The following is a 55,140-nucleotide window of genomic DNA, read 5'->3' on the forward strand; positions in this document are numbered from 1 at the left end:
GCTCGCCGGCCTTCCTGCCAAGGGCGTGACGAAGGTGGCGATCTTCGCGCCGGGGTTTTCGGCCGATTGCGTCGAGACTCTCGAGGAGCTCGCGATCCGGGGACGCGAGACCTTCGTCGAAGCGGGCGGCGCCGAGTTCGCCTATCTGCCGTGCCTGAACGCCAGCGCCGGCGGGATCGCGATGCTCCGGGCCGTTCTGGCACGGGAAGTCGCAGGCTGGGTCAGGACAGCCGCCTAGCCGGTTCATGGACCTCGGCCGCGCTCGTCCCAGCAAAGATCAAGAATCTCACAACCTGCTATTGCGAATGATGCGCAACTCTCCTAGCGGGAGCCATGCCGTGGGCAATGAGCGTTGTGGGGAAAATCATGCAATTGAAGATCGCGTTTCTGCTGGGCGGAGCAGCCATGCTCGTCGCGTTTCCTGCAGCTGCGCAGGAAACGGACGCGAACGCATCGGACGAAGAGATCGTCGTCGTCGGTTCCTATACCCTCCCGGACGCGATCGACACGGCGACCGGCCTGGGCCTCACGGTCCGCGAGACGCCGCAGTCAGTCAGCATCATGACGGCGCAGCGCATCCTCGACCAGAACCTGATCACGGTGAAGGACGTCATCACCAACGCGGTCGGCGTGTCCGCGAACGAGTTCGACGATGTCCGCAACAGCTTCTTCGCGCGCGGCTTCGAAATCCGGAATACCTAGGTGGACGGCGTGCCGGCGGCCTGGACGCTGGCGGGCGGCAACGGCGAGACCAGCATCGACGTGTCCATCTATGAGCGGGTGGAGATCGTGCGGGGCGCGACCGGCCTCCTGTCGGGCGTGGGCGACCCCTCGGCCTCGGTGAATCTGGTCCGCAAGCATGCCGATGCCACCGACCTGACCGGCTATGTCAACGCCAGCCTCGGTAGCTGGGACACCTGGCGCCTGTCGGCGGATGTCGGCGGCGCGCTGACGGCGGACGGACGCGTGCGCGCGCGCGTCGTCGGCCGCTATGAGGAAGGCGAAAGCTACATCGACATCCAGAACAAGAAGAAGTGGGTGCTCTATGGCGTGGTCGACGCCGACCTGACCGACACGACGCTGGTGCGGGCAGGGATCAGCCATCAGGATACCAAGCCGGGGGGCGCCACCTGGGGTGCGCTGCCGACCTTCTACAGCGACGGCACGCTGACCGATCTTCCGCGTTCGCAGACGACGGCGGCGGACTGGACCTATTGGAACAGCACCAACCAGAACATCTTCGCCACCGTCCGCCAGGAACTCGGCGACCGGTGGAACCTGACGGTCAATTACAACCGCCTCAAGAACACCAGCGATACCCAGTTGCTCTACCTGTACGGCACCGTCGACAAGGTGACGGGTACGATGGACGGCACCAATCCGTACAAGTCGGCAGGCGTGAGCTATCAGAACAGCTTCGATGCCCAGCTGAAGGGTGCGGTGTCCCTGTTCGGCCGCGATCATGAAGTGGTGGTCGGCGCGCTGCACAGCATCCTCAAGCGCCACACCGACAATTACGACGCGCCGCTGCCCTGGCTCACCGACGTCCCGGTGATCGGCCAGGAAGGCATCCCCTATCCCGAGCCGGTCTGGGGTACCGAGCCCGTCCGCAACGAACAGGAGCGGATCAAGCAGACCGGCTATTACGGCGCCGTCCGCCTGAACGTGGCCGATCCGTTCAAGGTCATCCTGGGCGGGCGCCTCGCCAGCTGGAAGCAGACGGGTTATGCCTGGGGAACGAACAGCGACTATGGCGATGACGACGTGTTCATCCCCTATGTCGGGGCGCTCTACGACATCACGCCCAATCACCGCCTCTACGCCAGCTTCACCAAGATCTTTCAGCCGCAGAACCTCTACGATCGCGAACACCAGTTGCTCGATCCTCTGGACGGCGATGCCTATGAAATCGGCCTGAAGAGCAGCTTCTTCGGCGACGCGCTGCAGACCTCGATCGCGCTGTTCCGCATCGAGCAGGACAATGTCGGGCAGATCGACGGACCGGAAGTCATCCTCGACGGCCAGATCTTCCAGCCGTATCGCGCCGCCCAGGGCGTGGTCAGCAAGGGCTTCGAACTGGAGGCGACCGGCCAGCCACTCCCGGGCTGGAACGTCAACGCCAGCTACAGCCAGTTCAAGGCCGAAGATGCCGACGACGTCCCCGCCAACACCGACCAGCCGCGCAAGCTGCTCAAGATCTTCACCACCTATGACCTGCAGGGTCCGCTGGCGGGCCTCACCATCGGCGGTGGCGTGAACTATCGCAGCAAGGCATATTCGGATGGCACGAACCCGGTCCTGAACACCCCGTATCGCTTCCAGCAGGACGGCTACACGCTGGTCAGCCTGATGGCGCGCTATGCCGTGACGGAGCAGCTGCAGCTGCAGGCCAACGTCGACAATCTGTTCGACAAGACCTTCTACAGCAACGTGGGTTCGTTCAGCCAGTATCGCTACGGGGCGCCGCGCAACGCGACGGTGACCTTGAGCTACCGCTTCTGAGCCAGGCGGGCGTCGGCGTGCGCGCCGACGCCTCCTTCAGCCGCGTGCCGCAGCCGCTGCGGCAAGCGCCCGCTCGCGCGCGGGGCGATGGGCGATCAGGGGTTCGGGATAACCGGCCGGCGCCACGCCCGCGCCGTGCGGGTCGTGGATCCTGCTGTCGTCCAGGCCGGCAAGTTCCGGCACCCAGCGGCGGATATAGGCTCCCGCATCGAACTTGGGCGATTGCACCAGCGGGGCCATGATCCGGCCGAAGGGGCTGGAGTCGACGCCCGTGCCGGCGATCCACTGCCAGTTGACGGCGTTGTTGCCATAGTCCGCATCGACCAGGCAGTCCCAGAACCAGTGCTGGCCACGTCGCCAGTCGATCAGCAGATGCTTCACCAGGAAGCTCGCCGCGATCATCCGCACGCGATTGTGCATCCAGCCGATGTGCCAGAGCTGGCGCATGCCTGCGTCCACGATCGGATAGCCCGTCTGCCCTCGGGTCCAGGCGCGGAACTCCGCATCGGCTTCCGGGCCGGTGCGCCAGGCAAGCGCATCCATCTTCGCGCGACCGTGGGCGGTGCCATAATCCGGCTGCTGGACGATCAGGTTGGCCGCGAAATCGCGCCAGCCGATCTCCCGCAGATAGCTTTCCGCGCCACCCTTGCCGTCGAGCGCGTGCCAGACGGCGGCGGGGGAGACTTCGCCAAAGTGCAGGTGCGGCGACAGGCTGGAGGTGCCATCGGTGGAAGGCAGGTTGCGGGCGTGATCATAGTCGCCGACCTCGTCCGCAAATGCCTCCAGTCGCGCCCGGGCACCCGCCTCGCCCGGCATCCAGTGCGCAAAACCCTCTGCCCAATTGGGGGCGGTGGGGAGCAGGTGCCAGTCCTCCAGCCGATCGCTGCGCGGCGGGTGGGCCATGCCCTGCACGTTGGTGGGTGCCGGTTCGGGCGGCGGTGGCGGCATGTGGAGCTGGAGCGCGCGCCAGAACGGCGTGAAGATGCGGAAGGGTCCGCCGCTGCCGGTGCGGACCATGCCCTCCTCGGCCAGCAGGCGACCGGGGTGGCGCACCAGATCGACCGGCCGGGCGAGCGCATCCTCGGCCTCACGCCACCAGGGCTCCTGATGGGCGAGGCAATGGACGCGCTTGGCACCGGCCTCCTCCGCAATCCTGGCGACTTCCTCGGCTGCACGGCCACGCCGCAGCACCAGCGGGACGCCGAGATCGGCAAGCGACTTGGCCAATGCGGCGAGCGTATGATGCAGCCACCAGCGCTGCGCGCCGCCGATCCGCCATTCGCCGGGCGTCTCGTCATCGAGCACATAGACGGCGAGCACCGGCCCTTCTGCCGCGGCGGCGGCAAATGCGGCCTGATCGGAGAGGCGCAGGTCCTGGCGAAACCAGACGATGCTGGGAGATTTGGAAACGGTCACCGGGGCAGAATACGCGAGGGAGCGAACGGATGCATCCCCGGCCCGACCAAGGCGAGACGTCAGGCGCCTTTGGTCGCGTCCGGGGCATAGGCGCGCAGGAACACCTCGGTCGCGGTCTGAGCCCCGGCGTCGATCTCGGCCGCCGTCGGCGCCGCGCCGCCCCACAACATGCGCTGTTGCAGCCCCATGCACAGATAGGTGACCACGTTGGCGGCATCGGCGGGATCGGCGTGGCGGAGCTGTCCCGCGGCCATGGCAGCGGCGAAGAACTCGGCCAGCAGCTGGCGAGTGCGCTGGGGCACGCGCGAGAAGATCCTGCCCACCTCAGGCGAGCGCGCCGCTTCCGTGGCGACCAGGCGATGGAGCTGTACCGCTTCCAGAGAGGTGATCTTCGCGATGAAGCTGCGCGTGAAGGCCAGCACCGTTGCTGCCATGTCGGGCGTGGGTCGCAGTAGATCCGTCAGCTGCTGGCGATAAACCGCGGTTGCGTCGTCGAGAACCGCATCGAACAGCTCTTCCTTGGAAGGGAAGTAGTTCCACAGCGTCGCCTTTGAGCCACCCAGCTCGGCCGCGATCGCGGACATGGACGTCGCGGCATAACCGTTCTCCAGGAACATCCGCCGGGCCGTCGCCATGATCGTCAGGCGCCGATCCTGCTTGCGTGCCTCGCGCCTGCCGCAGCTCCTTTTCGCATCCTGTTGCATAACCGTACTATAGAGTACAGTTTCTGGTTGACAAGGCTGCGGCGCAGGGCCATCTGCCGCACCGTACCAATCAGTACGGTTTTGCTTCATGATCCGATTTTCCTTCCGGCCGTTGCTGCTTGCCGCCGCGGCCGGTGTCGTCCCGCTGGCGGCCTGTGCGCCAGTGCCGAACCTGGGCGCCCGGCCCGAGGTGCGAACCTCCCAGAACTTTGCCGCCGAGCAGAGCCTGGCAACCACGTCTGCCGCCTCCACCTGGCCCGCAACCGACTGGTGGACCGGCTTCGGCGACCCGCAACTGAGCGCGCTCATCGAGGAGGGGCTGGCCGCCTCCCCCGATGTCGTCGCCGCCGCCGCCCGGCTGCGCGCCGCACGCGCGATCGTCGAGCAGCGCGGCGCTGCCCGGCTGCCGTCGGTGGGCATCGAGGGCGGCGTCAGCGAGAACAAGCAGAGCTACAACAACGGCATTCCAGCCGATTTCGTGCCGCACGGCTGGAACGACACCGGTTCGGTCGCCGCGACCCTGGGCTTCGATCTGGACCTGTGGGGCCGCAACCGCGCAGCCCTGGCCGCCGCCACTTCGGAAGCGGAAGCGTCGCGGATCGATGTCGAGCAGGCGCGACTGGTGCTCTCGACGAATATCGCTGCGGCCTATGCCGATCTGGCGCGCCAGGCCGCCGAGCGGGCGGTGCAGCTGCGCTCGCTGGAAGTCCGCAGGCAAACCGAGCGACTGGTCGCGCAGCGCGTCACCAACGGCCTCGATACGCGGGCCGAAGTGAAGCAGGCAGAGGCGGCCATCCCGACGATCCGCGCACAGATCGCCGCGATCGACGAGAACATCGGCCTGACCCGCAACCGCCTGGCCGCGCTGCTGGGCAAGGGGCCGGACCGGGGGCTGAGCATCGCGCTGCCGCCGCTTCCTCCGGGGGCGCGGGCGCTGCCGGCCGGCGTCACCACCGACCTGATCGGCCGCCGGCCCGACATCGCCGCCGCGCGGGCGCGGGTCGAGGCGCGGGCGAGCGAGATCAAGGTCGCGCGTGCCGACTTCTACCCCGCGATCAATCTCAACGCGCTGGTAGGCTTCCAGTCGCTCGGCCTGGGCAACCTGTTCAAGGGCGGGTCCACCTATGGTCAGGTCGGGCCGGCGTTCACCCTGCCGATCTTCCGCGGCGGCCAGCTGTCGGGCCAGTATCGCGGCGCGCGCGCCAGCTATGACGAGGCGGTCGCGAGCTACGACGGCACGGTCGCCAACGCCTATCGCGAGGTCGCCGACGCGGTGACCAGCCAGCGCGCGCTCGTCGAGCGGCTCGCCCAGACCCGCGAGGCGCTTGCCGCCTCCGAAGAGGCGTGGTCGCTCGCGCGCCAGCGCTACGAGGGCGGGCTTTCGACCTTCCTCGACGTTCTCACCGCCGAAGACCGGGTGCTGCAGAACCGCACCGCGGTTGCCGACCTGGAGGCGCGGTCCTTCGCGCTCGACGTCCAGCTCGTCCGCGCGCTCGGCGGCGGCTTTTCCACCAACATCGCGGCCACGACCGCACGCAAGGACCCGACCCATGGCTGACGCCGCCCTTCCCAACCAGGCTGTCGCAGGCGAGGGCACTAAGCCCAACGGCCGGCGCAAGAAGTTGCTGGGGATCATCGCCGTACTGGTGCTGATCGCAGCGGTGATCTTCGGCGCCTATTACCTGCTGGTCTCCCGCCACTATGTGAGCACCGACAACGCCTATGTCGGCGCCGATACCGCGAGCGTCACGCCGATGATCGCGGCCCAGGTCGCGAGCGTCGCGGTTGCGGACACCCAGACGGTACGCAAGGGCACGGTGCTGGTCCGCCTCGACGACAGCGACGCGCGCATCGCCGTCGCGCAGGCCGAGGCGGATCTGGCGCGGGCGCAGCGGCAATATGGCCAGACGTCCGCCACCAGCACCGCGCTTGCTGCGCAGGTGGAAGCGCGGGACGCCGACATCGCCCGTGCCCGCGCCCAGCTGGTGGCCGCACAGGCCGACTATGAACGCGCGCGGCTGGACCTGGAGCGTCGCCAGCGGCTGGCGCCTAACGGTGCCGTCTCGGGCGAAGAACTGAGCAGCGCGACCAACGCCTTCGCCACCGCCCGCGCGAACCTGGAGCTGGCGCGTGCCGGCGTTGCCCAGGCGAGCTCGACCCGCGGCCAGGCGACCGGCCAGCTCGCGGCGAACAACGCGCTGATTCGCGGCACCACGGCCGCCACCGCGCCCGAAGTGCTGGCCGCCCAGGCCAAGCTCGCCCAGGCCAAGCTCGACCTGGAGCGCACCGTGATCCGCGCGCCGATCGACGGCGTGATCACGCGCCGCAACGTCCAGGTCGGACAGCGCGTCGCCCCGGGTACGGCGCTGATGCTGATCGTGCCGCTCAACCAGCTCTACGTCGATGCCAACTTCAAGGAAGGCCAACTCGACCGCGTGAAGGTCGGCCAGCCGGTGACGCTCACCTCCGACCTCTATGGCGGCGACGTCGAATATCACGGCCGCGTCATCGGCTTCTCGGGCGGCACCGGATCGTCGTTCGCGCTGATCCCGGCGCAGAACGCGACCGGCAACTGGATCAAGGTGGTCCAGCGCCTGCCGGTGCGCGTCGCGCTCGACCCCAAGGAGCTTCAGGCGCATCCGCTGCGCGTCGGCCTGTCGATGGACGCCGAGATCGACCTCCGCTCGCACTAGAGCGGTGTTCGATCCGGCTTCCCCGGATCGCCGCTCTGGTTTCCTTTTGTTGTCGCGGTTGCCGAGCCGGCAGCTGATGCCACCTGCCTCGCAACCGCTTTAAGGACAGGCCCATGAACGCCAAGGCCGAGTCGCCCACGCCCCTTACGGGCGTGCGGCTGCTGCTTGCGGGCGCGGTCCTCGCGCTCACCAACTTCATGGTGGTGCTCGACACCACCATCGCCAACGTCTCTGTGCCGCACATTTCCGGCAGCCTCGCCATCTCGGGCAGCCAGGGGACGTGGATCATCACCTCCTATGCGGTCGCGGAGGCCGTGTGCGTGCCGCTCACCGGCTGGCTTTCCGGCCGGTTCGGCGCGGTGCGGGTGTTCACGGTCGGCATGATCGGCTTCGGCATCTTTTCGGTGCTGTGCGGACTTTCGACCAGCCTGAGCATGCTGATCGCGTGCCGGATCGGGCAGGGGCTGTGCGGCGGGCCGCTGATGCCGCTGTCGCAGACGCTGCTGATGCGCATTTTCCGCCCCGACCAGCGCGCCCAGGCGATGGGCGCCTGGTCGATGACCACTGTCGTCGCGCCGATCCTGGGGCCGATCTTGGGCGGCACGATCAGCGACAGCTGGTCGTGGCACTGGATCTTCTTCATCAACATCCCCGTGGCGGCCCTCTGCGCATTCGGCGCGATGCGGTTGCTGCGCCATGCCGAGACGCCGACCCAGCCGCTGCGCGTCGACAAGATCGGCTTGATGCTGATGCTGCTATGGATCGGCGCCTTGCAGATCATGCTGGACCTGGGACGCGAGCATGACTGGTTCGCGGATCCGATGATCGTCGGACTGGCAGTGATCGCCGGTGTCGGCTTCCTGGTATTCCTGGCCTGGGAGGCGACGGAGGCCGAACCGATCGTGGACCTGCGCGTGTTCCGGCACCGCGGCTATACGGTGGCGGTCACCTCGTTGTTCTTCGCCTTCGGCACCTTCTTCGCCTCCGCCGTCATCATCCCGCAGTGGCTGCAGACGAGCCTGGGATACACCGCGACCTATGCGGGCTATGCGACGGCGTTCAACGGCGTGGCGGCGGTGGTGATGTCGCCGATCGTCGCAAAGCTCTCGACCAAGGTCGATCCGCGCGGGCTGGTATGCTTCGGCATCGTGTGGCTGGGCATGACGACGCTGTTGCGCACGCAGTGGAACAGCGGCGCGGATTTCTGGACGCTCGCCTTTCCGCAGCTGCTCCAGGGGTTCGGCATGCCGTTCTTCTTCGTGCCGCTGATGACGCTGGCGCTGGGATCGGTGGACCCTAAGGAGACGGCGGCTGCCGCCGGCCTGATGAGCTTCCTGCGCACCATGGCGGGCGCGATCGGCACCTCCGTGGTGACGACCATGTGGGACGACAGCTCCCGCGTGGCGCGCAGCGAGGTGACCGGCCGGCTCAACGATGGCCACACCATCGACGCGCTGAGCGCGCAGGGCATGCCGCTCGACCAGGTGCGCGCGATCGTGGCGCAGTTGGTGGACAAGGAGGCGATGGCGCTCGCCACCACCCACATCTTCCTCTTGTCGGCCCTGGCCTTCTTCGGGGCGGCGATGATCATCTGGCTGGCCCCCCGGCCGCGCCGCGCGGCGGACACCAGCGCCGCGCACTGATCCTTCCGGCGGCGGTGCAGCAGGTCTGCGCCGCCGCTGTTCCCTAAGCCTGCAGCCTGAACGCGACGCGCGAAAGCGCGCCGCGCGCGTCTTGGTGCGTGGGGCGGGTCCCCGAAGGGAGTGTCTGATTTTCTAGGAGAAAATGGTGCTGCCGGTGAGGATTGAACTCACGACCTCAGCCTTACCAAGGATGCGCTCTACCACTGAGCTACGGCAGCACACGCCGGCAGTTGCCAGCGGAGGGGCGCCTATGTGCGGGGCGCGGATGATTGTCAACCCGGCATTGCGCGGTTTATGCGAAGCGCGATGAACGACCCCGAAAAACAGGCCCGGCTGGCGCAGGCGCTGCGCGACAATCTGCGGCGGCGCAAGGCACAGGCCCGCGCGGGGGAAGGGACGCCTGCGCCCGTCGAGGAGCGCGCTGGCCGGTCGCAGGAGGATCGGGACCGCTGAAGAGGGCGGATACCCGACCCCGGTCACGCTAACGTTCGCCAGGGAGACGGGAGCATGCGTATCCCGGTCTCTCACCCGATCGGTGCGCACTTCTCCTCCAGCCAAGCGCGAGTGTCCGCATCCAGCAGCGGCGTGGCCCGACGCAGCGTCTCGGCGTGGTAGGCGTCCAGCCACGCGCGCTCGGCCGGGGTGAGGAGCGCAGGCTCGATCAGGCGCCTTTCGATCGGCACGAAGCTGGTCGTCTGGAACGCGAGCATCGTCGCATCGCCACCCGCAGGCGTGTGCTCCACCACCAGCATCAGGTTCTCGATGCGGATGCCGTACTCGCCGGCCTTGTAATAGCCGGGCTCGTTGGAGAGCAGCATGCCGGCGCGCAGCGGCTCCAGCGGGCCGGCACCGGGGTAGGTGGGCTGGGCGATGCGCTGCGGGCCTTCGTGGACCGACAGATAGGCGCCGATGCCGTGGCCGGTGCCATGCGCGAAATCGAGGCCGGCCTCCCACAGCGGGCGGCGGGCGAAGGCGTCGATCTGCGCGCCCGTCGTGCCGTCCGGAAAGATGGCGGTGGCGACGGCGATGTGGCCCTTCAACACGCGGGTGAAGCGGTCGCGCATCTCGGCCGTGGGCTCGGTCACTGGCATCACGCGGGTGATGTCGGTGGTGCCATCGGCGTACTGCCCGCCCGAATCGATCAGGAACAACTGGCCCGGCAGGATCGGCGCGTTCGATTCGTCCGTGACCTTGTAGTGCGGGCTGGCGCCGTGCGCGCCGGTGGCGGAGATCGTCTCGAACGACTCATCCTTGAGCACGCCGGTCTCGGCGCGGAAATCGTGGAGCCGTGCGACGACGTCGAGTTCGGTCAGCGTACCGGCAGGCGCGGTTTCCTCGAACCACTTCAGGAAGCGCACCAGTGCTGCAGCATCGCGCGCCTGGGCGGCATGGTGGCCGGCGATCTCGGCCGGGTTCTTGATCGCCTTGGCCAATACCACCGGATCGCGCATCGGCAGCAGCGTGGCGCCGCCCGCGTCGAGCGCGTCGAAGATCGCCGCGACCGCCCGCTCGGGATCGACGGCGACCCGCTTGCCGGCAAGGGTGCGCAAGGCGGATGCGAACTCCGCCTTGTCGCGGACGCGCACGGCGTTGCCCAGGTGGCGGTGGACGTCGTCGCCGACCTTGTCGGGCGCCACGAACAGCTCGGCGGTGCCGTCCTCGGCGACCAGCGCGTACGAGAGCGCGACCGGCGTGTGGGTCACGTCGGTGCCGCGCACGTTGAACGCCCAGGCGACCGAATCGAGCGCGGAGAGCACCAGCGCGTCGGCGCCCTGGGCGCGCAGCCAGTCGGCGATTTCCGCCCGCTTGTCGGCGGCGCTGCGGCCGGCGAGGGTGTCGGGCTGCACGGCGAGGGGGGCGTCGGACGGCTCCGGCCGGTCCGCCCAGAGCGCATCGATCGGATTCGCCGCGACCGGCACCAGCGTGCCGCCGCGCGGGGCGAGGGCGGCCGCGGTCCGCTCCACCCACTCGCGGGTGTGCAGCCACGGATCATAGCCGATCCGGCCGCCCTGCGGCGCATGGCCGGCAAGCCAGCCGGCGATGCTTTCCTGCGGCACCTGGGCATAGGTCCAGTCGGCGCCATCGACCTGCTCGCGCACCTGCAGCGTATAGCGGCCGTCGGTGAACATCGCCGCCTCGCCGGCCAGCACCACCGCGGTACCGGCCGAGCCCTGGAAGCCGGTGAGCCATGCGAGCCGCTGCGCATAGCCGCCGACATATTCGCTCATATGCTCGTCCGTCAGCGGCACGACGAAACCGTCGAGCCCTTCTTGCGCGAGCCGGGTGCGGAGGGTGGCGAGGCGTTCGGAATAAGCAGGCATCGGCAATCCATCTGGCGGTCGGGGCGGCGCCGGGGGATGCCCCACGGCTGCGGAAGGCCGTGCTGTGCCAGATTCAGCCGGTGGGCGACAGGGCCGCACCCGGACTCGGCTCACCGCTTCGGGGTTCATTCGCCCCGCCGGCTGCGATACCCCGCCCGCATGCCCGACGCGATCCAGATGCCGTCCGCCCTCCCGTCCATGCGCAGGGGGACGTGGCTGGCACTGCTCGCGGTGCCGCTCCTGGCCGCGTGCGGCGGCAAGCACTTCCGGCCGGTGAGCGACACGCCGGTCAAGATCGGCAAGCCCTATACGGTGCGAGGCATCCGCTACACGCCCGCGGAGGATCCGAGCTACGACGCGGTCGGCTATGCCAGCTGGTACGGCAATGAGTCCGGCAACCAGACGGCGAACGGTGAGCGCTTCCGGCCCAAGGGGATCACCGCCGCGCACACCACCCTGCCGCTGCCGAGCTATGTCGAGGTGACGGCGCTCGACACCGGGCGCACCATCTTGCTGCGGATCAACGATCGCGGACCCTTTTCGCGCGGGCGCATCCTGGACCTGAGCCGGGGCGCGGCCGAGCAGCTCGGCATCCGCACGCAGGGCTATGCCGCGGTGCGCGTGCGCCGGGTCGAGCCGCCGGAAAAGGACCGGGCGCGGCTGCGCGACGGCAAGCCGGCGCCGGAGCGGCCCCGTGCTTCGGCAGTGGAACTGGCGAACCTGCGCGAGCGACTGGCGCTGGAGAGCGGGCGCTAGGAACGTCCTGAATCCCAGCCAGCCGTGTACCCCGGCGAAGGCCGGGGCCCAGTCGCGATGGTCTGGCGGAGGCGCGCGAACGGTGAGGCTTTCCCAACTGAACTCCGGCGTGCGCCGGGGTACGGAAAGGGAGCGGCGTGCTGCCCTTCATCCCTGAGCTCCTGCCTGCGCAGGAGCACGATAGATGCAAGCGTTGCCTCCCCTCGACTTCGCAGGCGTCCCGGCCCACATGGGCGGGCATGAACCACCCGACGCCCCCCATCGCAGAGCAGCGCCCCCACAGCTTCGAACGCCACGGCATCACCGTAGAGGACCCCTGGGCCTGGCTGCGCGACGCCGGCTATCCGGAAGTCACCGACCCGGACGTGCTCGCCTATCTGGAGGCGGAGAACGCCTATTTCGAGACGGTGATGGCGCCGCACCAGCCGCTAACCGACCGGCTGTTCGAGGAGATGCGCGGGCGGATCAAGGAGGACGATGCCACCGTCCCGCAGAAGGACGGCGACTGGCTCTACTGGTCCGACTTCGAAACCGGTGGCGAGTACCGCCGCTGGTGGCGCAAGCCCGTGTCGGGCGGCGCGGACGAGCTGATCCTGGACGAGCCGGCGCTGGCCGCGGGCAAGGAATATTTCCGGCTGGGTGCGCTGTCGGTCAGCCCGGACGGCCGCTACCTGGCGTACGCGATCGACGACAATGGCTCCGAACGGTTCGAGGCGCGGGTCAAGGACCTGACCACCGGCGCGCTGCTGGACGACGTGATTCCGGGCACGCTGTCCGAGCTGGTCTGGGTCGCCGACTCGTCGGGCTTCCTCTATGGTCTCGCCAACGACCAGTGGCGGACCGACAATGCCCGGCTGCATCGCCTCGGCACGCCGATCGACCAGGACGTCGAGCTGTATCATGAGGCGGACGAGGGCTGGCGCGTGTCCGTGGGCGAGACCCAGTCGCGCCGCTTCCTGGTGATCTCGGCGGGCGATCACGTCACCAGCGAAGTGCGGCTGATTCCGGCCGACGACCCGACGGCCGAGCCGATCCTGGTGCGCGCCCGCCAGCCGCACGTCGAATATGACGTGGAGGAGCATGACGGCACGCTGTTCATCCACACCAACGACACCGATCCCAACTTCCGGCTGGTGACCGCACCGCTGGAGCGCCCCTCCGAATGGACCGAGCGCCTGGGGCCAAGCGACCATTTCTACATGACCGGCGTCACCACTTTCGCCGACTTCTTCGTGGTCGAGGGGCGCGAGGACGGGCTCGATCAGATCTTCCTCCATTGCTACGACGGCGGCGAGGGGACGGCGATCGCTTTCCCGGAGGCGAGCTATGTCGTGGGGCTCGGCGACAACCCCGAGTACGCCGTGGACAAGCTGCGGCTCGGCTATGAATCGATGGTCACGCCCGGCACCGTCATCGAATATGACGTCGCCACCGCCGAGCAGCGCGTGCTCAAGGTCCAGACCATCCCCAGCGGCTATGACGCGTCGAAGTACGCGACCGAGCGGCTGAAGATCACCGCCCGCGACGGTACGAAAGTGCCGGTGTCGGTGGTCTATCCCAACGGCTTCCCGCGCGACGGCACGGGCAAGCTCTACCTCTATGCCTATGGCGCCTATGGCTATGCGGTGCCGCCGGGCTTCTCGACCAGCCGCATGTCGTTCCTGGACCGCGGCGTTGCCTTCGCCATCGCGCACATTCGGGGCGGCGACGATCTCGGCCAGCAATGGTATCTCGACGGCAAGCTCGAGAAGCGCACCAACACCTTCAACGACTTCGTCGACGTGGCGCGCGGGCTGATCGCCCACGGCTTCACCCATGAAGGCGGCATCGCCATCGCCGGCGGATCGGCCGGCGGTGAGCTGATGGGCGCGGTGGTGAACTCCGACCCCGAGCTCTGGGGCGCGGTGGTCGCGAGCGTGCCGTTCGTCGACGTGCTCAACACGATGCTGGACGAGACGCTGCCGCTGACGCCGGGCGAATGGCCGGAATGGGGCAATCCGATCGAGGACAAGGCGGCGTTCGAGCTGATCCGCTCCTACAGCCCCTATGACAACGTCCGGGCGCAGGCCTATCCCCCGATCTTCATCTCGGGCGGACTGAACGATCCGCGGGTAACCTATTGGGAGCCGGCCAAATGGGCCGCGAAGCTGCGCTTCACCAAGACCGACGACAACGTGCTGCTGCTCAAGACCAACTTGGGCGCAGGTCATGGCGGCAAATCGGGCCGGTGGGAGAGCCTGAAGGAAGCCGCCGAGGAAATGGCGTTCGTCCTATGGCAGCTCGGGGTAGAGGGCTGAGCCCTCGCGGGCGGAGCCGCGGCTCCGCCCGTCGGGAGTGCGCCGCGCGGTTGCGGCGCGGGCGTCAGGCGGCCTTGGCGAACTCGGCGACGATCGCGCGGTCGTTGGCAGCAGTGGTCTTGGAGACCGGTGCGATGTGCGCGCCGACGGTCTGGTTGCGATAGGCGAAATACAGCGCGATCAGGCTGAACATGGTGGACCTCGTGGATGTTTGCTGCGGTGCAGCATCTGTCCCCCTCCATGTGGCGTTTCGGCGCGATTGCAGCAAATGCAATGAACTTGCCGGCAGTTGCGCGGCGCGCATCTGGAAATGGAGCGCGTGCGGGAGGTGCGTACCTCCGCGCGGGCCGGCCAATACGGAGACGACCGGCGCCGAAGATGGCGACGCTCCAAGTGAGGGTTACGCTTGGACTTGCAGGGGCGAGCAGCGCCCCGCGAAGCTTAGTCCCGCACGACTCGCGTGACGTGGCCCATCTTGCGACCGGCACGGACTTCGCGCTTGCCGTAGAGGTGGAGGTGCGCGCCGGGCTCAACCATCAGCTCGGGCCAGGCGTCGGCGTCCTCGCCGATCAGGTTGGTCATCACCGCCTCGCGGCCCGTCATCCGCACGGGGCCCAGCGGCAGGCCGCAGATCGCGCGTACATGGTTCTCGAACTGAGAGGTTTCGGCCCCCTCGATCGTCCAATGGCCGGAGTTGTGGACGCGCGGTGCCATCTCGTTGAACACCGGGCCTTCGGGACCGCAGAAGAATTCGAGGGTGAGCACCCCGATATGGCCGAGCGCCTCGGCGACGCGGCCGGCGAGGGCTGCCGCCTCGGTCCATTGCGCGGCGACTTCCGCCGGAGCGGGGACGGTCGAGGTATCGAGGATGCCGTCCTTGTGGACGTTGCACGCCGGCGGATAGCTGACCACCGTACCATCCGGGCTGCGCGCCAGGATGATCGAGAATTCGTGGGTGAAGGGAACGAACGCCTCGAGGATCGCAGGGCCGTCACCAATCGCCGCCCAGGCGGCGTCCGCGTCCTCGGGCCTTGCCAGCCGCGCCTGGCCCTTGCCGTCATAGCCGAAGCGCGTCGTTTTGAGCACCGCGGGGCAGCCGATGGTGGCGATCGCCGCGTCCAGCTCCGCACGGCTGGCGACCGCCGCCCAGCGGGCGGGCCGGCCCCCGAGACCCTCGACGAAGCGCTTCTCCGCGATGCGATCCTGCGCCACGCGCAGCGACTGGGAGGAGGGGTGGACCGGCACCTGTTCCTCGAGCGTCGCGATCGGTTCGGCGGCGATGTTCTCGAACTCGTAGGTGACGAGGTCGACCTCTGCCGCGAACTGCGCCAGTGCTGCGCCGTCGTCATAGGCACCGCGGGTGTGCGCGGCGGCTACGTCATTGGCGGGCCCGGTATCGGGCGCATAGACATGGATGCGATAGCCGAGCTGGGCAGCGGCCATGCCGATCATCCGCCCGAGCTGGCCCGATCCGATGATGCCGATGGTGGCGCCGGGCGCGTGGGTCATTGCGGATCGATCGCCACGCTGTCGGTCTGGGCGGCGCGCCAGGTGTCGAGGCGGGCGGCGAGCGCATCGTCGGAGACGGCCAGGATCGCCGCTGCCATCAGCCCGGCATTGACGGCGCCGGCGCGGCCGATCGCGAGGGTGCCCACCGGAATTCCGGCCGGCATCTGCACGATCGAGAGCAGGCTATCCATGCCGCTCAAGGCCTTGGATTCCACCGGCACGCCCAGCACCGGCAGCCGCGTCATCGAGGCGGCCATGCCCGGCAGGTGCGCAGCCCCGCCGGCACCGGCGATCACCACCTTCAGCCCACGTCCCGCCGCACCCTCGGCATAGTCGACCAGACGCCGCGGCGTTCGGTGCGCGGACACCACCTTGGTCTCGTGCGGGACGCCCAAGGCGTCGAGCACGTCTGCTGCATGGCGCATCGTCTCCCAATCGGAGGTGCTGCCCATGATGATGCCGACGAGAGGTTGGTCTGCCATCGCTGTCCCGAATGCGAGGAAGCCGGCTTCCTAGAGAGCGGCACGGCACCGGGCAAGGCCGGAAGCCCTGCCCGAGGTGCCACGCTGCGAAACGGCCTTACCGGTCGCGCAGATAGTAGCGGTCGGTGGCGTTGAGCGCCTCGTCCAGCTCATAGACCAGCGGCTGCCCGGTCGGGATCTCCAGGCTGGCGATATCCGCATCCGAGATGCCGGACAGGTGCTTCACCAGCGCGCGCAGCGAATTGCCATGCGCGGAGATCAGCACGCGCTTGCCGGCCTGGAGCTCGGGTACGATCCGCGCCTCCCAATAGGGCAGCACGCGCGCGATCGTGTCCTTCAGGCTCTCCGTCGCGGGTACGGCGATGCCGGCATAGCGGCGATCGTTGCTGAGGTCATAGGGGCTTCCCGCCTCCGGCAGGGGCGGCGGGATGTCGAAGCTGCGGCGCCAGATCTTGACCTGCTCCTCGCCGTGCTTGGCGGCGGTCTCGGCCTTGTCGAGGCCGGTCAGGCCGCCATAGTGCCGCTCGTTGAGCCGCCAGTCCTTCTCGACCGGCAGCCACAGGCGGCCCATCGACTCCAGTGCCAGGTTGAGCGTCTTGATCGCCCGCGTCTGAAAGCTGGTGAAGCACTGGTCGAAGTCGAGGCCCTTGGCCGCCATCAGCTCGCCGGCCGCCGTCGCCTCGGCGATGCCCTGCTCGGTCAGGTTGACGTCCCACCAGCCGGTGAAGCGGTTCTCCAAGTTCCAGGCGGACTGGCCGTGACGAATGAGGACGAGGCTGGGCATCGGGGCTCCTTGAGAAAATAGGTACGGCAGGACGGACGGATCAGAGCTCGTCGATCATCCCGGCAAGCGTGTCGAGGCAGGAATGCGCGAGCTTCTTGGAGCGCTCGGGCGACCAGCCGAACTCCGGATCGGGGTTCGCGCCATGGTCCTTGAACGGCATCTCCAGTGTCATCGACACCGCGCCGAAGCGTTCGGCGAGCTGGTTGGTCGACATCGACAGGTTCGCCTGGCCGGGTGCGGACTTCACATAGCCAAGCTCCAGCTGGAAGTCGGGCGTCGCCGCGGCGAGCCGCCGGCCATATTCGTAGAACTTCTCGCCATGCGGATCGGTCCAGGCGGGAATGCCCTCATAGCCGGCGAGGAAATTGGCGGGGATCGCCTCGTCACCATGGACGTCCATCGCGAAGACGACGCCGGTCTCATCCATGGCGTTGCGCACGCACAGCACTTCGGGGCTGCGCTCGGGCGTCGGCGTATGCCACTCGCGGTTGAGGTTCACGCCGGCCGCATTGGTGCGCAGGTGGCCACGGAACGCGCCGTCCGGGTTCATGTTGGGCACCAGGTGCAGCGTCGCCTTTTCGCGCAGCGCCTGCGCGGTCGCGTCGTTCGGGTCGACCAGCTTTTCCAGCGCGCCTTCCATGAACCATTCGGTCATCGATTCGCCGGGATGCTGGCGCGCGTAGAACCACACCTGCTTGGGGCCGGTGCCGATCGTCAGGCAATCGATCGCGCGGCCGTCGAGCGTCTGGCCCAGCTCGCGCACGGTAACGCCGGGCTCGCCAGCGATTCGCGCCACCAGCGCGTCGTGCTGCTCCATCGTGTAGGGTGCGAAATAGGCGAACCACACGAGGTCGCTGTCGATCTCCGCCGTCCAGCGCAGCACGCCATCGGCATAGTCGGTGTCGGCGACCTGCCGCCATGCCACGCGGTCGGTGCTCATCCGCGTGCGGTAGCCGGGCCAGCCGAACGCATAGGCCGAGCCGCCTGCATTGGTGATTCGGAAGGTCAGCCGGCGCCCCTTGGCGCCGGCGACCCGGAAGTGGAACCATTGATAGAAGTCGGACTGGTGATCGCGCACGATCTCCAGGTTCAGCGTGTCGCCCTCGATCCCGGTGAGGCGGATGTTGCCGCTGTCGAAGGCGGCGTTGACGGTGATGCTCATTTGACCGTGGTAGTGATCCCCGACTCTCCGGGGAAGCCCTGGAACAAGGCGCGGGCAAGCTTGTCCGCCACGGTGATCGGCTGGCTCGACGTCTTGCCCTCCAGCGACTCGGTCATCGCGCGGCCTTCCCAGACCACCGTGTTGTCCGCGCGGCGGCGGATCTGGGCGGAAAGCTCGGAGCCGATCACCGCCTGCTGGCGGCCGCCGCCGACGGGCAGGGTCACGCCGCCGCCGACGCCCACGCCCGAGCGCCGGCCGAAGCTGCCGCCGCCGGCGCCCAGGCCCACGGAAAAGGGTGCAGGCTTTTCCACATAGCCGCGGGTGGCGCGCAGGAAGGCGACCGAGACGACATAGCGCGAATCGCTGCTCACCGTGGTGCGCGTAGGCGTGAAGCCAAGGCGACTCAGTTCGCGCGAAACCGCGTCGGCATAGGTCTGGTACTCGGGGCTGATGGTCGCGTTGGTGCGGAGCGGCTCGATCGTGAAGCTGCCCGGCTCTACGGGCGAACCGAGGTGAAAGCGGGTCACATCGATCGGCGCGGCACGCTGGGTGGTCGCACAGCCCGCGGTAAGGCTTGCGATCCCTGCGGTAAGCGCCAGTACGAGCTTGTTCATGCCTTGGCTCCTGTGCGGCCCGAATCGTCGTGCCGTGTTCAACGCGCGGCTTGCCGCATCCGCTCCAATGCCGCCATCCTTGACTTGGAAGCCGTCAGCTTCTAGGCGGGCGCCTCTTTTTGTCAGCCCAAATTTCGAGAAGCGAACCCGGTCATGAAGATCGTCAACTCCCTGAAGTCGCTCAAGGATCGCCACCGGGACAACCGCGTGATCCGCCGCCGCGGCCGTATCTACGTCATCAACAAGACGAATCGCCGTTTCAAGGCACGCCAGGGCTGATCTTGCCGGTTCGGTGACGGTCGACGTGCCGAACCCGGTCAAGGCCGTCGTCTTCGACGTCGGCAACGTCCTCTACCATTGGGACCCTCGGTTCCTCTACGAGCGCCTGATCGACGACGATCAGGCGCTCGCGGCGTTTCTGCGCGACGTCGTCACGCAGGAATGGCATTTCCAGCATGATGCCGGCCGCCCCTTCGCTGAGACCTCGAACGAGCTGATCGCGCTCTATCCGGAGCATGAAGCGCTGATCGCCGCCTGGGGGCCACGCTTCAACGAAAGCATCGGCGGGCCCGTGCCCGGCATGGCCGAGATCGTCGCGGAACTGGATGCCGCGGGCGTGCCGCTCTACGCGATCACCAACTTTTCCGGCGAGTTCTGGCCGCCGTTCCGCGCGACCGCGCCCGAACTGTTCGACCGGTTCCGCGACGTGGTGGTGTCGGGCGACGAGAAGCTGGTGAAGCCGGATCCGGCGATCTACGCGCTGGCGCTGCGCCGATTCGGCTTGGCTCCGGGCGAGGCGGTGTTCGTGGACGACAACCTCGCCAACGTGGCCGCCGCCGATGCCGCGGGCCTTCGCGCGGTGCATTTCTCGGACGCTGCGGCTTTCCGCGCCGAACTGGTGCGGCTGGGGTTGCTGCCCGAATAACAGGCACGTGCTCCTGCGCAGGCAGGAGCCCAGGGCCACAGGCGCTGGCGTTCGCATACCCGGTGCTCCCGCTTTCCGGGAGCACCGGGTCGGCCTCAGGCCTTGTTCTTCTCGTAGTTCTTGAGCTCGTCGCCGATCAGCCGCACCACGTGCAGCACGTTGGTGGAGCCCGGCGTTCCGAACGGCACGCCGGCACAGACCACCACCCGGTCGGTGGCGCCGGCCATGTGATGGCGCAGCATCATGCGCTTCGCCTTGGCAATCATCTCCTCGAACGACCCTACGTCGCGGGTGTGGACCGCGTGGACGCCCCACAACAGGCCGAGTCGCCGTGCGGTCTCCAGCTTCGGAGTCAGCACCATGATCGGCACGCCCGGACGCTCACGTGCGATTCGCCGCGCGGTCGAGCCGGAAATGGTGAAGCACAGGATCGCCTTGGCATCGACCGTGCGGGCGATGTTCTTGGCAGCTTCGGCGAGCGCGTCGGCCGTGGTCGGATCGGGACGCGTGATGGTGAAGTGGACGCGGTCGCCGTGGCCGGGATCGCGCTCCACCGAATTGGCGATGGCGTCCATCATCGCGACCGACTCGGCCGGCCAGGAGCCGGCGGCGCTTTCCGCCGACAGCATGATCGCGTCGGCGCCGTCGTAGACCGCCGTCGCCACGTCCGACACTTCCGCGCGGGTCGGCGACGGCGAGGTGATCATCGATTCGAGCATCTGGGTCGCGACTACCACCGGGCGGCCCAGGCGACGCGCGGTCTCGACGATCCGCTTCTGGAGCGGCGGCACCGACTGGGGCGGCAGCTCGACGCCCAGGTCGCCGCGCGCGACCATGACGCCGTCGCACTGCTCGACGATCTCCTCCAGTCGGACGACGGCCGACGGCTTCTCGATCTTGGCGAGCAGCGCCGCGCGCCCCTGGATGAGCTTGCGGGCGTCCGCCAGATCCTCGGGCCGCTGGACGAACGAGAGCGCGATCCAGTCGACGCCCGCGTCCACCGCGAAGTGAAGGTCGCTGATGTCCTTGGGGGTCAGCGCCGCCATAGGCAGCACCACGTCCGGAACGTTCAGGCCCTTGTTGTTGGAGAGCATGCCGCCGACTTCGACCCGGGTCACGATGCGGGTGTCGTCATGCTCCACGACGCGCAGCACGAGCTTGCCGTCGTCCAGCAGCAGCCGAGCCTCCGGCGTGATCGCGGCGAAAATCTCCCGGTGGGGAAGCTCGACGCGCGTGGCGTCGCCCGGCGCGTCCGAGCGATCGAGGATGAACTGACTGCCGGTCTCCAGCATCACCTTGCCCTCGGCGAAGCGGCCGACGCGCAGCTTCGGACCCTGAAGATCGGCAAGGATCGTGGTGGGGCGGTTATATTCCTTTTCGAGCGCGCGAATCGCCGCGATCACCGGGAGCTTCGACGCCTGGTCGCCGTGGCTCATGTTGATCCGGAACGCGTCTGCACCGGCTTCGAACAGCCGGGCGATCATTTCCGGAGTGTTGCTGGCCGGGCCCAGTGTCGCGAGCACGCGGACTTTGCGCGAGCGGGGCGTAAAAGCCTTTGTCATCCTCGATCCTTGGTTTTCGAGCCACCGGCTCTACCTGTTCTTCGATCCGGATCAACCTTTGGAGGGCGTAAATGGCAGACATCGACCATCTTGATGACAGGATTGCTGCGGCCGCGTTCCGGCGGCTGGTGCGCCATCTGCGCCATCGCTCGGACGCGCAGAACATCGATCTGATGGGGCTGGCGGGGTTTTGCCGGAACTGCCTGTCGGAATGGGTGGAGGACGCGAGCATCCGCGCGGAGCAGCCGATCGACCGGGAAACCGCGCGCGAGTTGATCTATGGCATGCCCTATGCCGAGTGGAAGGCCAGCCACCAGCCGCCGGCAACCGAGGCGCAGCTCGCGCGCATGCAGGAAAGCCTGGCGCGCAATCCGACCGACCTCGCCTGAAGGCCGGACGAAGCGCGCGAGCCTCACGCACCGGTTGAGCGGTGGCGGGGGATCGCCTAGACGCCCCGGTTCACCACAGATTCCACAGGACCATCATGAGCGACAATATCTCCGCCGAGCAGCTGCGCCTTCTGATCGAGCGCATCGAGCGGCTGGAAGAGGAGAAGAAGGGCATCTCCGACGACATCAAGGATGTCTATGCCGAGGCGAAGTCGACCGGCTTCGACGTGAAAACGATGCGATCGATCATCCGCCTGCGCCGGATGGAAAAGCATCACCGCGACGAGGCGGACATGCTGCTGGAAACCTACAAGCAGGCGCTCGGCATCTGATCGACGGCGCCTGCGGGCGCCGTTCCCGCCCCGGCCGCGCGGGACAGGCACTGTGCTTGTCTCGGGGGCGGTGTTTCTTCTACCCGTCTATGCATTGACGGCCCGCTTCCCGGGGAAGCCGGCTGCCCCTGGATTCGAGAGAGCACATGGCAGGCCATTCCAAGTTCAAGAACATCATGCACCGCAAGGGCGCGCAGGATAAGAAGCGCTCGGGCATGTTCTCCAAGCTCAGCCGCGAAATCACCGTCGCGGCCAAGATGGGTCTGCCGGACCCCGACATGAACCCGCGCCTGCGCGCGGCGGTGAACGCCGCCAAGGCGCAGTCGATGCCCAAGGACAACATCCAGCGCGCGATCGACAAGGCGTCGAAGGGCGACATGGAGAATTACGAGGAGATCCGCTACGAGGGCTTTGGCCCGGGCGGCGTGTCCCTCATCATCGAGGCGCTGACCGACAACCGCAACCGCACCGCCACCAACGTGCGTACCGCGGTGTCGAAGAACGGCGGCAACCTGGGCGCGAGCGGATCGGTGAGCCACGGCTTCGACCGCGTCGGCCTCATCAACTATCCGGCAAGCGCCGGCGACGCCGAAAAGGTGTTCGAGGCGGCACTGGAAGCCGGTGCCGAGGACGTCACCTCCAGTGAGGACGGGCACGAGATCTGGACCGCGCAGGGCGACCTGCACGAAGTCGCCAAGGCGCTGGAGCCGGTGCTGGGCGAGGCCGAGGGCGCCAAGCTCGCCTGGAAGCCGCAGACCATGGTCGAAGTGACCGAGGACGACGCCGCGACGCTGTTCAAGCTGATCGACGCGCTCGACGACGACGACGACGTGCAGACCGTGTGGGGCAACTACGAAGTCTCCGACGCGGTAATGGAGAAGCTCGGCTGATGCGTCTGATCCTCCCCGGGACGGGGAGGGGGACCGCTCGCAGAGCGGTGGAGGGGGGCTTCCACCGCCGGGGCGCTGGCGGCGCCCCCCCTCCACCAGCCTGCGGCTCGTCCCCCTCCCCATGCTGGGGAGGAGCGGTCCGGTGGTGATCCTCGGTCTCGACCCCGGCCTCGGCACCACCGGCTGGGGCCTGATCCGCGCGGACGGCAATCGCCTGAGCCACGTCGCCAACGGGCAGATCCGCACCGATCCGTCGATGCAACTTCCCAGGCGTCTGTCGCACCTGTTCGGGGCGCTGGGCGAGGTGATCCGCACGGAGCGTCCCGAGAGCGCTGCGGCCGAGGAGGTGCTGGGCAACAGCAATGCGCAGTCGACGCTCAAGCTGGGGCAGGCGCGCGGCGTGGTGCTGCTCGCCGCCGCCACCGCGGGACTGGCGATCGGCGAATATCATCCGAGCGTGGTCAAAAAGGCGGTGGTCGGCACCGGCGGCGCCGACAAGCGGCAGATCCAGGCGATGGTCGGGCATCTATTGCCGGGCGTGAAGCTCGCCGGGCCCGATGCCGCCGACGCGCTGGCGGTGGCGATCACCCATGCGCATCACCTGGCGAGCGCCCATGCGCGCGCCCGACGGACGGGAGTGGGGGCATGATCGCGCATCTCAAAGGTCGGCTCGAGTCGACGGGCATCGACCACGCGGTGATCGACGTAGGCGGCGTCGGCTATCTGGTCGGCGCCTCGTCCCGCACGCTGCAGGCGCTGGGCGGGGTGGGCGAGCACGTCACCATCCACACCGAGATGCTGGTGGCCGAGGACTTCATCCGGCTGGTCGGCTTCGCCACTGCCGACGAACGTGACTGGTTCCGGCTGCTGACCGGTGTGCAGGGCGTGGGAGCGCGGGTCGCGCTCGCGATCCTCTCGGTGCTCGCCCCCGACGAGCTGCGCACCGCCATCGCCAAGGGCGACAAGGCCAGCATCGGCCGCGCCAATGGGGTGGGGCCCAAGCTCGCCCAGCGCATCGCCATGGAGCTGAAGGACAAGGTCGGCGGCATCGCGCCCGGGCTCGCGGGCGTCGCCGGCGCCACGATACCGGCAGGCGGCGCAAGCGCCGATGCGGTGTCGGCGCTGCTCAACCTCGGCTTCAAGCCGGCCGAAGCCGCGCGCGCGGTGGAGGCGGCCGCAGAGGAACTCGACGCAGGCGCGAGCCTCGATGCGCTCGTCCGCCTCGCGCTGCGCAAGGCGGCGCGATAGGCTTTCCGATCGGCGCCCGGTGTATCCCCGCGCAGGCGGATCCAGGCCAAGCAGAACCACGTCTGTCGGTGCGTGAAACCCTGGGCTCCTGCCTGCGCAGGAGCACGATTCCCGTTCCGTTCCCGTTCCCCGTACCCCGGCAGGGCCGGGGTCCAGTTGCGGTGCCACTGCGGCTCCGGGCTCCTCCGAGGCGCTTCCAACTGGACCCCGGCCGCCGCCGGGGTACGCGTTTCAGAACAGCTTCAGCTCCACGAGCCGCACCGGCTTGCCCCGTACCTGCATCCGCACCCGCACTGCGGTGGCGCGCAGCGGCGACCAGCGGGCATTGGTGATGCCGTTGGCGAGCGGCGCGTTCTGCTCAGCCTGGACCCTCTGCCAGCGGCCGTCGACCTGCGCCTCGATCGCGTAGCTTGCCGGCGCCGCGTGCTGGGCATCGGCGAAGAAGGCGAGCTCGGCCGAAGAAAGCTCGGTTGGTTTGCCGAGATCGACCTGCAACCAGGGTGCGCGTTCGCCGGCCTGGCTGCTCCAGCCGTGATCGTTTTCGGGGAAGAACACCACGCGGCCGTCCACGGCGTCGTGGATGCGCTCGGGCGTGCCGCTCGACGCGCTCGACTTGGGGAATTGGCCGCGGACCAGTTCGACGGCGTGGTCGATGCGGGTCGCGCGGGCAGGCGCGGCGCGGCGCGCGATGGGCACTTCGATCCGCTCGGCCTTGGAGCTGCGGGCGACCTCCTGCCCGTCGACCAGCACGCGCAGGCCCGCACCCTGGCGGTAGTGGCTGCCGTCGGCGTCGTAGCGGATCGTCACCAGCCGCCCATGATAGGGTACGTCCTGCAACTGGAACCACTGAAGGGTGTCCGGCCCGGATCCGGCGGGCACCAGCGGGTCGACCTCGAGCACATCGTCCTCACGCGGGCGCAGGCCGACCAGGCCGGCGATCACCAGGTCGGTGAAGCCCGAGTGGAAATAATGGTGGCTGCGCGCCAGGCCGACGATCGGCTTGCCGGTGTCGGGGTGATAATCCTCCTCCAGGTCGAGCCGGTCGCCCTGATAGTGGAGCTGCGCATATTGGCGCAGCAGGCGCAGATAGTCGGCGCGGGTGACGACGTCCTGGCGATAGTCGCGCAGCAGATTGGCCATGGCGGTCAGCGTCTGCGTCGTCTGGAATGGCCAGATGGGTCCGTTCCACTGGCATTCGGGCGCAGTGCCTTCGTAGCGATACTGCTGCATGTAATGCGGGTAGCTCGGCTCCACCGTGCGCATGCCGAACGGGCCGCCCAGGCCCTGCGGCGACAGCAGGTGCTTCCAAGCCGTGGCGAAGCGCGGGTCGTTGCTAGGCAGGCCGAAGGTCCAGGGCACATAGCCGGCGAGCTCGCGCCCGCGGATCGGCTCCCAGTATTTCACATGCTCGTTGTCGACCTTGTACCGGTCGATGAAGTGGCCGAGCTTCGGGCTCCACAGCGCTTCCTCGACGCGGGTGCGCAGCCGGTCGGCACGCGCGTCATAGTCGGCGGCGGTTTTCGCATCGCCTGAAAGCGCCGACAGGCGGGCGATCGCGCGCGCGTTGGCGAACATATAGGCGTTGATCGACGGCCGGAACGAATCGCCGCCGCGAAACCCGTCCTTGCCGCCTGAGGCGTCGATCGACGAGATGGTGTATTCGGTCGCATCGAGCAGCGGCTCGATGAAGTAGAGCCCCTTGGTGAAGTCGAACTTGTCGTCCCACAGGCCGTAGATGTGGCGCATCGCGGACAGGTGGCGGACCGCATCGGCGCGGTCGCCGTCGACCAGGAAGCGCGCGTAGGTGGCATCCGCGATCGCTTCGCTGAAATGCCGGTCGTTGCCGCCGTCCTGGTAGAGGAAGTCGATGTAATCGCCCGCATAGCGGCGATCGCGCAGCCAGCGGCCTTCGTAGAGGTGGAAGCCGGTCGCGTCGTTCAGGCTGGCATAGGGTTCGCGCTGCCAGCCCACATCGTCCATGAACTCGGTGCTGATATAGCCCTTTTCACCCAGGTCGCGCTGGTGGGCGCGGAACAGCTTCCAGCGATAGTAATAGACCGCGTCGAGCTTCGGATCGGACGATTCGAACAGTGGGATATTGTCGCGATACCAGGGCGCGTCGTTGCCGAACCGGGCGCGCATCACGGCGTCTGCATCGATCCGCAGCGCAGTCACGGCCGACTGTTGCGGCGGCTCCGCCGTCGCACCCGCGCCCAGCAAGCCGGCTGCGCCCAGCAGCGCCACCATCCGCACCGTGCGCCCGATGCGCGTTCCCTTCCGGTTGATCGCCAAGCCTGCCTCTCCGTTTTGTCTGAGCAATGCTTAGGTGAAAGGAGACCGCTTAGACCAGCGGCGTCGGCAACGGCTTCCCCGCAAAATGAGCGTCGAGGTTGGCGAGTACCAGCGCGGCCATGGCGGCGCGGCCGGCGACGGTGGCGCTCCCCTGGTGGGGGGCGAGCACGACATGGTCCATGTGACGAAGCGCGCGCGGTACGTCCGGCTCGTTCTCGAACACGTCCAGCCCGGCGCCGGCGATATGCCCCTCGGCGAGCGCCGCGATCAGCGCCGCCTCGTCCACCAGGCTGCCGCGCGCGACGTTGACGAGCACGCCGTCGGGGCCAAGCTCCGCAAGCACCTCGGCCCCGACGATGTGCTGCGTTTCCTCGCCGCCCGGGGCAGACAGGATCAGCACGTCCGAAGCGGCTGCCAGGGCGCGGATGTCGGGCAGGAACCGCCAGGGCAGGTCCGGCTTGGCATGGCGGGCGGTGTAGAGAAGTTCGGCCGCAAACGGCTCGGCGCGGCGTGCGATCGCGCGGCCGATGCGGCCGAGGCCGAAGATGCCGATGCGGCGGCCGCTCGCCTGGCGGCCGGGAGGGACCATCCAGCCGCCGTCGCGCACCATTCGGTCGTTGACGGCAATCCGCCGCTGCACCGCCAGCATGAGTGCGATCGCCTGGTCCGCGACGTCCTTGGTCAGCACGTCCGGGGTGGTCGTGACGCGAATGCCGCGGGCGCGGGCCGCCTCCAGATCGATGCCGTCATAGCCGACGCCGTTGATCGCGATGATCTCCAGCTGGGGCAGGGCCTCGATCATGGCGGCGTCGATGACGCTTGCGCCACCAGCGACGATGGCGCGGGTGTCCTCCGGACCACCGCCGCGGTGGACGGTGAAGCGCTGCTCCAGCTGCTCGATCATCTCGGATGCGAGCGGCGTCATGACGAACAGGGGCGGGCGATCGGTCATCGCGTCAGCCTAACGGCGTGCGATGTGCCTCGACAGGGGGCGGGGTGCATCGGTACGGAACGAATCATGGACATCTTCGATCCGAAGGCCGCAATCCCGTCCTCCATGGGGCCGGCAAGCCGATGAGCGATGCCGATCGCATCCTGACGCCCGCCCGGCGTGGCGAGGACGTCGACGCCGCGCTTCGCCCGCGTTCGCTGGACGAGTTCGTCGGCCAGAAAGCCGCGCGCGAGAATCTGCGCGTGTTCATCGACGCGGCGCGCTCGCGGGGCGACGCGCTCGACCATGTGCTGTTCTTCGGCCCCCCAGGGCTCGGCAAGACGACGCTGGCGCAGATCGTCGCGCGCGAGATGGGCGTCGGCTTCCGCGCTACCTCGGGTCCGGTCATCGCCAAGTCGGGCGATCTGGCCGCGCTGCTCACCAATCTCGAGGACGGCGACGTGCTGTTCATCGACGAGATCCACCGCCTCAATCCGGCGGTCGAGGAGGTGCTCTATCCGGCGATGGAGGACCGCGCGCTCGACCTGATGATCGGCGAGGGACCATCGGCGCGGAGCGTGCGGATCGACCTGCCGCGCTTCACGCTGGTGGGCGCCACCACGCGCCAGGGCCTGCTGACGACGCCATTGCGCGACCGCTTCGGCATCCCGGTGCGGCTGCAATTCTATACGGTGGACGAGCTGGAGCGGGTGGTGACGCGGGCGGCCGGGCTGCTCGACCTGCATGTCGCCTCCGATGGTGCGCGCGAGATCGCCCGGCGCGCGCGGGGTACGCCGCGCATCGCCGGGCGGCTGCTGCGCCGCGTGCGCGACTTCGCCAATGTCGCGGGCGCCGAGACGGTCGACGCGCGCACGGCCGATACCGCGCTGAACCGGCTGGAGGTCGACAACCAGGGTCTGGACGCGATGGACCGGCGCTACCTGACCATGATCGCCGACGTGTACCGCGGCGGCCCGGTCGGCGTGGAGACGCTGGCGGCGGGGCTTTCCGAGCCGCGCGACACGATCGAGGAAGTGATCGAACCCTATCTGATCCAGATCGGCATGGTGGCGCGCACGGCACGCGGGCGCTGCCTGAACTCGGCCGGGTGGAAGCACCTCGGCATCGAGCCCCCGGTGAACACGCAGGACGGCCTCTTCGACTAGGCGCGGGGGCGGCGATCGCGTCCGCAGCCGGGTTAGGGCGAGCGGAACCAGGTGCCTCCCCCGCGCGCTGGAACGATCCACCGGCTCGCAAGCGCCGGCGGCGAGGAGAGAGGCGATGGCGGACACGGAACAGGCGCCCGGCAAGACGGCGCTGCTGATCATCGACATGATCAATGCGCTCGATTTCGAGGACGCGGCCCCGTTGCAGGAGGCGGCGGAGGCGGCTGCGGAGCCGATCCTGTCGCTGCGCGCGGCGGCGGACGCGGCGGGCGTGCCCGTCATCTACGTCAACGACAACAACGGCGAATGGCATTCCGAACGCTCGCGCCTGGTCGAAAACGTGACGGAGAGCGATGCACCGGGGCGCGAACTCACCCGCAAGCTGGCGCCGCGCAAGGACGATTACTTCATCATCAAGCCGCAGTTCTCCGGCTTCTATTCGACCAACCTGCCGGTGCTGCTGCCCAAGCTGGGGGTCAGCCGGCTGATCCTGACGGGGGTGGCCGCCGACATCTGCGTGCTGTTCACCGCCGCGGACGCGCATATGCGGGCGTACGACCTGTGGGTGCCCGAGGATGCCGTCGCCAGCAGCGATCCACAGCGCACCAAATGGGCGCTGGAGATCATGCGCAACAGCATGGATGCGGAGATCGGTCCCACCCGCGAATGCTCGCTCGCAGACTGGATCGCCAAGGCCGAGTGACCAAGGAACGCGGCTGGGCTGCGCTCGTTTGAACCCGCACGCGCCGCCCGGCGTGCTGGAGTTCCCGATGCACCCATTGCCCGTGCGCGCCGGTGGCGCCGCCTGATGCCGACCGCCGATCCCATGCCCTATGGGGCGCTTGCCGCCGCCCTGGCGGACGCAGTTGCGAACCAGGACCTGTTGTTCATCGCCGCCGACGAGCAGCGCGCCGAACGCATTGCCGCGGCGCTGGCCGCCCTCGCTCCCGACGCGGCGGTGGTGCACCTGCCGTCGAGCGACGCGATCCCGGGCGACGATGCGCCGCCCTCCGCCGCCAATGTGGGGCGGCGCGTGGGGGCGCTGCGCCGGCTGCGGCTGCTGGCGGGGGACGCCAAGCGCCCGCGGCTTGCCTGCATCACCACGGCGGAGGCGACCGTGCCGCTGCTGCCGCCGGTGGAAAGCTTCGATGCGGCGCCGCCGGCGTTGACGGTCGGCGACGAACTCGATCCGGAGGCCTTCCGTGCCGAGGCGGAGGCGATCGGCTACTTCACGGACGACCGGGTGGATGAGCCCGGGGAGGTCGCGGTGCGGGGCGGCGTGGTCGACATCTTCCCCGCGGACGCCCCGCGCCCGGTCCGGATCGAGGTGGTGGAGGGACGGATCGCCGCGATCCGCGGATATGATCCCGCGACGCAGCGTTCCGAAGAGACGCTGGACACCATCGAGATCGGCCGGGCCATGGAGCCCGGCATCGGCGTGGGTGCGGCAGGCGTATCGCTCTTCGCGCACTTGCCCCCGGTCGCGATTGCCAGCGACCCCGGTGCCGAGAAGCGTCGGAAACGCTTCCTGGCGCTCGCCGAGGACGGCGCCAAGCGTCGTCGCGCAAACGCCGGCGTCGTGTCCGACAGCGATTGGAACGCGCAGTTGGCCGGGGCCGATACGCTCGCCCTGCCGAAGGGCGGGGAAGTACCGCCGCGCTTCGTCGAGCAGCGCCAGCCCTCGCGCGGCTTTGCGCGGTTCGGGCGCGCCGCACTGGAGGAGGGCGCGCTGCTGCTGGTCGGATCGCGCCGCGATCTGCGCTTCCTGGGCGCGCGGGTGAGGAAGCTGCTCAAGACCGAGCCCCAGGAGGTCGCCAGCTGGCAGGCTGCGCGGGCGCTCGGGCCTGGTACGGTCGCGACCCTGGTCGCGCCGATCGAACGCGGGTTCCGCGTCGAAGGACTCGCGGTGGTCGCCGCCTCCGACCTGCTCGGCGGACGCGCGCTGGCCGAGGACAACGCGGTTGCCGCGATCGACCCGCTGTTCGCGGGTGCCGGCGAACTGCGCATCGGTGACGTGGTGGTGCACGAGGACTTCGGCATCGGGACCGTGATGGGGCTGGAGACGCTGCCGGGTGAGCACGGCGGCGACGCGATCATGCTCGGCTATGCGCGCGAAGGCCGCCGGCTGGTGCCGGTCGCCGAGGCCGACCGCATCTGGCGCTACGGCGCCGACGCCGATTCGGTGACACTCGACTCGCTCGACGGGTCGAGCTGGGAGAAGCGGCGCGGCGCAATCGACGCCGCGGTGGCGGAGAGCGCCAAGGGCCTCGCTGCACTCGCCGCCGAGCGCGACGCGCGCACCACCGACCCGATCGAGCCCGATCCCTCCGCCTATGAGCGCTTCGCCGCCGGCTTCCCCTTTACCGAGACCCCGGACCAGGCGCGGGCGATCGCGGCCGTGCGCGACGACCTCGCCTCGGGCAAGCCGATGGACCGGCTGGTGATCGGCGACGTCGGCTACGGCAAGACCGAGGTGGCACTGCGCGCGGCCGCGATGGTCGCGCTCGCCGGCCGCCAGGTGGCGATCGCGGCACCCACAACGGTGCTGGTCCGCCAGCACCTTGAGACGTTCCAGAAACGCTTCGAAGGCACCGGCATCGCCGTCGCCGGCCTCTCCCGCCTGTCGAGCGAGGCCGAGAAGAGAGAGGTCAAGGCCGGCCTTGCCGACGGATCGATCCGGGTGGTGATCGGCACCGGCGCCGTGGCGGGTGCCGGAGTGGCGTACCACGACCTCGCGCTGGTGGTGATCGACGAGGAGCAGCGCTTCGGTGCGGCCGACAAGGCCAAGCTGCGCGACCTGGGCGCGGGGCACGTCATGGCGCTGTCGGCCACGCCGATCCCGCGCACGCTGCAGACCGCGCTGGTCGGCCTGCAGCAGCTGTCGATCCTGGCAACGCCGCCGGCACGCCGCCAGCCGATCCGTACCGCCATCGCCAGCTTCGATCCCGTGACGGTGCGCAGCGCCCTGCTGCGTGAAAAGGGTCGCGGCGGGCAGAGCTTCGTGGTGGTGCCCCGGATCGAGGACATGGCACCGCTGGAGGCGGAGCTGAAGAAGCTGGTGCCGGAGCTTCGGCTCGTCACCGGCCACGGCAAGATGCCGGCGGCCGAGATCGACGAGGCGATGGTCGCCTTTGCCAATGGCGCGGGCGACGTGCTGCTCGCCACCAACATCATCGAGGCTGGGCTGGACGTGCCGCGCGCCAACACGATGATCGTCCACCACGCAGACCGCTTCGGGCTGAGCCAGCTCCACCAGCTGCGCGGTCGGGTGGGGCGTGGCGGTCGCCGCGGGCAGGTGCTGCTGATGACCGAAGCCGGTGCCGAGATCGCCGAGTCCACGCTCAAGCGCCTGCGGACCTTGCAGGCGTTCGACCGGCTGGGTGCGGGATTTGCGATCTCCGCCCGCGACCTCGACATGCGCGGCGCTGGCGACCTGATGGGCGAGGCACAGGCCGGGCACATGAAGCTGATCGGCGTAGATCTCTACCAGCATCTGCTGGGCCTCGCGCTGCGATCGGCGCGTGGAGAGGAGGTGACGGTGTGGACGCCGGAGCTGAACCTGGGGATCGAGGGCCGCTTGCCGGAGGACTGGATCCCGGAAGCCGAGGTGCGACTGACGCTCTATGCCCGGCTTGCGCGGCTGGCCGACGAGGCGGCGCTCGACGGCTTCGAGGAGGAACTGGAGGACCGGTTCGGCGAACTGCCGGAGGACGCCCAGCAGCTGATGACGGTCGCCCGTATCCGCCAGCTGGCGCGGCTCGCCGAGGTCACGCGCGTCGATGCGGGTCCGGGCGGCATCGCGCTCACGCCCTATGGCAAGGCGAAGCTGAAGGCCGAGGGGCTGGAGGCGAAGGGCGAGCGTTACGTGCTGGCCGAGCGCATCGAGGATGCCGCGGAGCGCGCCGCCCGGGTACAGGCGCTGCTGAGCGAGGTCGGCGACTGCTGACGCCCCGTACCCCGGCGGAGGCCGGGGGCCAGGGTCACGGAACGCAGCGCGTGTGGCCCTGAGCTCCTGCCTTCGCAGGAGCACGATGGTGGCCGCGTCAGCGCGTGATGGCCAATCCGCTGCCCAGGACCAGCGCGTCCTCGACGAAGCCGCTCTTGTCCTGGCCGTAGCGGCGCAGCGCCCGCATGCGCAGCGACAAGCCCACGTACGAGGCGGCGATCGCGGTCGCCGCTGCCAGTACCGCGGCCGTCTTGCGCTGTTCGGCAGGGGCCAGGGCGGCACCGGCGAAGGCTGCGGTGGCAGTGCGCGCGATCAGGCCCGGCACGACGGTGCGGTCGGGTGCGGTGCGCATCTTGTCGCCCGCCATCTCCGCCGCCGCGAGTGCCACCGCCCCGCCCGCGACCAGCGGATGGGCGAGCAGATCGCGCGCCGGCGCATCCTTGGGCAGGCGGTCGCGCCGAGCGGCGCCCGCGACGAGCGCGAGCGGGGTCATGGCGCGCTGGCCCGCGACGAGGCCGATGAGGAGGGAGCGAAGCATGCGAGTCTCCTGGAATGGTCTGGAACGCAACGAGCGGAGGGCGCCGGGTATCCCGGGGCTCAGGCGGCGCCTTCGTCCACGTCGGGCGCGTCCTCGGCATCCACGCCGTTCTCCAGCGCGGCATCGTCAGCGGCGAGCGCGGCGGCGTCCTCGGCATGGATGCCGAACCTAGCCGCCACGTCGGGGGCATAGCGCAGCAGGTCGCCGCGCAGCTTGATGAGGGCGAGGTCCTTGGACTTGCCCTCCAGCATCACGTCGAAAGTGAGCCCCTCTGCGGTGCGCATGAAGGTCGCGAATTCGAACGGGTTGGTGAAGTCGGCATGTCCCGTCCACACCGGCGGGCGCAGCACGGTCTTCACGCGCGCGTTCGGCTTCACCGGCGCCTTGGTGACCTCGTCCTTGGCCGCCTTGCCGCGCTTGGCGGGCGTGATCTTCTGCTTCACCTCACGCATCTCGGTGCGCGGCGAGGAGAAGTGGATCTTGGGCCGCACGCCCTCGGGCCAACTCGCCATGAAGCGCTCCAGCGTCTCGCGCAGGTCGAGCCCTTCCGGGTTGAGGCACCAGAAATGCTGATAGGCAAAGATCAGCCGGACGCCGGTACGCTCGTGGATCCACAGCACGTCGGCGGCGGAGAATCGCAGGTCGTCGTTTTCGAGCACCAGCCGGCGGCGGACATGCTCCGGGCACTGCTCCCAGCCCTCGATCCAGCGGGCGCGCGCCGCCTCGCGATCGTCATACACGCCGCCGACATGGGTGATGACCACCGCCTCGTCGTCCAGCCCCATGCGGTCGAGCATTTCCGACTGGCTGGCGAGATCCTGGATGCTCTTGGCGGTAAGCTCCGGATTGGGGCTGTTGAGCAGGATGTATTGCGACGGGTGGAACGACAGCCGCATGTCCAGCGACCGCGCCTTGGCGCCGAACGCGGCGAGCTCCGCGTCGCTCTCCGCGACCATGGCGTGGAACTGCTGCATGTCCGGATGGGTGGCATAGGGCGCCAGGTCCGATGACAGCCGGTACATGGAGATGCCCTTGGCCGCGCAATAGTCGAGCACGCGGTCGACATGCTCGAGCGAGCATTTGAGGTGCGGACCCGCCTGCCAGCGGCGGGTGTCGTTGCTCTTGAGCTCGGGCTTGCCCATCACCTTGACGGGAAAGCCCAGCCGCATCGGGCGGTCGGATCGGTTCGGCATCGACCGTCCAACGGGCGGGGACGCCAGAGGGTCCGTTATTCCACCAGGGCGTCGATCGCCTGGGCCATGTCGATGTCGCGGTACGACAGTCCGCCCGCGTCGTGCGTGGTCAGGAGAATGTCCACACGGTTCCAGACGTTCGACCATTCCGGGTGATGGTTGGCCTTTTCCGCCAGCAGCGCCACCTGCGTCATGAAGGCAAAGGCCTGGCTGAAATTGTCGAAGGTGAAGCTGCGCGTGATTGCGTCCCGCGCGTCGTCATGGTCCCAGTCCGGCAGTCCGTCGAGCGCATCGGCGCGCTCCGCCTCGTTCAACAGCTCCATTCGACCCTCCTTGTGCGGCCTTGCCGGCAAGGCCTATGGACGAAGCCATGTCCGAGCAAGCGCCTTTGCAGTTCGCCCCAGACGCCGCCCGCATCGAGGCGCTGGCGCGCGCCGCGCTCGCCCGCATCCCCGAACCGTTCGCCGAGCACCTGAAGGACGTGGTGCTGCTGGTCGAGGAGTTCGCGGACGACGAGACGCTGGACGCGATGGGCATCGAGGATCCGTTCGCGCTGACCGGCCTCTACCACGGCCTGCCGGTGGGCGAGAAATCGGCCTGGACCGGCGCTGCCATGCCCGATCGCATCCACTTGTATCGCCGCGCCCTGCTCGACGAGTGGGTGGAGACCGGCGTCTCCGTGGAAGCGCTCATTACCCATGTCGTGGTGCATGAGGTGGGGCATCATTTCGGCCTGTCGGACGCCGACATGCACGCGCTGGAGGAAGCCGCGGGCGCGTGAGCACGGCGGCGCTCGTGCTGGACGACGTTGCCTGCTTACGTAGCGGGCGGCTGTTGTTCGAGAGATTCAGCCTTGCGCTTGCCGCCGGGGAGGCGGCGCTGGTGACCGGGCCCAACGGCGTCGGCAAGTCCAGCCTGATCCGCATCGCCGCCGGCCTGCTCGCCCCGGCCGCGGGCCGGGTCGACGCGAGCGGCGCGCGGGCGCTGCTGGCGGAGGCCGCCGCACTCGATCCGGAACGCACGCTTGCCGACGCCGTCGGGTTCTGGGCGGCGCTCGATGGGGCGCGCGGGCGGGTGCCGGACGCACTGGAGGCAGTGGGGCTCGGGGCGCTCGCGGAAGTACCGGTGCGGATGCTGTCGACCGGCCAGCGTAGGCGCGCGGCGCTGGCGCGGGTGGTCGCGGGCGGTGCCGCCATCTGGTTGCTGGACGAGCCGGTCAACGGCCTCGACGCCGCCTCGACCACCCTGCTGGAGGGGCTGGTGGCACGGCACCGCGCCGGCGGCGGCATCGTGCTGGTGGCGAGCCATGTGCCGGTGGCGCTGCCCGGTGCCCGCCTGCTGCCGCTGGAGCCGGCGGCATGATCGCTATCGTGCTGCGCGAGCTGCGCCGCGCGTGGAGCGGCGGCGGGCTGATGCTGACGCTCGCCTTCTTCCTGCTGGTGGCGACGCTGTTCCCGTTTGCGATCGGCCCGGACGCGAAGCTGCTCGCGCGGATCGGCGGCGGAGTGGTGTGGGCGACCGCGCTGCTCGCCGCGCTGCTGCCGGTCGAACGGCTGGTGCTGCCGGACCTCGAGGCGGGCGTGATCGACCAGTTCGCGGTGCGCGGCCTCTCCGGCGCCGGTGTCGCGCTCGCCAAGATTCTGGGCCACTGGATCGGCTTCGGACCCGGTGTGATGCTGGCGGCGGCGCTCAGCGCAGCGCTGCTGGAGATGCCGGCGGACGTGCTGTGGCGGCTGGAACTCGGGCTTCTGCTCGGCACTCCGGGCTTGGCTGCATTGGCCGTCGCAACCGCCGCGCTGGTCGCCGGCCTGCGCGGTGCGGGCGCGGTCGCCGGCATGGTGATGCTGCCCTTCGCGCTCCCCCTGCTGGTCTTCGGCGCCGGCGCGCTGGAGGGGGGCAGTTCCGGCCTCAAGCTGGTCGCGGCAACCAGCCTGCTGCTGATGGCCGGCGCCCCGTTCGTGGCTGGCGCCGCGCTGCGCTTCGCTAGAGAATAGCCGCTAGCGCCGCCACCGGGCGAAGATGGCGGTGGGGAGGGTCAGGCCGCGGGCTTCCTCGCGAACGCCGAGCTCGCCGCATTCCACCGTGCCGCCCAGATCCGCGAGCGTCTGGCGCAGCAACTCGCCGATCGCGAGGGCGGACATGCGCACCGCGTAGACGGTGAGGAACAGGAAGCGGGAGTTTTCGTCCAGCAGCTGGCGGCAGTCGGCGATGAGGCCCGGGAGATGGTCCTCCAGCTTCCACACCTCGCCATTGGGGCCGCGGCCCCATTTGGGCGGATCGAGCAGGATGCCGTCGTAGCGGCGGTTGCGACGCACCTCGCGTGCGACGAACTTGCTGGCGTCCTCCACCAGCCAGCGCACCGGCAGGTCGGTCATGCCCGAGAGCACGGCGTTGCCGCGCGCGGCCTCGACCGACTTCTTGGATGCGTCGACGTGCACCATCCGGGCGCCGGCCGAGGCGAGCGCGAGGGTGCCGACGCCGGTATAGCCGAACAGGTTGAGGCACTCCGGATCCTGCGCACCGTCCAGCTGCTCGCGCATCCAGCTCCACACCGGCGCCATGTCCGGAAAGAAGCCGAGGTGGCGGAACGGCGTGTTCTGCGCGGTGAAGCGAACCTCGTTCCAGGCGAGCGGCCAGCCCTCGCGCGGTACCGGCTTGTCGAATTGCCAGCGGCCGCCGCCTTCCTCGTCCGATCCGGGCACGAACTCGCCGTGCGCATCCCAATCCGGGGAGGCCGGTGCCCACATCGCCTGCGGCTCAGGACGGATGAAGCGATAGGGGCCGTAGCGCTCCAGCTTGCGGCCATGGCCGGAGTCCACCAGGCCATAGTCGGGCCAGGGCTCCCCGATCAGGCTGACGAGCTTCACGCGCGCGCCACCGCACGCTCGGCGATATAGCCGGTCACCGCTTCGAACGTGGCGGGCAGGCGGTCGCAGCGTTCCTCGCGCTCGAACAGGTCGCCGACGCGGGCGGGCAGGGCCGGCCGGTGGCCGGTCGCGCGCTCGACCGCGTCGGGGAACTTGGCCGGATGGGCGGTGGCGAGCGTGACGACGGGAACCTCGGGGGCAATGTCCAGCTCCCGCGCGGCGGCGAGGCCGATGGCGGTGTGCGGGTCGATCAGCTCGCCCGTGCGCTCGCACGCCCAGCGCATGGCGCCCATCATGCCGTCCGCGTCGATGCGTGCGCTGGTGAAGAGAGCAGCCGCACCGTCTCGGTGCGCGCCGCTCAGCTGCATCGCGCGGCTGGTCTCGAACCCCTGCATCTGCAGCGCGAGTGCCGCTCCGTCGCGGCCGCCGAGATCGTGCAGCAGCCGTTCGAAGTTGGAGCTCACCTGGATGTCCATCGACGGCGTGTCGGTGGCGGTGACGGTGCCGGTGGAATAATCGCCCGCCGAGAGCGCGCGGTGGAGGATGTCGTTGACGTTGGTCGCGACCACCAGCTTGGCCACCGGCAGGCCCATGCGCTGTGCGACATAGCCTGCGAACACGTCGCCGAAATTGCCGGTGGGGACAGAGAAGGCGACCGGCCGCTCGGGCGCGCCCAGGCGCACGGCGGTGTAGAAATAATAGACCACCTGCGCCATCAGCCGGGCCCAGTTGATCGAGTTCACTGCCGACAGGTGGAAGCGGCCGGCGAAATCCGGTGCGTTGAACATCGCCTTCACCAGCGCCTGCGCGTCGTCGAAGCTGCCGTCGATGGCGATGTTGTGGACGTTGGGCGCGAGCACGGTCGTCATCTGCCGCCGCTGCACGTCGGAGACGCGGCCATGCGGGTGGAGCATGAAGATGTCGACGCCGGTGCGGCCGGCAAGCGCGTCGATGGCCGCCGAGCCGGTGTCGCCCGAGGTTGCGCCGATCACCGTCACATGCTCCGACCGGCCGGTCAGGAAGCGTTCGAACAACAGGCCGAGCAGTTGGAGTGCCACGTCCTTGAACGCGAGCGTCGGCCCGTGGAACAGCTCCAGCAGCCAGTGGCGATGGTCGAGCTGCACGAGCGGGGTGACCGCGGCATGCGCGAAGCAGGTGCCATAGGCGCGCTGGCAGAGGTCGCGCAGCTCGACTTCGCTCAGGCTGTCGCCCACGAAGGGGAGCATCACGCGTACCGCCGTCTCCGCGTAGGGGAGGTCGGCGAGGTCCGCGATCTGCTCGCGCGAGAGCGTCGGCCACGCCTCCGGCACGTAGAGTCCGCCGTCGGCGGCCAGCCCTGCCAGCGTCGCGCCCTCGAAATCGAGGACCGGCGCATTCCCCCTGGTGCTCACATAGCGCATGCGGAGGCGTTAGCCCCCCGGCCGGGAGGGCACAAGCGCGTCAGCCCTTCAGGCGCCGCCGAAGTGCCAGCGCATAGATGGCAGCCGCAATCGCGGCGAAGGCGAACCACTGCACGGCATAGGCGAGATGGTTGTTGGGGACGTCGGCGGGATCGGGCTGGTGGCTGGGCGCAAGGCCGGGTGGGGGCGTCTCGGCGACGATCATCCACACCTTTGCCGCCCGCGCGCCGAAGGCCGCGGCAATGGCGGGCGTGCCGGTCGGGGCTTGTGTCAGCAGGCCCGTGACCCGGCCCCCCTGCCACCCGGGGCGCAGCTTGGGATCGTTGCCGACGCCCATGTCGGCGCGGAACGTCGCGGTGTGCAGACCGGTCTTGCAGTGGGCGATGTGGCGCCACCCGGGGGTGCCGTCTTCGGTGCGACCGGCGCTGACGCTCCAGTCTGTCACCGCGAGGCATTGCGCGGTGACGCGGCGGAACTGCAGATCGTCGGTGGGGGCGCGGGGAAGGGGGAGGACGTCCTTTCCGGCGTTGGCGGTGAAGCGGGCGATCATCGCCTCCTTCTGGTCCCCCCGGTGGAGCTGCCAGAAGCCGAAAGCGAGCATCGCGGCCACCGCCAGCAGCACCGCTGCAGTGGCGACGGCGGGAAGCCGCCTCATGGCTCGTCGCTCGTCAGCCGCGCCTCGCGCGCGGCGTTGCGATACTCCAGCGCGAGCAGCAGCGCCTTGGTGAAGCGCAGCGACACCGCCACGCCGCCCAGGGTGAGCGGCAGCCACAGCACCACGTGCAGCCACGTCGGCGGCGAGAAGAGCAGCTCGACCACGACGGCGAGCACCGTCACCAGCGTGCCGATGCCCATCGTCAGGAACACCGTGGGGCCATCGCCCACGTTGAACTGGAGGAAGTCGAGGCCGCAGTTGGTGCAGCTGGGGGCAAAGGCGATGAAGCCGGCAAACAGCGTCTTCGCCCCGCAGCGCGGGCAAAGCCCGCCGGTCGCGGCCGCCAGGGGTTCCGGCGGCGTGCCGGCGGGGCCGGTCACGTCAGCCTGCGTGGACCGGCGCGCCCCATCCGCCCCAGACATAGACGGTGACGAACAGGAACAGCCAGACCACGTCGACGAAGTGCCAGTACCAGGCCGCCGCTTCGAAGCCGAAATGCTGCCGCGGCGTGAAGTCGCCCTGGTACACCCGCACCAGGTTCACGATCAGGAAGATCGTGCCGACGATGACGTGAAAGCCGTGGAAGCCCGTCGCCATGTAGAAGGCGGAGGTGTAGTTGATCGTCCCGAACGGGAAGGGCGCGTGGGCATATTCATACGCCTGGATGCACGAGAACAGCAGCCCGAGCACGATCGTCAGCCACAGGCCCTTCTTGACGCCATCGTCCTCGCCGACGCCGAGCAGGCCCCACAGGCCAACGCGGCGGCCACCGCGCTGCCCGTGGATCAGCGCATGATGGGCCCAGGTGATCGTCGTGCCCGAGAGCAGCAGCAGGAAGGTGTTGAGGAGCGGAAGCTGGAACGCGTCGAGGACCTCGATCCCGGCCGGCGGCCACTGCGCCGCGAGTTGCGACGCGGAGTCGATCAGCGAGACGCCGTCCTCATGGTTGAACTGGACGGCTGCCGGGAACAGCGCGAAATCGAACCAGGCCCAGAACCAGCCCAGGAAGAACATCACCTCGGAGGCGATGAAGAGCACCATGCCGTAGCGCAGGTGAAGCTGCACGACGGGGGTATGATCGCCGGCGCGCGCTTCGCGGATCACGTCGGCCCACCACAGGCCCATGCAGGCCAGAACCGCGATCAGGCCGGCGCCGAATACCAGGCCGCCATAGGCCGCATCGCGCATGTACATGATGCCGCCCACGGCCAGCACCAGCGCGGCGAAGCTGCTCAGCATCGGCCACGGGCTCGGCGGCAGGATGTGATAATCGTGGTTCTTGGTTCCGGCCATCGTCGTCCCCATCCTCTCTTGTCCGCAAAGGTCTAGCTTGGCGTTCGGGGGGAATCCACCGGGTAAAACGTATAGGACAGGGTGATCACGCGCACGTCGCGGGTGTCGGGATCGCTCGCGAGCTTGGGATCGACGTAGAAGATCACGGGCATCCGCACCTCCTCGCCCGGCTGGAGCGTCTGCTCGGTGAAGCAGAAGCACTGGATCTTGGTGAAATACTTGCCCGCCTGGGCGGGGGTCACGTTGAAGGTGGCCGTGCCGGTGATCGGGCGGTCGGTCAGGTTCTTGGCGGTGAAGAACGCCATGTCGCGCGCGCCGATGTCGATCGTCTCGGCCGGTCGCTCGGGTCGAAAGCGCCACTTGAGGTTGGGCGCCACGTTGCTGTCGAAGCGCACGGTGACCTTGTCGCCGATGCCGCCGGGCGCCAGCTCGCCGCGCTGCGTGGTGCCGTTCAGCCCCGTCACCTGGCAGAAGACGCGGTAGAGGGGCACGCTCGCCCAGCCGAGACCCGTCATCGACACGGCGGCAAGGCCGGCGAACAGTGCGGTGCGGCCGTTGCGGGTCACATCATCCCCGCCTGGATCTTGACGATGCTGATCGCGAACACGAGCACCACCAGCGCGCCGAGCAGCCAGGCCATCACCTTCGCACGCGATCGCTGGCGGGCGCGAACCAGGGCTTCCTCCTCCGGCGTCACGGCAGCAGCCACCGGTCGACGACCAGCGCGCCGAAGACGACGAAGAGGTAGAGGATCGAATAGCCGAACAGCCGCTTTTCCGGCTGCATCGTATCGCCCTCGGGTGCCGTCGTGCGCCGAGCCACGCCCAGCGCGAACCAGCCGAACACTGCGGTCATCGCAACCGACACCACGCCATAGATCGGGCCGGCGAGGCCAAGCGGCCAGGGGGCGATCGCGGCCAGCGCCATGGGGATGGTGTAGAGGCCGATCTGGGTACGGGTCGTGCGTTCGCCGGCCACCACCGGCAGCATCGGCACGCCGGCCGCCGCATAGTCCATGCGGACGAACAGCGCGAGGGCCCAGAAGTGCGGGGGCGTCCACAGAAACACCAGCGCGAACAGCAGCAGCGGCAGCAGCGCGATCTCGCCAGTCGCCGCCGCCCAGCCGATCAGCGGCGGGAAAGCACCGGCCGCGCCGCCGATGACGATGTTCTGCGGCGTGCGGCGCTTCAGCCAGACGGTGTAGATCAGCACATAGAAGAGGATCGAGACGGTCAGGATCGCGGCGGCGGCCAGGTTGATCGCCAGCCCCATCAGCGCGACCGAGAACACCGCAAGCCCGACACCGAAATGCAGCGCCGACTGCCGGTCCATGCGCCCGGCGGGGAGCGGACGGCCGCGGGTGCGCTTCATGTGCGCATCCAGATCCGCCTCGTACCACTGGTTGAGCGCGCCTGCCGCACCGGCACCGAGCGCAATGCACAGGATCGCGGTGAAGCCGAGCACGGGATGGATGCCGACGGGGGCGGCGAGCATGCCGCACAGGCCGGTGAAGACCACCAGGGTCATCACGCGCGGCTTGGTGAGGGCGAGGAAGTCCCGCCAATCGGCGGGCATCGTCAGGGAAACTGCGGTCGTCATGGGCTGCGTCCGTGTATAGTCCGGCGGACGCCGCCGCGAAAGGGTTGCCGCCACCCCCTGCGGCGATACAGGAGGCGGCATGCGAACTCTTCTAGCCTGCGCGGCCCTCGCTGCCGCCATCTCCCCGACCCCGGCGCTCGCCCGGACGACGCAGGACGAGCAGGTCTGGATCAACGTTACCGTCACCGGATCGGCCAAGGACGACCTCCTCTACTTCGTCGAGGCACAGCCGCGGCTGATGGAAGGATTGTCGGAGATGCGGCAGGCCCTCTTGCGGGGGGCGATCGGCTGGCGATTGAACGATCAGGTCAGCGTCTACCAGGGCTATGCCTATGTGGTGCAGCCGGTGGAGGGGCCCGCGCCCGACCGTGACGAGCACCGCAGCTTCCAGCAGCTGTCATGGACGCTGGTGCCGGGCGCGACCGAGCTGTCCTCGCGCACGCGATTCGAGCAGCGCTGGGTGGACGGCTTCAGCGACACCGGGCTGCGCGTGCGCCAGATGGCCCGCCTGGAGACGCCGATCGCCAGCGGGACGAAGCCGCTCAAGGCGCTCCTCTCCGCGGAAGCCATGTTCGCGCTCAACGACACCGACTGGGGCGCCCGCGGCGGCTTCGACCAGCTGCGCAGCTTCGTCGGCGTCGAGGTGCCGCTGAAGGGCAAGTCGACCATCGAGGCGGGATACCTCAATCAGTTGGTGAACCGCACCGGGGGCGAGACCGCGGTCAACCACGTGGCTTCGGTTAGCCTGTTCGTCCGCCCCTGACCTCCGGCGGCAGCGGATAAAGAAAACGCCCCGGGGAGGATGCTCCCCGGGGCGTTTTTGCTTGCGGAGGTGCTGGACGGTCAGTCGACCTTCGGCAGCGTCTCGAACTGGTGGTAGGGCGGCGGAGACGACAGCGTCCACTCCAGCGTGGTCGCGCCTTCCCCCCAGGGATTGTCGCCGGCGCGGCGGCCGCTTGCCAGCGACACGACCAGGTTGATCAGGAAGATCACGATCCCGACTGCCATGATCACATAGCCAATCGAGGCGATGTGGTTCCAGTACGCGAATGCGTCCGGATAGTCCGGGATACGGCGCGGCATGCCGTTGGCGCCCAGGAAGTGCATCGGGAAGAACAGCACGTTCACGCCGACGAAGAACACCCAGAAATGCAGCTTGCCGAGCAGCTCGTTGTACATCTTCCCCGACATCTTCGGGAACCAGTAGTAGAAGCCGGCGAACAGCGCGAACACCGCGCCCAGCGACAGAACATAGTGGAAGTGCGCCACGACATAGTAGGTGTCGTGCATGTAATCGTCGACACCGCCGTTGGCGAGGATGACGCCGGTCACGCCACCGACCGTGAACATGAAGATGAAGCCCAGCGCCCACAGCATCGGGGTCGGGAAGCGCAGCGAGCCGCCCCACATGGTCGCGATCCACGAGAAGATCTTGATGCCGGTCGGCACCGCGATGATCATCGTCGCGGCGGTGAAGTACATCTTGGTGTTCACGCTCAGGCCGGTCGTGAACATGTGGTGCGCCCACACGATGAAGCCGACGGCGCCGATCGCGACCATGGCATAGGCCATGCCGAGGTAACCGAACACCGGCTTGCGGCTGAAGGTCGCGACCACATGGCTGATCATGCCGAAGCCCGGCAGGATCATGATGTAGACCTCCGGATGGCCGAAGAACCAGAACAGGTGCTGGTAGAGCACCGGATCGCCGCCGCCGGCCGGATCGAAGAAGGTGGTGCCGAAATTGCGGTCGGTCAGCAGCATGGTGATCGCCGCGGCCAGCACCGGCAGCGACAAGAGCAGCAGGAAGGCCGTGACCAGCACCGACCAGGCGAACAGCGGCATCTTGTGCAGCGTCATGCCCGGCGCGCGCATGTTGAAGATGGTGGTGATGAAGTTGATCGCGCCCAGGATCGAGCTGGCGCCCGAGAGGTGCAGTGACAGGATCGCCATGTCGACGGAGGCCGAGGGCTCGCCATAGGTCGACAGCGGCGCATAGACCGTCCAGCCGGTACCCGCGCCGCCGAAGAAGGGCGAGGCGAGCAGCAGGATGCCCGAGGGCACCAGCAGCCAGAAGGACACGTTGTTCATGCGCGGGAACGCCATGTCGGGCGCCCCGATCATGATCGGCACGAACCAGTTGCCGAATCCGCCGATCATCGCCGGCATCACCATGAAGAACACCATGATCAGCCCGTGGGCGGTGATCATCACGTTCCAGAGGTGGAGCGACTCGTCGAGGCTCTGTTCCGACCCGGCGAGCCAAGTCGCCCAGCTGCCGAGATGCTGGATGCCGGGCTCCGCCAGCTCCCAGCGCATCAGGCCGGAGATGGCGCCGCCGACCACGCCCATGAAGATCGCGAAGATCAGGTAGAGGGTGCCGATGTCCTTGTGGTTCGTGGACAGGAACCAGCGCGCGAAGAAACCAGGGCGGTGGTCCGCATGATGGTCGTGCGAATCATGGGAGTGCGCCTCGAACGCAGACGGCTGCAGGGCGGTGTCGGTCATGGCTTACTGATCCACGTTGCCGGCGCCGGCCGGGTTGCCGGTTGCGCCCTGGGTGACGGGAGTGGCGGTTTCGGTCGCGTTGACGGTCGGACCGTCGCCGCCCGTGGGCGGGGTCGCGGTGTCGTCGACATGGTCGGCCGAAGGCTGCGCCGGCGCGGCGGTGGAGGGCTGGGCGGCGCCCGGCATGGTGCCGCCCTTGGCGCGGATCCAGGCTGCGAACTCGGCCGGGGAGACCGCGTCGATGGCGATCGGCATATAGGCGTGGCGCGCGCCGCACAGTTCGGAGCACTGGCCGAAATAGACGCCCGGCTCCTTGATGGTGAAGCTGGTCTCGTTCAACCGGCCGGGGATCGCATCGAGCTTCACCCAGAAGGACGGAATCGCCCAGCTGTGGATCACGTCGTTGGCGGTGGTGATCAGCCGGATCGGCACGCCGACCGGCAGCACGATGCGGTTGTCGGTGGCGAGCAGGCGCGGGCCGTCGGCATCGGTGCGGTAACGCTGGCCGGGCGCGACCTGGTCACGCTCCTTGAGCATGTTCGCAGTCACCGACACGCCGCCGTTGTCGGGATATTCGTAGGTCCAGAACCATTGGTTGCCGATCGCCTTCAGCGTGACGGCATTGTCGGGCGCAGGCTTGAACTGATGGGCGAGCAGCCGGATCGAGGGGACGGCGAACACGGCCAGGATCAGCACCGGCACCGCGGTCCACAGGATCTCGATCGTGGTGTTGTGCGAGGTGCGCGACGGGTTGGGGTGGGCGGCCGCGCGATAGCGGATCACCACCCACACGAGCAGCGCGAGCACCAGCAGGACGATGAGCGTGACGACCGGCATCAGCAGGTTGTTGTGGAAGCGGGCCGCCTCCTCGCCGTTGGGCGTCACCTGGTTCTGGATGCCGAGCACGCGCGGGCTCGGCTGGCCCTTGTTCTCGGTCGGGCGCAGCTTCGGGCTGCCGTCGGCGTTGAGCGTGGGATCGGCCACGGCTCCGGCCGGCTGGGCCGCACCGGCAGTGGCTGGAGGCGTGACGCTGCCGTCGGGCTGGGCTTCTGCGGATCCGGGAGGCGGCGCCCCCACCTGCGGTGTCGCTGCCTGCGTGCCCGTGCTCGCCGGCACCGCGGGCGTCGTCGCATGGCCGCCCGCTGCCAGCGCCAGACTGGCACCCAGCAAGGCCAGCTTCAGTCCGGAAAGCCCCATTCCAGCCATTCGCATCCCCATCCACCCGTTTTTGTCGCGCGGGCTTGCGCATCCGGAACCCCGAAAAAAGGCCCAGTTGAGGGGTATAGGCAGCGTTTTGCCGTGCCTCAAGCGCGTACCGGCTCTTTTTGCCGCGCCGATTGCCGCGCCGCACGGCTGCGCCTAGAGAGAGCCTCGACCATGACAGACGACGACATCCTGGCGGAATTCCGCGCGGCCGAGGCCCTGTTGGAAGGGCATTTCATTCTTTCTTCCGGGCGCCACAGCGCACGCTATCTCCAGTGCGCGCGGGTGCTGATGGATCCCAGGCGGGGCGCACGGCTGGCGGACGAACTCGTTGCCCGCTTGCCGAGCGACGTGCGCAGCGCGATCGACGCGGTGGTTTCGCCCGCCATGGGCGGCGTCATCGCGGGGCACGAGATGGGTCGGTCGCTGGGCCGCCCGGCGATGTTCCTGGAGCGGCCGACCGGCACGTTCGAACTGCGCCGCGGCTTCCGCCTCGATCCGGGTACGCGCGTTTTGATGATGGAGGACGTCGTCACCACCGGTCTCTCCTCGCGCGAAGCGATCGCGTCGATTCGGGCCGCTGGCGGGCAGGTCGTCGCGGCTGCGGCGCTGGTGGACCGCTCCAACGGCCAGGCGGACCTGGGCGTGCCCTTCTATCCGCTGATCCGGCTCGAGGTTCCGAGCTACGAGGCGGACGCCCTGCCGCCGGAACTGGCGGCGATCCCCGCGATCAAGCCCGGGAGCAGGGCTGCGGCGTGACGGGGCCGATCCGCCTAGGCGTCAACATCGACCATGTCGCGACCGTCCGGAACGCGCGCGGCAGCGGCTATCCCGATCCCGTGCGCGCGGCGCTGCTGGCGGCAGAAGCCGGTGCCCAGGGCATCACCGCGCACCTGCGGGAGGATCGCCGCCACATCACCGATGCCGACATCGCGCGCCTCTCTGCCGAGCTGCCGGTGCCGCTGAACCTGGAAATGGCGGCGACCCAGGAGATGCTCGGCATTGCGCTGCGCCATCGTCCCCATGCCGCATGCATCGTGCCCGAGAAGCGCGAGGAGCGCACCACCGAGGGTGGGCTGGATGCGGCCGGCCAGTTCGACGCCCTGGCGCCCATGGTGGCGTCGCTGCGGGATGCGGGTATCCGCGTGTCGCTGTTCATCGAGCCCGAGGCGGCGCAGATCGACGCCGCGGTCCGGCTGGGGGCGCCGGTGGTCGAGCTCCACACCGGCCGCTATGCGGAGCTGGACGAGGCCGCCCGGGAAGTCGAGCTCAAGCGGCTTGCTGACGCCGCGGCGCTGGCCGCCAAGAACGGCATCGAGGTGCACGCCGGCCACGGCCTGACCTTCGACAATGTCGTGCCGATCGCCGCCATCCCCCAGGTTCGCGAGCTCAACATCGGACATTTCCTGATCGGCGAGGCGATCTTCGACGGTCTGGCCCCCGTGGTCGCGCGGATGCGCGCGCTGATGGACGCGGCGCGGTGATCGTCGGGCTCGGCTCCGACCTCTGCAACATCGAGCGCATCCAGAATTCGCTCGACCGGTTCGGTGATCGGTTCATCCAGCGCGTCTTCACCGAGGTGGAGCAGGCCAAGGCCGCACGCCGGCCGTTCACCCGCGCCGGGACCTTCGCCAAGCGCTTCGCCGCCAAGGAGGCCTTTTCGAAGGCGGTCGGCACCGGCTTCAACCGCGGCGTGTTCATGCGCGACATTGGCGTGGTTAACGCGCCCTCGGGCGCACCGACCCTGGCGCTTTCGGGCGGAGCCAAGGCGGCGCTCGATGCGTTGATCCCGCCGGGGCACGTCCCCAAGATTCACCTGACGCTCACCGACGACCATCCCTGGGCGCAGGCGTTCGTTATCATCGAGGCGCTGCCCGGCGCCCAGCAGGAAGTCCGATGACCGGAGAGGACCTGGCGCTGCCGTCCGAAACCCACCAGCCGTCCAAAACGACGCGTCGACCCACAGACTGGGGGGCGGAGATCCGCAACCTGCTGGTGCTGGTCCTGGCCGTGCTCGGCTTTCACAGCCTGGTAGCCAAGCCCTTCTACATCCCGTCGGAATCGATGATGCCGGGGCTGCTGGTCGGCGATCGCCTGGTGGTGACCAAATACCCCTATGGCTATTCGTTCGTCACCCCCGCCTTCCACCTGCTGCCCTTTTTCCACGGCCGGCTGTTCGGCAGCCTGCCGGAACGTGGCGACGTCGTGATCGTGACGCCGCCGGGCACCAAGACCGACTATATCAAGCGTGTGATCGGCCTGCCGGGGGACCGGGTGCAGGTGTCGGGCGGCATGCTCTACCTCAACGGCAAGCCGGTCGAGCGGCATGCGGCCGGCGACCGGATGATCCCGGTCGACGCCAACACCCACTGCCCCGCCGGTCAGTATCCCGATGCGCAGGTGCGCAATGCAGCGGGCGAAGCATTCTGCCGCCTGCCGATCTATCGCGAGACGCTGCCCAACGGGCGATCCTATGACACGATCGATGCGGTACAGGGCTCGATCGGCGACAATTTTGGGCCGATCACCGTGCCTGCCGACCACGTCTTCCTGATGGGGGACAATCGCGACAACAGCGCCGACAGCCGCTTCTCGCTGGCGGACCAGGGGCTGGGCGGTCCCGTGCCCTGGGAGAACATCGGCGGTCGCGCCGAATTCATCACCTTCTCGCTCGACGGGACGACGAGCCTGAATCCGTTGACCTGGTGGTCCTCACTGCGCAGTGGCCGTGCGGGAACCTCGCTGCATCCGGAACGCGCCCAATGAGCAAGCACGACGGGGTGGAGGTCGAGCGCGCGCCCGGCCCGAACGAGCTGCGCGATCCGCTGGTGCGAGCGGAGCTGCGCCGCGCCTCCGTCTGGTTCGGCCTGGCCATCGCCGCCGGCCTGGTGGTGTTGCTGATCCAGCCGCTGCTCATCATCTTCGGCGGGCTGGTGTTCGCCGCGATGCTGGACGGCGGCGTGCGGCTGCTCGGGCGCGTGCTGCCGATCGGGCGCGGGCTGCGGCTGATGATCGTGGTGCTGCTGGCCCTCGCCTTCATCCTCGGCACCTTCTACCTCACCGGAGTCCAGATCGCCGCCCAGGCCGAGCAGTTGCGCTCCACCCTGGAAGTCCAGGGCAACCGCCTGATCGCCTGGGCGAACGGCATGGGCCTGATGCCCGGGCGATCCGACCTGAGCGGGATCGTCCAGCAGGCGATGGGATCGGTGGGTCGGCTGACCTCCGCGGTCGGCACGGTGTTCGGCGCGTTCACCAGCCTGTTCATGATCATGGTCATCGGGCTGTTCGTCGCGATGGAGCCGCGCATCTACGACCGCGGCCTTCAGTGGATGGTGCCGGTCGGCAATCGCGCCGAGTTCGCCGTCACCATCAACCGCATGGCCACGACCATGCGCCGGCTGCTCGCAGGCCGGCTGGCCGGAATGCTGTTCGAAGGCGTGCTCACCTGGCTGCTGCTGTGGATCGCCGGCGTGCCCATGGCGCTGCTGCTGGGCATCATCACGGGCTTGCTCGCCTTCATCCCCAACATCGGCGCGTTCATCAGCGGCGTGCTGATGGTGGCGGTGGGCTTCAGCGCCGGCGTCGACACCGGCCTGTGGGCGATCGTCATCTATTTCGTGGTGCAGACCTTCGACGGCTATGTGCTGCTGCCGATCGTGGCCCGTCGCACGGTGGACCTGCCGCCGGCGCTGACGCTGTCCTCGCAGATTCTGGCATCGACGCTGTTCGGCATCCTGGGTCTGGCGCTCGCCGATCCGATGGTGGCGATGATCAAGGTCGCGCTGGAGCGGGAGTCGGAGCGTGCCGCCAAGGCGGGCATCCGGATGAACGAAGAAGACGAAGCGCAGGCACAGGCTTGAGGCGGAAGAGGGGAGGCGACGGATACGCCTCCCCATCCGGTCAGATGCTGGTCGGGTAGATCGGCTGGATGTCGACGGGGATCGCGGTCATCGTGCCGACGACCTTCTGCGCATCGGCATCGAGTTGCTGCCAGCGCGACAGCATCGCCTTGGCGCCGGCATAGTCGCCATTGCCCTGCACCACGATCATGTCGCGGAGCAGGTCGCGCAGCCCGGCTTCCATCTTGGCGTCGTCGATGCGGAAGCGGCCGGCACCCGCGTCCCAGGCGAAGGCGCCCTTGTCGCGCAGGTAGCCGTATTGCATCGCAGCCCCGCGGCCATGCGCCTCTGCCGTGCCGAAGCGCATCGCGCGGAACACGCCCGCCAGATAGGTCGAGAACAGCTGCGGCTTCTCCGCGACCGGCAGCTCGCCCTTGTTCATCATGAACAGGATGTTCCACACGCCCATCACGTCGGCCTTGGCCTCTTCCAACGCCGAGGCCTGTTCCTTCAGCTCCTCGTTCACGCTGGTCTTGCGGCCGTTCACCGTGATGTTGCCCGGCCCCAGGCTGTGCGACAGCTCGTGGAACAGGGTCTCGAGCTGCATGTACTTCTTGGCGACCAGCCCGGCCTGATCCGGCACCAGCACGAGCGGCGCCATAGGGGCCAGGATGCGGTCGTACTTGGCGCCCAGCACGTTGGAGAGGATTACCTTCTTCGCGCCCTTGGCCTCGCGCACCCGCTCGTCATTCGGCAGGTTGAAGGCGATGGTGCGGCCGCCATGCTCGTTGTCGCCGCCGCCGCGCACCTGCTCGGCGACTGCGATCGGAGATTCGAAGCCGCGCGTGAAGTTCTTGTAGCGCGCGTCGACCGGCAGGTTCGCTTCCATGTCGCGCAAGTGATGCTTGTACTTGTCGAGCGCGGCGGACTCCTCAGGGTCCTTGATCGTCACGAAGCTCTCGAACGCTGCCTTCGCGCCATAGAGCCGATCGGTATAGACCTCGTACGGCCCGATCGCGACCTCGATCGGCGTGTCCTTCAGGTCCATCCAGGCAAGCTCCGACTCGAAATAGTCATCGGTGCGGAACGCCTTCGCGCGCAGCGTCAGGAACCGCTTGAGGCTGGGGTTCGTGGTGACGGCCGCCGCCTGCTCGAGCAGCTTGGCCGCCGGCTCCAGCCATTCGCGATACTCCACCGAATAGGGCACCGCCTTCAGCTTGGTGCCGTCGCGCCGCACCACCGTGTAGAGGCTGGTGAGCGCTGCCTTCTCCGCCGGGTTCCGGGCGACATAGGCGTCGAACTCCTCGCGGGTCAGGTCCTCGGGATAGAAGCCGGCCCCCTCCGGCATCGGCTGGTCCCCCCAGAAGGGGCGCAGCTCGGCAAAGTCGTCCCACGGGCCCAGGTTGGCGTCGAACCAGTCGAGGACCAGCGGCTGATCCGCCCGGCGCATGCGCGAAATCACGAGCCGCGTCTCCGGATTGTGGACCGAGCGCTGGCGCAGGTAGATCGGCGTCATCAGGTCGGATGCCTGTATGAGCAGGTTCACCACCTGGCGCTCCTCGGCCGAGAGGAAGCCGGTGTCGGGCGCAATGTCGACCCGCGCGATCTTGGCGCGTTGCGCCTCCACCGAATAGCCATCGTCCTCGGTCGTGGACGGGATGGGTTTTAACGCGGTCGCGGACTGCGGGGAAACGCTCTGGGCCTGCGTGCAGGCGGTGGTGGCAAGCAGCGCAACGAGAAGCGGAAGACGCATAACAAACAACCTTGGTCGTGGAGTCCAGGAGATCAGGCGGCGAGGCTCTTGCTCACCTGCTCGAGCATGTCCTTCGACAGGCCGGGCGAGGCGAGGATTTGCTCCAGCGCGGCGCGCATCGCCTGCTGTCGGGCGGGATCGAAACGGCGCCAGCGGCCGAGCGGCGGCATCATCTTGGCCGCCGTCTGCGGGTTCAGCCGATCGAGCGCGATCAGCTGCTGCACGAAGAAGCGATAGCCGCGGCCGTCGGCTGCGTGGAAGGCGCGCTGGTTGACCCCGAACGCACCCACCAGCGCGCGCGCGCGGTTGGGGTTGGCCAGAGTGAAGTCGCGGTGGCCGGCGAGTTCCTCCACCCGCTCGGGCGTGTCGTCGCGGGTCGACAGCGCCTGGGTCGAGAACCACTTGTCCAGCACCAGCGGATTGTCGCGGTAGCGATTGTAGAAGATGTCGAGCGCGGCGACCCGCTGGTCCCAGGGGCCGTTCACCAGCGTCATCAGCGCGCCCTGCCGGTCCGTCATGTTGTCCGCCTGCTCGAACTGGGCGAAGGCGAGCTCGCCGATGTCGGGCGCGCCCGAGGCGGCGAGATAGCCGAGCGCCACCGTCTTCAGGCGGCGTTTGCCCTTGGCGTCCGGCGAATATTCGAACGCACCGCCGCGCGTATCCTCATAGGCCTGGCGCCAGTCGCGTTCGAGGGCGCGGCCGATGTCGCGGCGCAGGGCCTCCCGCGCGCGGAAGATTGCGTCCGGGTCCACGATCGGGAGCTGGTCGCCGATGAAGTTGTCGGAAGGGAGCAGCACCGCCTCCGCGACAAAGGCGCGGTCGAGCTCCGGGTTGCGCAGCGTCTCGCGCACGGCATCCACCACCGCGCCATGGTCGCCGCGCCCGCTCGCCACCGACGCGACAAGCGTGTCGAGCATCAGCTGCTGCATCGCCTCGTAGCGCGCGAAGGGATCGTCGTCGTGGCCCGAGAGGAAGGCCAGGTCTGCAGGCGTCCGGTTCGTGTCCACGATTACCGGTGCGGAAAAGCCGCGGTTGATCGAAAGCACCGGCCGCTCGGTGACGGCCTCGAAGCGCAGCGTCGCCTCCGCGTCCGACAGCAAGACGAGTTGCTCGTCGCCGAGCGGCCGGCCGGTGTTTCCGCCGAACAGCCGCAGCTTGAGCGGCAGCACCATCGGCAGCTTGTGCGGCTGGCCGGGCGTGGGCGGAACCGCCTGGGCGAGGTGCAGCGTCGCGGTGCCGCCGCCCGGCTCGTGCTCCAGCGTGGCGGTGACCCGCGGGGTCCCCGCCTGCGAGTACCAGCGGCGGAATTGCGCGAGGTCGACCCCGTTCGCCTCCTCCATGGAGGCGACGAAGTCCTCGCAGGTGGCGGCGGTGCCGTCGAAGCGCTCGAAGTAGAGATCGGTGCCGGCGCGGAAGCGCTGCGGGCCCAGGATGGTGTGGAGCATCCGCACCACTTCCGCGCCCTTGTTGTAGATGGTGGCGGTGTAGAAGTTGGAGATTTCCAGATAGCTGTCCGGGCGGATCGGATGCGCGAGCGGACCCGCGTCCTCCGGGAACTGAGCTGCGCGCAGGGAGCGCACGTCCTCGATCCGCTTGACGGCGGCCGATCCCTGGTCGGCGGAGAAGCCCTGGTCGCGGAACACGGTGAAGCCCTCCTTCAGGGAAAGCTGGAACCAGTCGCGGCAGGTGACGCGATTGCCCGACCAGTTGTGGAAATACTCGTGCGCCACGACGGCCGCGATCGCGTCATAGTCGTGGTCCGTCGCGGTATCCGGGTCCGCCAGGATGTAGCGCGAATTGAAGATGTTGAGGCCCTTGTTCTCCATCGCGCCGAAGTTGAAGTCGTCAACGGCGACGATGTTGAACACGTCCAGGTCGTACTCGCGGCCATAGACGCGCTCGTCCCAGGCCATCGACGTCTTGAGCGCGTCGAGCGCGTGATCGGTCTTGGCGAGGTCCTTTTCGCGCACCCAGATGGCGAGCTGCACCTCGCGACCGCTTGCCGTGACGAAGGTGGCGCGGTTGGCGACCAGATCGCCCGCGACCAGCGCAAAGAGATAGGACGGCTTGGGGAAGGGGTCGTGCCATTCGGCCCAGTGGCGGCCGTCTTCCAGGTCGCCGTGCGCGATCGGGTCGCCGTTGGCGAGCAGCACCGGGAAGCGCGCCTTGTCCGCGGTCATGCGCACCGAATAGCGCGCGAGCACGTCGGGCCGGTCGGGGAAGAAGGTGATGCGGCGGAAGCCCTCCGCCTCGCACTGGGTGCACAGGTTCCCACCCGAGGCATAGAGCCCCATCAGCTGGGTGTTGCGCTCCGGCGCGATCGCGACCTCCGTCTCCACGACATGGGCATCGCCGTCGAGGTCGACCACCAGCGCGTCGCCGTCCATGCGCCAGCGGTCGTTGCTGCCGGCCACCCCGTCGATCCCCACCGACAGCGGCTGGAGCCCGTCGCCGTCGAGGCGGAGCGGCCGGTCGTGGTCGCCGTTGCGCGTCACGTGCAGCTTCGCGCGCACCACCGTGCGTGCCGGATCGAGGTCAAACTCCAGCGCGATCTCCGACACCTGCCAGTCCGGCGCGCGATAGTCGCTGCGCAGGATCGGCGCGGGAGGCTGGTCGGGGGAACGGAGTGCGTCGGCCATCGGAAAACCCTTGCGGAGGCGGTCGGGGCCTGAGTGCGCGCGTGATTGCGTCGCACCGCGGCCCGCTGCATAGCCGACCCATATGCCCTCGACGCCAAGGATTCCAATGCTCCGTACCGTCCTGCCGCTCGTCGCCCTCGTCGCCACCGCTCCGATCGCATCCCCGGTTCTGGCCCAGAAGGCCAAGCCTGCGCCGGCCGCGCAGCCCGCCGCCGATGTTGCCCAGCGCAATGCCGCCGCGAACGCGCCGCTGCCCGCCGACCAAGCGGCGATGAAGGCGCATGTGCTGTTCCTCGCCTCCGACGCGTTGCGCGGGCGCGAGGCGGGTTCGCCGGAATATGACATCGCCGCCAACTATGTGGCGTCGCAATTCTATGCGGCCGGGCTGCGGCCGGCGGGCGACCAGGGCAGCTATCTCCAGAAGGTGCCGCTGCTGAGCTACAAGCCGGCCGACAAGGGTGGCGTCGCGATCGGCGGCGAGCCGCTCGTGTTCGGGGAGGACTATATCCCCGCCGGCAACCCTGCGACGCCGCAGCTGGCGGTGGACGCGCCGGTCGTGTTCGTCGGCTACGGCCTGGTCGCGCCGAGCATCGGCCGCGACGACTATTCGGGCGTGGACGTGAAGGGCAAGATCGTGGCGATCGTGCCGGGAACGCCCGACGGCCTGAACGGAGAGGAGCGCGCCCACTTCGGCAGCCCTGCCACCAAGGCCGCGATCGCCATGTCCAAGGGTGCGGTGGGCATCGTCACGCTGGAGACGCCGGAGGCGGCCAAGCAGCGGCCCTTCGCCAAGCTGGCCGAGAGCTGGAACCAGCCCCGCGTCACCTGGGTGAACCGCAACGGCATCGCCAACGTCCCCGCACCCTCCACGCCGACGCTGGGCATGCTCAGCCAGGCCGCGACCACCAAGCTGTTCGCGGGCGCCTCGACCAGCTGGGAACAGGTCGCGGCCGCGCTCAAGGGCCCGGAGCGGTTCGAGGCAATCCCGCTGCACAAGAACCTGTCCGTGCGGATGACCACCACCAGCACGCCCTTCACCAGCTACAATGTCGCTGGGCTGTTGGTCGGCAGCGATCCCGCAGTGGGGAG

General features: G+C 68.7%; 54 protein-coding genes, 1 tRNA gene and 1 pseudogene (2 of these 56 running past the window's edge). 28 read left to right on the plus strand and 28 right to left on the minus strand.

From position 1 onward, the window contains the following. Positions 1–238: the 3' end of a ferrochelatase gene (gene hemH, locus VPH46_RS08090; protein ID WP_416610340.1), read on the plus strand. 770 nt of this gene lie to the left of the window's left edge; only the last 238 of its 1,008 coding nucleotides appear in the window; the start codon falls outside the window, past its left edge; its stop codon occupies positions 236–238. A 128-nt stretch (positions 239–366) separates the two neighbouring features. Next, a pseudogene (locus tag VPH46_RS08095) lies at positions 367–2,502 on the plus strand (TonB-dependent siderophore receptor). A gap of 36 nt (positions 2,503–2,538) precedes the next feature. Here the strand turns inward: VPH46_RS08095 and VPH46_RS08100 are convergent. Both VPH46_RS08100 and VPH46_RS08105 read right to left on the minus strand, forming a co-directional pair. Then, positions 2,539–3,918, minus strand: coding sequence for a cryptochrome/photolyase family protein (locus tag VPH46_RS08100; RefSeq protein ID WP_416610342.1), 1,380 nt, complete (start codon positions 3,916–3,918; stop codon positions 2,539–2,541). 59 nt (positions 3,919–3,977) lie between these two features. Next, positions 3,978–4,712 carry a TetR/AcrR family transcriptional regulator gene (locus VPH46_RS08105; RefSeq protein WP_416610344.1) on the minus strand — a complete coding sequence of 245 codons (735 nt, stop codon included), beginning with the start codon at positions 4,710–4,712 and terminating at the stop codon, positions 3,978–3,980. On the opposite strand from VPH46_RS08105, the gene VPH46_RS08110 reads away from it, so the two are divergent. The 3 genes from VPH46_RS08110 to VPH46_RS08120 all read left to right on the plus strand — a co-directional run bounded on the left by VPH46_RS08110 (position 4,711) and on the right by VPH46_RS08120 (position 8,958). After that, positions 4,711–6,180, plus strand: a complete 1,470-nt coding sequence (locus VPH46_RS08110; protein WP_416610346.1) for an efflux transporter outer membrane subunit — start codon at positions 4,711–4,713, stop codon at positions 6,178–6,180. The two genes, VPH46_RS08105 and VPH46_RS08110, sit on opposite strands and share 2 nt — an antisense overlap. Beyond that, positions 6,173–7,315: an EmrA/EmrK family multidrug efflux transporter periplasmic adaptor subunit gene (locus tag VPH46_RS08115; protein WP_416610348.1), complete on the plus strand. Its 1,143-nt coding sequence runs from the start codon at positions 6,173–6,175 to the stop codon at positions 7,313–7,315. Before VPH46_RS08110 ends, VPH46_RS08115 begins: the two co-directional genes overlap by 8 nt. Before the next feature lie 113 nt (positions 7,316–7,428). Beyond that, positions 7,429–8,958, plus strand: coding sequence for a DHA2 family efflux MFS transporter permease subunit (locus VPH46_RS08120; protein WP_416610350.1), 1,530 nt, complete (start codon positions 7,429–7,431; stop codon positions 8,956–8,958). Positions 8,959–9,101: 143 nt separating this feature from the next. Here the strand turns inward: VPH46_RS08120 and VPH46_RS08125 are convergent. Beyond that, positions 9,102–9,176, minus strand: a tRNA-Thr gene (locus VPH46_RS08125). Between the two features lie 88 nt (positions 9,177–9,264). On the opposite strand from VPH46_RS08125, the gene VPH46_RS08130 reads away from it, so the two are divergent. Continuing rightward, a complete protein-coding gene (locus VPH46_RS08130; RefSeq protein WP_416610352.1) occupies positions 9,265–9,411 on the plus strand; it encodes a hypothetical protein in 147 nt (48 codons plus the stop codon). Between the two features lie 71 nt (positions 9,412–9,482). Here VPH46_RS08130 and VPH46_RS08135 read toward each other — a convergent pair whose 3' ends face one another. Next, a complete protein-coding gene (locus VPH46_RS08135; protein WP_416610354.1) occupies positions 9,483–11,279 on the minus strand; it encodes an aminopeptidase P family protein in 1,797 nt (598 codons plus the stop codon). Positions 11,280–11,477: 198 nt separating this feature from the next. On the opposite strand from VPH46_RS08135, the gene VPH46_RS08140 reads away from it, so the two are divergent. Together VPH46_RS08140 and VPH46_RS08145 are read left to right on the plus strand one after the other, a co-directional pair. Continuing rightward, entirely contained in the window at positions 11,478–12,035 is a 558-nt protein-coding gene (locus tag VPH46_RS08140; RefSeq protein WP_132883401.1) for a septal ring lytic transglycosylase RlpA family protein, read from the plus strand. A gap of 239 nt (positions 12,036–12,274) precedes the next feature. Next, positions 12,275–14,332, plus strand: coding sequence for a S9 family peptidase (locus VPH46_RS08145; protein ID WP_416610356.1), 2,058 nt, complete (start codon positions 12,275–12,277; stop codon positions 14,330–14,332). Between the two features lie 64 nt (positions 14,333–14,396). Here the strand turns inward: VPH46_RS08145 and VPH46_RS08150 are convergent, their stop codons facing one another. From VPH46_RS08150 to VPH46_RS08175, 6 genes are all read right to left on the minus strand, one after another. Next, positions 14,397–14,525, minus strand: coding sequence for a hypothetical protein (locus tag VPH46_RS08150; protein ID WP_272695160.1), 129 nt, complete (start codon positions 14,523–14,525; stop codon positions 14,397–14,399). A gap of 248 nt (positions 14,526–14,773) precedes the next feature. Continuing rightward, entirely contained in the window at positions 14,774–15,841 is a 1,068-nt protein-coding gene (locus tag VPH46_RS08155) for a 5-(carboxyamino)imidazole ribonucleotide synthase (protein WP_416610358.1), read from the minus strand. Continuing rightward, the gene (gene purE, locus VPH46_RS08160; RefSeq protein ID WP_239434388.1) at positions 15,838–16,323 is read right to left on the minus strand and encodes a 5-(carboxyamino)imidazole ribonucleotide mutase; all 486 of its coding nucleotides are present in this window, start codon (positions 16,321–16,323) and stop codon (positions 15,838–15,840) included. Before purE ends, VPH46_RS08155 begins: the two co-directional genes overlap by 4 nt. A 97-nt stretch (positions 16,324–16,420) precedes the next feature. Continuing rightward, a complete protein-coding gene (gene gpmA, locus VPH46_RS08165; protein WP_416610360.1) occupies positions 16,421–17,107 on the minus strand; it encodes a 2,3-diphosphoglycerate-dependent phosphoglycerate mutase in 687 nt (228 codons plus the stop codon). 40 nt (positions 17,108–17,147) lie between these two features. Then, positions 17,148–18,269, minus strand: coding sequence for a M14-type cytosolic carboxypeptidase (locus VPH46_RS08170; RefSeq protein WP_416610362.1), 1,122 nt, complete (start codon positions 18,267–18,269; stop codon positions 17,148–17,150). Beyond that, positions 18,266–18,883: a DUF4136 domain-containing protein gene (locus VPH46_RS08175; protein WP_125959350.1), complete on the minus strand. Its 618-nt coding sequence runs from the start codon at positions 18,881–18,883 to the stop codon at positions 18,266–18,268. The genes VPH46_RS08170 and VPH46_RS08175 overlap by 4 nt, the downstream gene beginning before the upstream one ends. A 153-nt stretch (positions 18,884–19,036) precedes the next feature. On the opposite strand from VPH46_RS08175, the gene ykgO reads away from it, so the two are divergent. Together ykgO and VPH46_RS08185 are read left to right on the plus strand one after the other, a co-directional pair. After that, on the plus strand, positions 19,037–19,162 hold the full coding sequence (ykgO, locus tag VPH46_RS08180; protein WP_055755695.1) for a type B 50S ribosomal protein L36: 126 nt from the start codon (positions 19,037–19,039) through the stop codon (positions 19,160–19,162). A 13-nt stretch (positions 19,163–19,175) separates the two neighbouring features. Beyond that, positions 19,176–19,808 (plus strand): HAD family hydrolase, encoded by a 633-nt coding sequence (locus VPH46_RS08185; protein WP_416610365.1) that lies wholly within the window; start codon positions 19,176–19,178, stop codon positions 19,806–19,808. Positions 19,809–19,903: 95 nt separating this feature from the next. Here VPH46_RS08185 and pyk read toward each other — a convergent pair whose 3' ends face one another. Further along, positions 19,904–21,370 carry a pyruvate kinase gene (pyk, locus tag VPH46_RS08190; protein WP_416610367.1) on the minus strand — a complete coding sequence of 489 codons (1,467 nt, stop codon included), beginning with the start codon at positions 21,368–21,370 and terminating at the stop codon, positions 19,904–19,906. 71 nt (positions 21,371–21,441) lie between these two features. On the opposite strand from pyk, the gene VPH46_RS08195 reads away from it, so the two are divergent. From VPH46_RS08195 to ruvA, 5 genes are all read left to right on the plus strand, one after another. Next, on the plus strand, positions 21,442–21,759 hold the full coding sequence (locus tag VPH46_RS08195) for a DUF1244 domain-containing protein (RefSeq protein WP_317893416.1): 318 nt from the start codon (positions 21,442–21,444) through the stop codon (positions 21,757–21,759). Positions 21,760–21,854: 95 nt separating this feature from the next. Beyond that, positions 21,855–22,091 (plus strand): DUF2312 domain-containing protein, encoded by a 237-nt coding sequence (locus VPH46_RS08200; protein WP_125959346.1) that lies wholly within the window; start codon positions 21,855–21,857, stop codon positions 22,089–22,091. Positions 22,092–22,237: 146 nt separating this feature from the next. Next, complete coding sequence (locus VPH46_RS08205) at positions 22,238–22,981, plus strand: YebC/PmpR family DNA-binding transcriptional regulator (protein WP_125959345.1); 744 nt, start codon at positions 22,238–22,240, stop codon at positions 22,979–22,981. 121 nt (positions 22,982–23,102) lie between these two features. Then, positions 23,103–23,630 (plus strand): crossover junction endodeoxyribonuclease RuvC, encoded by a 528-nt coding sequence (ruvC, locus tag VPH46_RS08210; RefSeq protein WP_416610370.1) that lies wholly within the window; start codon positions 23,103–23,105, stop codon positions 23,628–23,630. Continuing rightward, complete coding sequence (gene ruvA / locus VPH46_RS08215; RefSeq protein WP_416610372.1) at positions 23,627–24,229, plus strand: Holliday junction branch migration protein RuvA; 603 nt, start codon at positions 23,627–23,629, stop codon at positions 24,227–24,229. The genes ruvC and ruvA overlap by 4 nt, the downstream gene beginning before the upstream one ends. A gap of 231 nt (positions 24,230–24,460) precedes the next feature. Here the strand turns inward: ruvA and VPH46_RS08220 are convergent, their stop codons facing one another. Both VPH46_RS08220 and VPH46_RS08225 read right to left on the minus strand, forming a co-directional pair. After that, positions 24,461–26,521: an MGH1-like glycoside hydrolase domain-containing protein gene (locus VPH46_RS08220; protein WP_416610374.1), complete on the minus strand. Its 2,061-nt coding sequence runs from the start codon at positions 26,519–26,521 to the stop codon at positions 24,461–24,463. Positions 26,522–26,570: 49 nt separating this feature from the next. Then, positions 26,571–27,473: a 2-hydroxyacid dehydrogenase gene (locus VPH46_RS08225; protein WP_416610375.1), complete on the minus strand. Its 903-nt coding sequence runs from the start codon at positions 27,471–27,473 to the stop codon at positions 26,571–26,573. A 122-nt stretch (positions 27,474–27,595) separates the two neighbouring features. Between VPH46_RS08225 and ruvB the strand changes: the two genes are divergently transcribed. From ruvB to VPH46_RS08240, 3 genes are all read left to right on the plus strand, one after another. Next, positions 27,596–28,618, plus strand: coding sequence for a Holliday junction branch migration DNA helicase RuvB (gene ruvB / locus VPH46_RS08230; RefSeq protein WP_416610377.1), 1,023 nt, complete (start codon positions 27,596–27,598; stop codon positions 28,616–28,618). 115 nt (positions 28,619–28,733) lie between these two features. Further along, entirely contained in the window at positions 28,734–29,321 is a 588-nt protein-coding gene (locus tag VPH46_RS08235) for a cysteine hydrolase family protein (protein ID WP_125959339.1), read from the plus strand. Between the two features lie 105 nt (positions 29,322–29,426). Next, positions 29,427–32,564 carry a TRCF domain-containing protein gene (locus VPH46_RS08240; RefSeq protein ID WP_416610379.1) on the plus strand — a complete coding sequence of 1,046 codons (3,138 nt, stop codon included), beginning with the start codon at positions 29,427–29,429 and terminating at the stop codon, positions 32,562–32,564. A 97-nt stretch (positions 32,565–32,661) separates the two neighbouring features. On the opposite strand, the gene VPH46_RS08245 is transcribed toward VPH46_RS08240, so the two are convergent. From VPH46_RS08245 to VPH46_RS08255, 3 genes are read right to left on the minus strand one after another with little or no spacing between them, the layout of a single operon-like run. After that, positions 32,662–33,102: a DUF4126 domain-containing protein gene (locus VPH46_RS08245; protein ID WP_416610381.1), complete on the minus strand. Its 441-nt coding sequence runs from the start codon at positions 33,100–33,102 to the stop codon at positions 32,662–32,664. A gap of 59 nt (positions 33,103–33,161) precedes the next feature. Continuing rightward, on the minus strand, positions 33,162–34,295 hold the full coding sequence (uvsE, locus tag VPH46_RS08250; RefSeq protein ID WP_416610383.1) for a UV DNA damage repair endonuclease UvsE: 1,134 nt from the start codon (positions 34,293–34,295) through the stop codon (positions 33,162–33,164). Between the two features lie 35 nt (positions 34,296–34,330). Continuing rightward, positions 34,331–34,618, minus strand: coding sequence for a 4a-hydroxytetrahydrobiopterin dehydratase (locus tag VPH46_RS08255; RefSeq protein ID WP_125959337.1), 288 nt, complete (start codon positions 34,616–34,618; stop codon positions 34,331–34,333). Positions 34,619–34,665: 47 nt separating this feature from the next. Between VPH46_RS08255 and VPH46_RS08260 the strand changes: the two genes are divergently transcribed. Genes VPH46_RS08260 through VPH46_RS08270 form a run of 3 tightly spaced genes read left to right on the plus strand, consistent with a single transcriptional unit; the run spans position 34,666 to position 36,289 of the window. After that, positions 34,666–35,076 (plus strand): metallopeptidase family protein, encoded by a 411-nt coding sequence (locus VPH46_RS08260; RefSeq protein ID WP_416610385.1) that lies wholly within the window; start codon positions 34,666–34,668, stop codon positions 35,074–35,076. Further along, entirely contained in the window at positions 35,073–35,657 is a 585-nt protein-coding gene (gene ccmA, locus VPH46_RS08265; protein ID WP_416610387.1) for a heme ABC exporter ATP-binding protein CcmA, read from the plus strand. Before VPH46_RS08260 ends, ccmA begins: the two co-directional genes overlap by 4 nt. After that, complete coding sequence (locus VPH46_RS08270) at positions 35,654–36,289, plus strand: heme exporter protein CcmB (RefSeq protein WP_416610389.1); 636 nt, start codon at positions 35,654–35,656, stop codon at positions 36,287–36,289. Before ccmA ends, VPH46_RS08270 begins: the two co-directional genes overlap by 4 nt. 3 nt (positions 36,290–36,292) lie before the next feature. On the opposite strand, the gene VPH46_RS08275 is transcribed toward VPH46_RS08270, so the two are convergent. Genes VPH46_RS08275 through VPH46_RS08310 form a run of 8 tightly spaced genes read right to left on the minus strand, consistent with a single transcriptional unit; the run spans position 36,293 to position 42,109 of the window. Continuing rightward, complete coding sequence (locus VPH46_RS08275; protein WP_416610391.1) at positions 36,293–37,162, minus strand: class I SAM-dependent methyltransferase; 870 nt, start codon at positions 37,160–37,162, stop codon at positions 36,293–36,295. Next, positions 37,159–38,562 carry a threonine synthase gene (thrC, locus tag VPH46_RS08280; RefSeq protein WP_416610393.1) on the minus strand — a complete coding sequence of 468 codons (1,404 nt, stop codon included), beginning with the start codon at positions 38,560–38,562 and terminating at the stop codon, positions 37,159–37,161. The genes VPH46_RS08275 and thrC overlap by 4 nt, the downstream gene beginning before the upstream one ends. Before the next feature lie 40 nt (positions 38,563–38,602). Continuing rightward, positions 38,603–39,217, minus strand: a complete 615-nt coding sequence (locus VPH46_RS08285; protein ID WP_416610395.1) for an SURF1 family protein — start codon at positions 39,215–39,217, stop codon at positions 38,603–38,605. Continuing rightward, a complete protein-coding gene (locus tag VPH46_RS08290; protein WP_416610397.1) occupies positions 39,214–39,639 on the minus strand; it encodes a DUF983 domain-containing protein in 426 nt (141 codons plus the stop codon). Before VPH46_RS08290 ends, VPH46_RS08285 begins: the two co-directional genes overlap by 4 nt. Continuing rightward, the gene (locus VPH46_RS08295; RefSeq protein WP_125959330.1) at positions 39,599–40,510 is read right to left on the minus strand and encodes a cytochrome c oxidase subunit 3; all 912 of its coding nucleotides are present in this window, start codon (positions 40,508–40,510) and stop codon (positions 39,599–39,601) included. The genes VPH46_RS08290 and VPH46_RS08295 overlap by 41 nt, the downstream gene beginning before the upstream one ends. A gap of 32 nt (positions 40,511–40,542) precedes the next feature. Then, on the minus strand, positions 40,543–41,076 hold the full coding sequence (locus VPH46_RS08300) for a cytochrome c oxidase assembly protein (protein ID WP_416610399.1): 534 nt from the start codon (positions 41,074–41,076) through the stop codon (positions 40,543–40,545). After that, positions 41,073–41,219 carry a hypothetical protein gene (locus VPH46_RS08305; RefSeq protein WP_416610401.1) on the minus strand — a complete coding sequence of 49 codons (147 nt, stop codon included), beginning with the start codon at positions 41,217–41,219 and terminating at the stop codon, positions 41,073–41,075. Before VPH46_RS08305 ends, VPH46_RS08300 begins: the two co-directional genes overlap by 4 nt. Further along, complete coding sequence (locus VPH46_RS08310) at positions 41,204–42,109, minus strand: heme o synthase (RefSeq protein ID WP_416610403.1); 906 nt, start codon at positions 42,107–42,109, stop codon at positions 41,204–41,206. The genes VPH46_RS08305 and VPH46_RS08310 overlap by 16 nt, the downstream gene beginning before the upstream one ends. A gap of 79 nt (positions 42,110–42,188) precedes the next feature. Between VPH46_RS08310 and VPH46_RS08315 the strand changes: the two genes are divergently transcribed. Beyond that, entirely contained in the window at positions 42,189–42,872 is a 684-nt protein-coding gene (locus tag VPH46_RS08315) for a DUF2490 domain-containing protein (RefSeq protein WP_132883330.1), read from the plus strand. A gap of 80 nt (positions 42,873–42,952) precedes the next feature. Here VPH46_RS08315 and ctaD read toward each other — a convergent pair whose 3' ends face one another. Continuing rightward, positions 42,953–44,617, minus strand: coding sequence for a cytochrome c oxidase subunit I (gene ctaD, locus VPH46_RS08320; protein WP_239434411.1), 1,665 nt, complete (start codon positions 44,615–44,617; stop codon positions 42,953–42,955). A gap of 3 nt (positions 44,618–44,620) precedes the next feature. Then, on the minus strand, positions 44,621–45,829 hold the full coding sequence (gene coxB / locus VPH46_RS08325) for a cytochrome c oxidase subunit II (protein ID WP_416610406.1): 1,209 nt from the start codon (positions 45,827–45,829) through the stop codon (positions 44,621–44,623). A gap of 165 nt (positions 45,830–45,994) precedes the next feature. Here coxB and pyrE point away from each other — a divergent pair, with 165 nt between their 5' ends. The 5 genes from pyrE to VPH46_RS08350 are packed head-to-tail and all read left to right on the plus strand — an operon-like array spanning position 45,995 to position 49,680. Beyond that, positions 45,995–46,579, plus strand: coding sequence for an orotate phosphoribosyltransferase (gene pyrE, locus VPH46_RS08330; RefSeq protein WP_416610408.1), 585 nt, complete (start codon positions 45,995–45,997; stop codon positions 46,577–46,579). After that, on the plus strand, positions 46,576–47,304 hold the full coding sequence (locus VPH46_RS08335; protein WP_416610410.1) for a pyridoxine 5'-phosphate synthase: 729 nt from the start codon (positions 46,576–46,578) through the stop codon (positions 47,302–47,304). The genes pyrE and VPH46_RS08335 overlap by 4 nt, the downstream gene beginning before the upstream one ends. Further along, positions 47,301–47,720 carry a holo-ACP synthase gene (acpS, locus tag VPH46_RS08340; protein WP_416610411.1) on the plus strand — a complete coding sequence of 140 codons (420 nt, stop codon included), beginning with the start codon at positions 47,301–47,303 and terminating at the stop codon, positions 47,718–47,720. Before VPH46_RS08335 ends, acpS begins: the two co-directional genes overlap by 4 nt. Further along, the gene (gene lepB, locus VPH46_RS08345; RefSeq protein ID WP_125959322.1) at positions 47,717–48,586 is read left to right on the plus strand and encodes a signal peptidase I; all 870 of its coding nucleotides are present in this window, start codon (positions 47,717–47,719) and stop codon (positions 48,584–48,586) included. Before acpS ends, lepB begins: the two co-directional genes overlap by 4 nt. Further along, positions 48,583–49,680 carry an AI-2E family transporter gene (locus VPH46_RS08350; protein WP_239434417.1) on the plus strand — a complete coding sequence of 366 codons (1,098 nt, stop codon included), beginning with the start codon at positions 48,583–48,585 and terminating at the stop codon, positions 49,678–49,680. The genes lepB and VPH46_RS08350 overlap by 4 nt, the downstream gene beginning before the upstream one ends. A 40-nt stretch (positions 49,681–49,720) precedes the next feature. Here VPH46_RS08350 and VPH46_RS08355 read toward each other — a convergent pair whose 3' ends face one another. Together VPH46_RS08355 and pepN are read right to left on the minus strand one after the other, a co-directional pair. Continuing rightward, a complete protein-coding gene (locus tag VPH46_RS08355) occupies positions 49,721–51,412 on the minus strand; it encodes a dipeptidyl-peptidase 3 family protein (protein ID WP_416610413.1) in 1,692 nt (563 codons plus the stop codon). Positions 51,413–51,444: 32 nt separating this feature from the next. Continuing rightward, positions 51,445–54,051 (minus strand): aminopeptidase N, encoded by a 2,607-nt coding sequence (pepN, locus tag VPH46_RS08360; protein ID WP_416610415.1) that lies wholly within the window; start codon positions 54,049–54,051, stop codon positions 51,445–51,447. A gap of 106 nt (positions 54,052–54,157) precedes the next feature. On the opposite strand from pepN, the gene VPH46_RS08365 reads away from it, so the two are divergent. Then, on the plus strand, positions 54,158–55,140 hold the 5' portion of the coding sequence (locus VPH46_RS08365) for a M28 family metallopeptidase (RefSeq protein WP_416610417.1). The gene runs 772 nt beyond the window's last position; 983 of the gene's 1,755 nt are visible here — the first part of the coding sequence; it begins with the start codon at positions 54,158–54,160; its stop codon lies off the right edge, out of view.

It is taken from the genome of Sphingomonas sp. MJ1 (PH-R8), from assembly GCF_048058635.1.
GTDB lineage: Bacteria > Pseudomonadota > Alphaproteobacteria > Sphingomonadales > Sphingomonadaceae > Sphingomonas.

Bases quoted from the DNA above. Each gene is read 5' to 3' on its own strand.
- VPH46_RS08110 (WP_416610346.1), top strand. From the start codon at position 4,711: ATGATCCGATTTTCCTTCCGGCCGTTGCTGCTTGCCGCCGCGGCCGGT.
- VPH46_RS08105 (WP_416610344.1), bottom strand. From the start codon at position 4,712: ATGAAGCAAAACCGTACTGATTGGTACGGTGCGGCAGATGGCCCTGCG.
- VPH46_RS08115 (WP_416610348.1), top strand. From the start codon at position 6,173: ATGGCTGACGCCGCCCTTCCCAACCAGGCTGTCGCAGGCGAGGGCACT.
- VPH46_RS08120 (WP_416610350.1), top strand. From the start codon at position 7,429: ATGAACGCCAAGGCCGAGTCGCCCACGCCCCTTACGGGCGTGCGGCTG.
- VPH46_RS08130 (WP_416610352.1), top strand. From the start codon at position 9,265: ATGAACGACCCCGAAAAACAGGCCCGGCTGGCGCAGGCGCTGCGCGAC.
- VPH46_RS08135 (WP_416610354.1), bottom strand. From the start codon at position 11,279: ATGCCTGCTTATTCCGAACGCCTCGCCACCCTCCGCACCCGGCTCGCG.
- VPH46_RS08140 (WP_132883401.1), top strand. From the start codon at position 11,478: ATGCGCAGGGGGACGTGGCTGGCACTGCTCGCGGTGCCGCTCCTGGCC.
- VPH46_RS08145 (WP_416610356.1), top strand. From the start codon at position 12,275: ATGAACCACCCGACGCCCCCCATCGCAGAGCAGCGCCCCCACAGCTTC.
- VPH46_RS08150 (WP_272695160.1), bottom strand. From the start codon at position 14,525: ATGTTCAGCCTGATCGCGCTGTATTTCGCCTATCGCAACCAGACCGTC.
- VPH46_RS08155 (WP_416610358.1), bottom strand. From the start codon at position 15,841: ATGACCCACGCGCCCGGCGCCACCATCGGCATCATCGGATCGGGCCAG.
- purE (WP_239434388.1), bottom strand. From the start codon at position 16,323: ATGGCAGACCAACCTCTCGTCGGCATCATCATGGGCAGCACCTCCGAT.
- gpmA (WP_416610360.1), bottom strand. From the start codon at position 17,107: ATGCCCAGCCTCGTCCTCATTCGTCACGGCCAGTCCGCCTGGAACTTG.
- VPH46_RS08170 (WP_416610362.1), bottom strand. From the start codon at position 18,269: ATGAGCATCACCGTCAACGCCGCCTTCGACAGCGGCAACATCCGCCTC.
- VPH46_RS08175 (WP_125959350.1), bottom strand. From the start codon at position 18,883: ATGAACAAGCTCGTACTGGCGCTTACCGCAGGGATCGCAAGCCTTACC.
- ykgO (WP_055755695.1), top strand. From the start codon at position 19,037: ATGAAGATCGTCAACTCCCTGAAGTCGCTCAAGGATCGCCACCGGGAC.
- pyk (WP_416610367.1), bottom strand. From the start codon at position 21,370: ATGACAAAGGCTTTTACGCCCCGCTCGCGCAAAGTCCGCGTGCTCGCG.
- VPH46_RS08195 (WP_317893416.1), top strand. From the start codon at position 21,442: ATGGCAGACATCGACCATCTTGATGACAGGATTGCTGCGGCCGCGTTC.
- VPH46_RS08200 (WP_125959346.1), top strand. From the start codon at position 21,855: ATGAGCGACAATATCTCCGCCGAGCAGCTGCGCCTTCTGATCGAGCGC.
- VPH46_RS08205 (WP_125959345.1), top strand. From the start codon at position 22,238: ATGGCAGGCCATTCCAAGTTCAAGAACATCATGCACCGCAAGGGCGCG.
- ruvC (WP_416610370.1), top strand. From the start codon at position 23,103: ATGCTGGGGAGGAGCGGTCCGGTGGTGATCCTCGGTCTCGACCCCGGC.
- ruvA (WP_416610372.1), top strand. From the start codon at position 23,627: ATGATCGCGCATCTCAAAGGTCGGCTCGAGTCGACGGGCATCGACCAC.
- VPH46_RS08225 (WP_416610375.1), bottom strand. From the start codon at position 27,473: ATGACCGATCGCCCGCCCCTGTTCGTCATGACGCCGCTCGCATCCGAG.
- ruvB (WP_416610377.1), top strand. From the start codon at position 27,596: ATGAGCGATGCCGATCGCATCCTGACGCCCGCCCGGCGTGGCGAGGAC.
- VPH46_RS08235 (WP_125959339.1), top strand. From the start codon at position 28,734: ATGGCGGACACGGAACAGGCGCCCGGCAAGACGGCGCTGCTGATCATC.
- VPH46_RS08240 (WP_416610379.1), top strand. From the start codon at position 29,427: ATGCCGACCGCCGATCCCATGCCCTATGGGGCGCTTGCCGCCGCCCTG.
- VPH46_RS08245 (WP_416610381.1), bottom strand. From the start codon at position 33,102: ATGCTTCGCTCCCTCCTCATCGGCCTCGTCGCGGGCCAGCGCGCCATG.
- uvsE (WP_416610383.1), bottom strand. From the start codon at position 34,295: ATGCCGAACCGATCCGACCGCCCGATGCGGCTGGGCTTTCCCGTCAAG.
- VPH46_RS08255 (WP_125959337.1), bottom strand. From the start codon at position 34,618: ATGGAGCTGTTGAACGAGGCGGAGCGCGCCGATGCGCTCGACGGACTG.
- VPH46_RS08260 (WP_416610385.1), top strand. From the start codon at position 34,666: ATGTCCGAGCAAGCGCCTTTGCAGTTCGCCCCAGACGCCGCCCGCATC.
- VPH46_RS08270 (WP_416610389.1), top strand. From the start codon at position 35,654: ATGATCGCTATCGTGCTGCGCGAGCTGCGCCGCGCGTGGAGCGGCGGC.
- thrC (WP_416610393.1), bottom strand. From the start codon at position 38,562: ATGCGCTATGTGAGCACCAGGGGGAATGCGCCGGTCCTCGATTTCGAG.
- VPH46_RS08285 (WP_416610395.1), bottom strand. From the start codon at position 39,217: ATGAGGCGGCTTCCCGCCGTCGCCACTGCAGCGGTGCTGCTGGCGGTG.
- VPH46_RS08290 (WP_416610397.1), bottom strand. From the start codon at position 39,639: ATGTCTGGGGCGGATGGGGCGCGCCGGTCCACGCAGGCTGACGTGACC.
- VPH46_RS08295 (WP_125959330.1), bottom strand. From the start codon at position 40,510: ATGGCCGGAACCAAGAACCACGATTATCACATCCTGCCGCCGAGCCCG.
- VPH46_RS08310 (WP_416610403.1), bottom strand. From the start codon at position 42,109: ATGACGACCGCAGTTTCCCTGACGATGCCCGCCGATTGGCGGGACTTC.
- VPH46_RS08315 (WP_132883330.1), top strand. From the start codon at position 42,189: ATGCGAACTCTTCTAGCCTGCGCGGCCCTCGCTGCCGCCATCTCCCCG.
- ctaD (WP_239434411.1), bottom strand. From the start codon at position 44,617: ATGACCGACACCGCCCTGCAGCCGTCTGCGTTCGAGGCGCACTCCCAT.
- coxB (WP_416610406.1), bottom strand. From the start codon at position 45,829: ATGCGAATGGCTGGAATGGGGCTTTCCGGACTGAAGCTGGCCTTGCTG.
- pyrE (WP_416610408.1), top strand. From the start codon at position 45,995: ATGACAGACGACGACATCCTGGCGGAATTCCGCGCGGCCGAGGCCCTG.
- lepB (WP_125959322.1), top strand. From the start codon at position 47,717: ATGACCGGAGAGGACCTGGCGCTGCCGTCCGAAACCCACCAGCCGTCC.
- VPH46_RS08350 (WP_239434417.1), top strand. From the start codon at position 48,583: ATGAGCAAGCACGACGGGGTGGAGGTCGAGCGCGCGCCCGGCCCGAAC.
- VPH46_RS08355 (WP_416610413.1), bottom strand. From the start codon at position 51,412: ATGCGTCTTCCGCTTCTCGTTGCGCTGCTTGCCACCACCGCCTGCACG.
- pepN (WP_416610415.1), bottom strand. From the start codon at position 54,051: ATGGCCGACGCACTCCGTTCCCCCGACCAGCCTCCCGCGCCGATCCTG.